At 56.7% G+C, this 55,791-nt stretch carries 57 protein-coding genes (1 of these 57 only partly in view); 36 read left to right on the top strand and 21 right to left on the bottom strand.

Features of this window, described 5'->3' with window-relative positions:
• The 10 genes from WC859_06370 to WC859_06415 form a co-directional block, all read left to right on the top strand.
• The coding region (locus WC859_06370) for an efflux RND transporter permease subunit (GenBank protein ID MFA5975778.1) at positions 1-1,814 on the top strand (1,814 nt) is incomplete at its 5' end.
• Between the two features lie 10 nt (positions 1,815-1,824).
• A complete protein-coding gene (locus WC859_06375) occupies positions 1,825-2,451 on the top strand; it encodes a DUF2231 domain-containing protein (GenBank protein MFA5975779.1) in 627 nt (208 codons plus the stop codon).
• The gene (locus WC859_06380; GenBank protein MFA5975780.1) at positions 2,448-3,221 is read left to right on the top strand and encodes a glycosyltransferase family 2 protein; all 774 of its coding nucleotides are present in this window, start codon (positions 2,448-2,450) and stop codon (positions 3,219-3,221) included. The genes WC859_06375 and WC859_06380 overlap by 4 nt, the downstream gene beginning before the upstream one ends.
• 129 nt (positions 3,222-3,350) lie before the next feature.
• Positions 3,351-3,911 (top strand): M23 family metallopeptidase, encoded by a 561-nt coding sequence (locus tag WC859_06385; protein MFA5975781.1) that lies wholly within the window; start codon positions 3,351-3,353, stop codon positions 3,909-3,911.
• A complete protein-coding gene (gene glmU / locus WC859_06390; protein MFA5975782.1) occupies positions 3,908-5,263 on the top strand; it encodes a bifunctional UDP-N-acetylglucosamine diphosphorylase/glucosamine-1-phosphate N-acetyltransferase GlmU in 1,356 nt (451 codons plus the stop codon). The genes WC859_06385 and glmU overlap by 4 nt, the downstream gene beginning before the upstream one ends.
• Positions 5,256-6,191: a ribose-phosphate pyrophosphokinase gene (locus tag WC859_06395; protein MFA5975783.1), complete on the top strand. Its 936-nt coding sequence runs from the start codon at positions 5,256-5,258 to the stop codon at positions 6,189-6,191. The genes glmU and WC859_06395 overlap by 8 nt, the downstream gene beginning before the upstream one ends.
• 67 nt (positions 6,192-6,258) lie before the next feature.
• Positions 6,259-7,020, top strand: coding sequence for a 50S ribosomal protein L25 (locus tag WC859_06400; protein ID MFA5975784.1), 762 nt, complete (start codon positions 6,259-6,261; stop codon positions 7,018-7,020).
• A 20-nt stretch (positions 7,021-7,040) separates the two neighbouring features.
• Positions 7,041-7,547: an aminoacyl-tRNA hydrolase gene (gene pth, locus WC859_06405; GenBank protein ID MFA5975785.1), complete on the top strand. Its 507-nt coding sequence runs from the start codon at positions 7,041-7,043 to the stop codon at positions 7,545-7,547.
• Entirely contained in the window at positions 7,544-8,041 is a 498-nt protein-coding gene (locus WC859_06410) for a CBS domain-containing protein (GenBank protein MFA5975786.1), read from the top strand. The genes pth and WC859_06410 overlap by 4 nt, the downstream gene beginning before the upstream one ends.
• Before the next feature lie 21 nt (positions 8,042-8,062).
• Positions 8,063-11,662 (top strand): DNA polymerase III subunit alpha, encoded by a 3,600-nt coding sequence (locus tag WC859_06415; protein ID MFA5975787.1) that lies wholly within the window; start codon positions 8,063-8,065, stop codon positions 11,660-11,662.
• A gap of 11 nt (positions 11,663-11,673) precedes the next feature.
• On the opposite strand, the gene WC859_06420 is transcribed toward WC859_06415, so the two are convergent.
• Genes WC859_06420 through WC859_06435 form a run of 4 tightly spaced genes read right to left on the bottom strand, consistent with a single transcriptional unit; the run spans position 11,674 to position 14,879 of the window.
• A complete protein-coding gene (locus WC859_06420) occupies positions 11,674-12,522 on the bottom strand; it encodes a hypothetical protein (protein MFA5975788.1) in 849 nt (282 codons plus the stop codon).
• Positions 12,519-13,127 (bottom strand): HAD family phosphatase, encoded by a 609-nt coding sequence (locus WC859_06425; GenBank protein MFA5975789.1) that lies wholly within the window; start codon positions 13,125-13,127, stop codon positions 12,519-12,521. Before WC859_06425 ends, WC859_06420 begins: the two co-directional genes overlap by 4 nt.
• The gene (locus WC859_06430; protein ID MFA5975790.1) at positions 13,120-13,662 is read right to left on the bottom strand and encodes a phospholipase D-like domain-containing protein; all 543 of its coding nucleotides are present in this window, start codon (positions 13,660-13,662) and stop codon (positions 13,120-13,122) included. Before WC859_06430 ends, WC859_06425 begins: the two co-directional genes overlap by 8 nt.
• Positions 13,659-14,879, bottom strand: coding sequence for a PD-(D/E)XK nuclease family protein (locus WC859_06435; protein ID MFA5975791.1), 1,221 nt, complete (start codon positions 14,877-14,879; stop codon positions 13,659-13,661). The genes WC859_06430 and WC859_06435 overlap by 4 nt, the downstream gene beginning before the upstream one ends.
• 163 nt (positions 14,880-15,042) lie before the next feature.
• Between WC859_06435 and WC859_06440 the strand changes: the two genes are divergently transcribed.
• The gene (locus WC859_06440) at positions 15,043-15,789 is read left to right on the top strand and encodes a M48 family metallopeptidase (GenBank protein ID MFA5975792.1); all 747 of its coding nucleotides are present in this window, start codon (positions 15,043-15,045) and stop codon (positions 15,787-15,789) included.
• 6 nt (positions 15,790-15,795) lie between these two features.
• Here the strand turns inward: WC859_06440 and WC859_06445 are convergent, their stop codons facing one another.
• The 7 genes from WC859_06445 to gatC all read right to left on the bottom strand — a co-directional run bounded on the left by WC859_06445 (position 15,796) and on the right by gatC (position 21,832).
• Positions 15,796-16,245 carry an NYN domain-containing protein gene (locus WC859_06445; protein MFA5975793.1) on the bottom strand — a complete coding sequence of 150 codons (450 nt, stop codon included), beginning with the start codon at positions 16,243-16,245 and terminating at the stop codon, positions 15,796-15,798.
• 186 nt (positions 16,246-16,431) lie between these two features.
• The gene (locus WC859_06450) at positions 16,432-16,911 is read right to left on the bottom strand and encodes a hypothetical protein (GenBank protein ID MFA5975794.1); all 480 of its coding nucleotides are present in this window, start codon (positions 16,909-16,911) and stop codon (positions 16,432-16,434) included.
• Positions 16,912-17,170: 259 nt separating this feature from the next.
• The gene (locus tag WC859_06455) at positions 17,171-18,178 is read right to left on the bottom strand and encodes a hydroxyacid dehydrogenase (GenBank protein ID MFA5975795.1); all 1,008 of its coding nucleotides are present in this window, start codon (positions 18,176-18,178) and stop codon (positions 17,171-17,173) included.
• Positions 18,179-18,182: 4 nt separating this feature from the next.
• Positions 18,183-19,631, bottom strand: a complete 1,449-nt coding sequence (gene gatB / locus WC859_06460) for an Asp-tRNA(Asn)/Glu-tRNA(Gln) amidotransferase subunit GatB (GenBank protein MFA5975796.1) — start codon at positions 19,629-19,631, stop codon at positions 18,183-18,185.
• On the bottom strand, positions 19,628-20,062 hold the full coding sequence (locus WC859_06465) for an NUDIX hydrolase (GenBank protein MFA5975797.1): 435 nt from the start codon (positions 20,060-20,062) through the stop codon (positions 19,628-19,630). Before WC859_06465 ends, gatB begins: the two co-directional genes overlap by 4 nt.
• A complete protein-coding gene (gatA, locus tag WC859_06470; protein MFA5975798.1) occupies positions 20,052-21,533 on the bottom strand; it encodes an Asp-tRNA(Asn)/Glu-tRNA(Gln) amidotransferase subunit GatA in 1,482 nt (493 codons plus the stop codon). The genes WC859_06465 and gatA overlap by 11 nt, the downstream gene beginning before the upstream one ends.
• Positions 21,530-21,832, bottom strand: a complete 303-nt coding sequence (gene gatC / locus WC859_06475; protein ID MFA5975799.1) for an Asp-tRNA(Asn)/Glu-tRNA(Gln) amidotransferase subunit GatC — start codon at positions 21,830-21,832, stop codon at positions 21,530-21,532. Before gatC ends, gatA begins: the two co-directional genes overlap by 4 nt.
• 151 nt (positions 21,833-21,983) lie before the next feature.
• On the opposite strand from gatC, the gene WC859_06480 reads away from it, so the two are divergent.
• The 3 genes from WC859_06480 to WC859_06490 are packed head-to-tail and all read left to right on the top strand — an operon-like array spanning position 21,984 to position 23,001.
• Positions 21,984-22,241 (top strand): hypothetical protein, encoded by a 258-nt coding sequence (locus tag WC859_06480; protein ID MFA5975800.1) that lies wholly within the window; start codon positions 21,984-21,986, stop codon positions 22,239-22,241.
• Positions 22,238-22,561, top strand: a complete 324-nt coding sequence (locus WC859_06485; protein ID MFA5975801.1) for a type II toxin-antitoxin system PemK/MazF family toxin — start codon at positions 22,238-22,240, stop codon at positions 22,559-22,561. Before WC859_06480 ends, WC859_06485 begins: the two co-directional genes overlap by 4 nt.
• A 26-nt stretch (positions 22,562-22,587) precedes the next feature.
• Positions 22,588-23,001, top strand: a complete 414-nt coding sequence (locus tag WC859_06490; protein MFA5975802.1) for a hypothetical protein — start codon at positions 22,588-22,590, stop codon at positions 22,999-23,001.
• 19 nt (positions 23,002-23,020) lie between these two features.
• Here the strand turns inward: WC859_06490 and WC859_06495 are convergent, their stop codons facing one another.
• From WC859_06495 to WC859_06515, 5 genes are all read right to left on the bottom strand, one after another.
• Positions 23,021-23,257, bottom strand: coding sequence for a BrnA antitoxin family protein (locus WC859_06495; protein ID MFA5975803.1), 237 nt, complete (start codon positions 23,255-23,257; stop codon positions 23,021-23,023).
• The gene (locus WC859_06500) at positions 23,229-23,531 is read right to left on the bottom strand and encodes a BrnT family toxin (protein MFA5975804.1); all 303 of its coding nucleotides are present in this window, start codon (positions 23,529-23,531) and stop codon (positions 23,229-23,231) included. The genes WC859_06495 and WC859_06500 overlap by 29 nt, the downstream gene beginning before the upstream one ends.
• A 458-nt stretch (positions 23,532-23,989) precedes the next feature.
• Positions 23,990-26,155: a UvrD-helicase domain-containing protein gene (locus tag WC859_06505; protein MFA5975805.1), complete on the bottom strand. Its 2,166-nt coding sequence runs from the start codon at positions 26,153-26,155 to the stop codon at positions 23,990-23,992.
• Positions 26,130-27,161, bottom strand: coding sequence for a hypothetical protein (locus tag WC859_06510; GenBank protein MFA5975806.1), 1,032 nt, complete (start codon positions 27,159-27,161; stop codon positions 26,130-26,132). The genes WC859_06505 and WC859_06510 overlap by 26 nt, the downstream gene beginning before the upstream one ends.
• A complete protein-coding gene (locus tag WC859_06515) occupies positions 27,158-28,576 on the bottom strand; it encodes a methyltransferase domain-containing protein (protein MFA5975807.1) in 1,419 nt (472 codons plus the stop codon). The genes WC859_06510 and WC859_06515 overlap by 4 nt, the downstream gene beginning before the upstream one ends.
• A gap of 98 nt (positions 28,577-28,674) precedes the next feature.
• Between WC859_06515 and WC859_06520 the strand changes: the two genes are divergently transcribed.
• Both WC859_06520 and WC859_06525 read left to right on the top strand, forming a co-directional pair.
• Positions 28,675-29,070, top strand: coding sequence for a hypothetical protein (locus WC859_06520; protein MFA5975808.1), 396 nt, complete (start codon positions 28,675-28,677; stop codon positions 29,068-29,070).
• 134 nt (positions 29,071-29,204) lie between these two features.
• Entirely contained in the window at positions 29,205-29,873 is a 669-nt protein-coding gene (locus WC859_06525) for a carboxypeptidase regulatory-like domain-containing protein (protein MFA5975809.1), read from the top strand.
• Here WC859_06525 and WC859_06530 read toward each other — a convergent pair whose 3' ends face one another.
• Positions 29,874-30,170, bottom strand: a complete 297-nt coding sequence (locus WC859_06530) for a FliG C-terminal domain-containing protein (GenBank protein ID MFA5975810.1) — start codon at positions 30,168-30,170, stop codon at positions 29,874-29,876.
• 146 nt (positions 30,171-30,316) lie between these two features.
• Here WC859_06530 and WC859_06535 point away from each other — a divergent pair, with 146 nt between their 5' ends.
• The 5 genes from WC859_06535 to WC859_06555 are packed head-to-tail and all read left to right on the top strand — an operon-like array spanning position 30,317 to position 35,242.
• Complete coding sequence (locus WC859_06535; GenBank protein MFA5975811.1) at positions 30,317-31,012, top strand: HAD family hydrolase; 696 nt, start codon at positions 30,317-30,319, stop codon at positions 31,010-31,012.
• A 33-nt stretch (positions 31,013-31,045) separates the two neighbouring features.
• Entirely contained in the window at positions 31,046-32,011 is a 966-nt protein-coding gene (locus WC859_06540) for an ATP-binding cassette domain-containing protein (protein ID MFA5975812.1), read from the top strand.
• Positions 32,008-32,739 carry an ABC transporter permease subunit gene (locus WC859_06545; GenBank protein MFA5975813.1) on the top strand — a complete coding sequence of 244 codons (732 nt, stop codon included), beginning with the start codon at positions 32,008-32,010 and terminating at the stop codon, positions 32,737-32,739. Before WC859_06540 ends, WC859_06545 begins: the two co-directional genes overlap by 4 nt.
• Positions 32,730-34,328, top strand: coding sequence for a GldG family protein (locus WC859_06550; GenBank protein ID MFA5975814.1), 1,599 nt, complete (start codon positions 32,730-32,732; stop codon positions 34,326-34,328). Before WC859_06545 ends, WC859_06550 begins: the two co-directional genes overlap by 10 nt.
• Positions 34,328-35,242 carry a DUF4340 domain-containing protein gene (locus WC859_06555; GenBank protein ID MFA5975815.1) on the top strand — a complete coding sequence of 305 codons (915 nt, stop codon included), beginning with the start codon at positions 34,328-34,330 and terminating at the stop codon, positions 35,240-35,242. Before WC859_06550 ends, WC859_06555 begins: the two co-directional genes overlap by 1 nt.
• On the opposite strand, the gene WC859_06560 is transcribed toward WC859_06555, so the two are convergent.
• Positions 35,243-35,812, bottom strand: coding sequence for an ORF6N domain-containing protein (locus tag WC859_06560; protein ID MFA5975816.1), 570 nt, complete (start codon positions 35,810-35,812; stop codon positions 35,243-35,245).
• Between the two features lie 132 nt (positions 35,813-35,944).
• Complete coding sequence (locus tag WC859_06565) at positions 35,945-37,000, bottom strand: class I fructose-bisphosphate aldolase (GenBank protein ID MFA5975817.1); 1,056 nt, start codon at positions 36,998-37,000, stop codon at positions 35,945-35,947.
• Between the two features lie 239 nt (positions 37,001-37,239).
• Here WC859_06565 and WC859_06570 point away from each other — a divergent pair, with 239 nt between their 5' ends.
• The 15 genes from WC859_06570 (at position 37,240) to WC859_06640 (ending at position 54,062) form a co-directional block, all read left to right on the top strand.
• Entirely contained in the window at positions 37,240-38,151 is a 912-nt protein-coding gene (locus WC859_06570) for a D-2-hydroxyacid dehydrogenase (GenBank protein MFA5975818.1), read from the top strand.
• Entirely contained in the window at positions 38,148-38,654 is a 507-nt protein-coding gene (gene def / locus WC859_06575; GenBank protein MFA5975819.1) for a peptide deformylase, read from the top strand. The genes WC859_06570 and def overlap by 4 nt, the downstream gene beginning before the upstream one ends.
• Positions 38,655-38,657: 3 nt before the next feature.
• Positions 38,658-39,737 carry a DUF4118 domain-containing protein gene (locus WC859_06580; protein MFA5975820.1) on the top strand — a complete coding sequence of 360 codons (1,080 nt, stop codon included), beginning with the start codon at positions 38,658-38,660 and terminating at the stop codon, positions 39,735-39,737.
• Positions 39,727-40,416, top strand: coding sequence for a response regulator (locus tag WC859_06585; protein MFA5975821.1), 690 nt, complete (start codon positions 39,727-39,729; stop codon positions 40,414-40,416). The genes WC859_06580 and WC859_06585 overlap by 11 nt, the downstream gene beginning before the upstream one ends.
• Before the next feature lie 160 nt (positions 40,417-40,576).
• Positions 40,577-40,666 carry a potassium-transporting ATPase subunit F gene (locus WC859_06590; GenBank protein ID MFA5975822.1) on the top strand — a complete coding sequence of 30 codons (90 nt, stop codon included), beginning with the start codon at positions 40,577-40,579 and terminating at the stop codon, positions 40,664-40,666.
• Complete coding sequence (kdpA, locus tag WC859_06595; protein ID MFA5975823.1) at positions 40,666-42,444, top strand: potassium-transporting ATPase subunit KdpA; 1,779 nt, start codon at positions 40,666-40,668, stop codon at positions 42,442-42,444. Before WC859_06590 ends, kdpA begins: the two co-directional genes overlap by 1 nt.
• 10 nt (positions 42,445-42,454) lie before the next feature.
• On the top strand, positions 42,455-44,626 hold the full coding sequence (kdpB, locus tag WC859_06600) for a potassium-transporting ATPase subunit KdpB (protein MFA5975824.1): 2,172 nt from the start codon (positions 42,455-42,457) through the stop codon (positions 44,624-44,626).
• Between the two features lie 85 nt (positions 44,627-44,711).
• A complete protein-coding gene (gene kdpC, locus WC859_06605; GenBank protein ID MFA5975825.1) occupies positions 44,712-45,287 on the top strand; it encodes a potassium-transporting ATPase subunit KdpC in 576 nt (191 codons plus the stop codon).
• A gap of 25 nt (positions 45,288-45,312) precedes the next feature.
• Complete coding sequence (locus WC859_06610; protein ID MFA5975826.1) at positions 45,313-47,739, top strand: DUF4118 domain-containing protein; 2,427 nt, start codon at positions 45,313-45,315, stop codon at positions 47,737-47,739.
• A 142-nt stretch (positions 47,740-47,881) separates the two neighbouring features.
• Entirely contained in the window at positions 47,882-48,649 is a 768-nt protein-coding gene (locus tag WC859_06615) for a hypothetical protein (GenBank protein ID MFA5975827.1), read from the top strand.
• 112 nt (positions 48,650-48,761) lie between these two features.
• Entirely contained in the window at positions 48,762-49,784 is a 1,023-nt protein-coding gene (locus WC859_06620) for an acetyl-CoA carboxylase carboxyltransferase subunit alpha (GenBank protein MFA5975828.1), read from the top strand.
• Positions 49,785-49,812: 28 nt separating this feature from the next.
• On the top strand, positions 49,813-50,856 hold the full coding sequence (locus WC859_06625; protein ID MFA5975829.1) for an ATP-dependent 6-phosphofructokinase: 1,044 nt from the start codon (positions 49,813-49,815) through the stop codon (positions 50,854-50,856).
• Between the two features lie 48 nt (positions 50,857-50,904).
• Positions 50,905-51,972: a type IV pilus twitching motility protein PilT gene (locus WC859_06630; GenBank protein ID MFA5975830.1), complete on the top strand. Its 1,068-nt coding sequence runs from the start codon at positions 50,905-50,907 to the stop codon at positions 51,970-51,972.
• Positions 51,973-51,976: 4 nt separating this feature from the next.
• Positions 51,977-52,924: a cyclic nucleotide-binding domain-containing protein gene (locus tag WC859_06635; GenBank protein MFA5975831.1), complete on the top strand. Its 948-nt coding sequence runs from the start codon at positions 51,977-51,979 to the stop codon at positions 52,922-52,924.
• A gap of 160 nt (positions 52,925-53,084) precedes the next feature.
• Positions 53,085-54,062 carry an aldo/keto reductase gene (locus tag WC859_06640; protein MFA5975832.1) on the top strand — a complete coding sequence of 326 codons (978 nt, stop codon included), beginning with the start codon at positions 53,085-53,087 and terminating at the stop codon, positions 54,060-54,062.
• A gap of 3 nt (positions 54,063-54,065) precedes the next feature.
• Here the strand turns inward: WC859_06640 and WC859_06645 are convergent, their stop codons facing one another.
• Both WC859_06645 and thpR read right to left on the bottom strand, forming a co-directional pair.
• On the bottom strand, positions 54,066-55,127 hold the full coding sequence (locus tag WC859_06645) for a ParB/RepB/Spo0J family partition protein (protein ID MFA5975833.1): 1,062 nt from the start codon (positions 55,125-55,127) through the stop codon (positions 54,066-54,068).
• Positions 55,128-55,273: 146 nt separating this feature from the next.
• A protein-coding gene (gene thpR, locus WC859_06650) for an RNA 2',3'-cyclic phosphodiesterase (GenBank protein MFA5975834.1) crosses the window boundary here: on the bottom strand, positions 55,274-55,791 show its 3' portion. The gene runs 58 nt beyond the window's last position; only the last 518 of its 576 coding nucleotides appear in the window; the start codon falls outside the window, past its right edge; it ends in the stop codon at positions 55,274-55,276.

Below are 55,791 nucleotides of genomic sequence, written 5' to 3' on the forward strand. Positions count from 1 at the left end.
GCATGATGTTTACCCGCATGGATTACTCTCATTTCAAGCCTCGTTGGCTGTCCACTATCTGGAACGCTGTTGCGGTCGGGAAGTATTACCCCGAAGAGAAGCACCCGATCAGCAAAGTACTTTTCCAAATTTATGAGCCGGCATGCCGCTGGGTTCTGGAGCATCGAATCAAGACCATTGTCATGGCAGGGCTTTTAGTCCTGAGCACCATTCCGATATACCTGAGACTGGGGTCCGAGTTTATGCCGCCCCTCTATGAGGGAACGCTGCTCTATATGCCGACGACGCTTCCGGGCCTTTCCGTGACCGAGGCGCAGAAGCTCATGCAGAGCATGGATCAGGTGATTAAGAGCTTTCCGGAAGTCGAACGCGTCTTCGGCAAAGCGGGGCGGGCTGAAACATCGACCGATCCAGCCCCCTTCTCGATGATGGAAACCACGATTGTCCTGAAGCCTGAATCCGAGTGGCGCACCAAACATCGCTGGTACTCCTGGATGCCGCATCTTGTGCAGGCCCCTTTCCAGCGTATCTGGCCCAGCCGGATCAGCAAGGAGGAACTGATTGACCAGATGAATGCTGCGGCACAATTTCCGGGCGTGACGAACGCCTGGACGATGCCGATCAAGGCCCGGATTGACATGCTCACCACCGGCGTGCGCACCCCCGTCGGGATTAAGGTTTTCGGAGCAGATCTTAAAGAGATCGAAAAGATCGGCACCCACCTGGAGATGATTCTCAAGGATGTTCCCGGCACCCGCAGCATCTTTGCGGAACGAACCGCCGGCGGCTACTTCGTGGACTTCAAGTTGAAGAGGGAACAGCTCGCGCGTTACGGGCTCAGCGTCAAAGAGGCCGAGGACGTCATCATGTCGGCCATCGGCGGTGAGCCGGTCACGACCACGGTTGAAGGCCGGGAGCGCTACACCGTCAACGTCCGCTATGCCCGCGAACTGCGGGATACCCTGCCGAAACTGCGTCGTGTGCTCGTTCCCACGATATCGGGAGCGCAGATCCCTCTGGCGGAATTGGCGGACATTGAATTGGTGTCTGGACCATCCATGATCCGGGATGAGAACGGGATGCTTTCCGGCTATGTCTATGTGGACTTGACGGGGCGGGACGTCGGCGGTTATGTCGAAGAAGCCAAGAAGGTCGTACGCGATAAGCTTCAACTACCGACCGGCTACTCGCTCGTCTGGAGCGGCCAGTACGAGAACATGCTCCGAGTCCGGGACCGGCTCAAGGTCGTCGTGCCGATCACCTTCTTTCTGATCTTCATCCTGCTCTATGCGAATACAAAATCGCCGATCAAGGCCACGATCGTCATGCTGGCGGTTCCCTTCTCGATCATCGGTGCCGTCTGGTACCTGTGGATCCTCGGCTACAACATCTCCATCGCGGTCTGGGTGGGAATGATCGCGCTCATGGGACTGGATGCGGAGACGGGCGTCTTTATGTTGCTCTTTCTGGACCTGTCTTACTACGATGCCATCCGCAAAGGAAAGATGAAGACTTACAAGGATCTCGAGGAAGCCATCATTCACGGTGCGGTCAAGCGCGTCCGCCCCAAGGCCATGACGGTCTTCGCGGCGATGCTGGGACTCATCCCCATCATGTGGTCAATGGGCACAGGGGCCGACATGATGAAGCGTGTGGCCGCCCCCATGATCGGTGGGCTTGTAACCAGTTTCATCCTTGAGCTCCTGGTCTACCCGCCGATCTACGCTATATGGAAGTGGCGCTATGAGCTCAAGCATGGAACGGTGGACGCAAGCACCTTGCCCATCCCGGAACTCCGCGGTCACAGCGCTTGATAGAGGCCCCATGAAACGACAATTCGCTCTAACGCTATTGTTCCTTTGTTCGGCCATATCGTTGTTCGCTTACCAAGGGCACCCTGTCCATCCCGAATCGGCGTTTGATCCGGCCTTGCTGGGCTTCTCCGGGCTGAGAGAAGTCTTTAACCTGCATCCGGCTTTCGTTCATTTCCCGATTGCGCTGATCCCGGCGGCTCTCTTGCTCTACTTCCTTGGCATCCTCCTCGCAAAACCCGCCCTCAACATCGCGGGCCGAGCCTGTCTGTATTTTTCCCTGATCAGTGGTATTGTGGCGGTCTGGACAGGGCTCATTGCCCAGGACAGCTTTCCGCACAACGAAGTCATCCATCACATGATGCAAACTCATCGCACCATTGGATTAATTTTGATGGTCTTACTCGGGTTGCTCACGCTCTGGAGTTTCTGGCATGACGATCAACGTCCCCGAGGAGCTTGGGCCTTTATCTTGGTCCTGGCAGGAGCAACGTATCTTGTTCTGCAGAATGGGGATTTGGGAAGCCGAATGGTCTATATCGAAGGAGCAGCGGTTAAGCCAGCCATTCAAGCCATCACGATGCCCGAAGGAGAACATCGCTCTCATCGTCATGACAAAGACGAGTCCGGGTCCGACTGACCACTTATGACCGCCAAGATTTTTGTTGTGCTGCCTACAATGAGGAGTTGGCGCTGAGCCGACTCCTCCCGGACATCACATCGGTCTTGAGCCCGTTGGGGATCCTCTTTGAAATTCTGGTTGTGAACGATGGATCAACGGATGGGACGGCTCTTCAGGTGGCCGGGTTTTCGCGGTCTCTGCCGGTCCGTTTACTGACGCACGAGAAAAATCAAGGGTACGGCGCGGCGCTGGCAACGGGTTTCTCTTGGGTCGTGGATCATGGCCGCAAAGAAGATATTGCCGTATCGCTTGATTGCGACCGCACGCATCCTCCGGAAACCATCCCGGCTCTGTTAAAAAAAATAGAAGACGAATACGACATCGTCACGGCTTCCTACGTCCTTCCAGGGGGGCAGGTGACAGGGGTCCCGTGGCTGCGGCGGCAGTCGAGCGCTGTCATCAATCGCTTATTTCAATGGGTTTGGCCTATGTCTGGGGTTGAAACCTATACCAATGGGTTTCGCGCGTATCGGATTGCTCTTTTGAAACGGGCCAGCAGGCGTTTTGGTGCCACTTTGATAGAGGAAAACGGTTTTCCGGGCGGTGTGGAGTTGTTTTTGAAGGTCTGTTCCGTCGGAGGACGTCCCGCGGAAATCCCCTTTCACCTTCACTATGAAAACCGGGGGGGTGCCAGTAAAATCCGGTTCTTCCAAACCGTCGTGCGATACCTTCGTTTATTGCGGCGCATCCGGCGCTTAAGACGTTTGCGTAGCCCTAGCTCGACGTAATACAATACACCCTTGGAAATGGCCCCTCCCGGGGCTCTTTTTACGTCACTCCCATCATTCCCATAGTATGGAGCTGGCCGTGAAAGGGAAATCATTTTGATTTGTGGGTTGAATGATCGTCTTCCCCTGGTGGGCGGACTCTTAATTTTTGTTGCGGGAGCGGCCCGGGCGGCTGACGTGCCGATAGCGGTGTCGACTTCGGCAGCTCCGTCTGTGGTGATTTCGACCGCGGCAGTCAGTGAGGAGCCGTTCGTATCGCCGCTCGGCGGGGAAAAATATAGAATTGTTTCCCGATTCGGAGACCGTCCCACGCCGGCCGATCCGGCAAAACCCGGGGTTCGGATCGAAAGGCATGAAGGGATCGATTTGGCGGTGACGCCCGGGGTTTCAGTGAAAGCGGCTCGTCCAGGGAAAGTCCTATTTGCCGGATTTACAAAAGCGTACGTGAGCCGAAGCAATAAGACGGAGCAGGCCCACTTAATCATCATTCGGCACACGGACGGGAAGAGCACGCGTTACGTCCACCTGAATTCGTTGCGGGTTCGTCCGATGCAGGAGGTAGCGTCCGGCCAGGAGATTGGAACCGCGTCGGGGTCGGATGAGTGGACGGAACCGGTGCTGCACTTTGAAATCCGCAATCCGGCAGGAGCGCCGATGGACCCGGAGAAGTGGCTACATACAAAAAAATGAAAACTCTTTACGTTTTAGTCTTGGCCGCCGGGCAGGGGACGCGGATGAAATCCGCGACCCCCAAAGTCATCCATGAGATGGCCGGCAAGCCCTTGCTGGAGCATGTCCTCCATGCGGTTCGAGCGCTGCATCCCAAGGCGATCGGGGTTGTTCTCGGGCTGGGCCGGGAGAAAGTTCAATCGGTTCTGGAAGAAAGAGGCTGGGATAAGCTCGGCTACATTGTTCAGTCGCGCCAGCTGGGCAGCGGCCACGCGGTTCGCATGGCCCAACCCTGGTTGAAATCGAAAAAAGGAACGCTCCTGGTTGTGTATGGCGATACGCCGCTCTTGACGACCGCGACGCTCCAGCGCTTGGTGGAACAGCACGCGGATTCAGGTCATGCGGCTACGTTTCTGGCCATGGACATTCCCAACCCGTCCGGCTACGGCCGGATGGTTCTGGATCCCCAGGGATTTCTGGAGCGCATCGTTGAAGACAAAGATGCTTCTTCTGAAGAGCGCGCGATCACGCTCGTCAACTCGGGGGTTGCTTGTTGGGATATCGAACGGTTGCTGAAGGTATTGCCCCGTATTCAGGCCAATAATGCCAAGCACGAGTATTATTTAACCGATGCGGCCAAGCTTTTGCGTGATTTGGGAGAGAGAGTCGGCGTCGTGACCACGTCTGACCCGGATGAAACTCATGGGATTAACAACCGGGTGGATCTCGCCCGGGCCGAAGCGATCTTGCGCCGCCGCATTCTCGAGCAGTGGATGCGGGAAGGCGTGACCATCGTGGATCCGGAAACCACCTACGTGGATGCGGACGCCGTTCTTGCGCCGGATTGCCGTTTGTGGCCGGGGACTATGATCCGGGGCGCCTCGCGCATCGGCGCCAACTGCGAAATCGGTCCTTACACCTTGATGGAAGACGCGATCGTCAAAAGTGGCGCGCGTGTGGGGCCTTTCGCCCGCTTGCGTCCCGGCACGATTATTGAAGAGGGCGCGCGCATCGGTAATTTTGTGGAAACGAAGAAAGCGATTATCGGGAAAAAGTCCAAGGTCAGCCATCTTTCATACATCGGCGATGCCGAAATCGGCGACAACGTGAATATCGGCGCCGGTACGATCACCTGCAACTATGATGGTTTCTTCAAATATAAAACCACGATCGAAGATGATGTTTTTGTCGGGTCCAATGCCAACCTGGTGGCTCCGGTGCGGCTGGGTCGCGGGGCGATTGTGGCGGCCGGCTCAACCATCACCGAGGATGTAAAAGCGAACGCGCTGGTTCTGGCGCGGGCGCGCCAGATGGCCAAAAACGGATGGGCCAAGGAATTCAGAGGAAAACAGAAGAGGAGTAAACATGGCTGAGCGATTGAAGATCTTTACGGGAAACGCCAATCGTGCATTGGCGGAAGAAATCTGCCAGTGTCTGAAAGTCTCTATCGGCAAGGCCGACGTCGGCCGGTTCTCCGATGGGGAGCTTCAGGTTAAGATTGTTGAGAATGTGCGGGGCGACGACGCTTTTGTCGTTCAGCCGACCAGTCCTCCCGTTAATGATCATATGATGGAACTGCTGATCATGGTGGATGCGCTGGCCCGGGCCTCCGCGCGCCGGATCACCGTGGTCATCCCGTATTACGGATACGGGCGGCAGGACCGCAAAGCCGAGCCCCGCGTGCCGATTTCAGCCAAGCTCATGGCTAATCTGATTACCGCCGCCGGCGCCGACCGCGTCCTGGCCATGGACCTGCATGCCGGACAGATTCAGGGATTTTTTGATATCCCGGTGGACCATCTCTATGCCATGCCGGTTTTTCTGGAATATATCCGCGCGAAGAAACTGAAAGATATCGTTGTCGTATCGCCCGATGCCGGCGGCGTGGAACGCGCCCGGGCTTTTGCCAAACGTCTCGATGCCGAGCTGGCCATTGTCGACAAACGGCGGCCCCGTCCCAATGAAATGGATGTCATGAACGTGATCGGAGACGTCAAAGAGAAAACCGCCATTCTTCTCGATGATATCGTCGACACCGCGGGGACGTTGTGCAAAGACGCTGAAGCCCTCAAGCAATTCGGCGCCCGGCGCATTTTTGCGGCCTGTTCCCACGGCGTCCTGTCCGGTCCGGCGATGGACCGCATCAGTAAATCGCCCATCGAGGAACTCATGATTTCGAATTCCATCCCGTTGGATGGAAAGGCGATCCCGAAAGTCAAAGTGCTTTCGGTGGCTCCGCTGCTGGCTGAGGCCATCAAGCGGATACACAAAGATCAGTCGATTAGCCAATTATTCGTTTAAGGACCCGCGGCGAATGAGTTGATCGCCGCAGGTCCCGTCGAAAAGGTATAGCGAACGGGAGATTGTTATGGAAGAAATTATCTTAAAAGCGGAAGTCCGACAGCCAGCCACCAAAGGCGCCATTCATGCGCTGCGTAACCAGGGACGTGTCCCGGGGATTGCGTATGGGGATAATGAGCCCCCCGTCGTTTTATCTGTTGAGGAACGCAGCCTGCAGGCGGCGCTTCATTCGGAGCGCGGGCGCAATGCGCTGATTACGCTGCAGGTTGAGAATACCTCGCATCCAGTGCTGGTGAAGGATATTCAGCGTCATCCAATTACCCGCGCCCTCCGGCATGTGGATTTTCACCGGATTTCTCTTAAGAAAAAGATTGAGACCCTGGTTCCGGTCCATCGAAAAGGCGAAGCGCCGGGGGTTAAACTCAACGGCGGCATTCTGGAGCACATCATCCGCGAAGTTCGCGTCCGGTGTCTCCCGACCGAAATTCCGGCGTCTCTCGATGTCGATGTGTCCACGCTGCAGATTGGCCAGGGCATTAAAGCCAAGGATCTTCCTGTCCCAGCGGGTGTCGAGCTGATTGTGGATCTGGAAGCGGTGGTCATTAACGTGGTGGCGCCGACGATTCTGGAAGAGACCCCGGCCCCTGGCGCTGCCGCAGCTTCACCGACGACCGCTGAGCCTGAAGTGATCAAGAAGGGTAAGATTGAAGAAGGCGAAGCAGCCGCCGCCCCGGCCGCAGGAGCGGTCAAGGGGGTTGCGGCTCCGGCGGCTGGAGCGAAACCAGCCGCGGCCAAGCCCGAAGCCGGGAAGAAGCCTGAAGGGAAATAGCGCTGACAGCCCGTATTAAAATGGTGGTCGGCCTGGGGAATCCAGGCCCCTCTTATGCGGACACACGGCATAATGTCGGCTATCGGGTCTTTGATTTGCTGGAAGAGAAAAAGCCGGAGCAAGTGTTTCTGTACCGCCCTTCTGTTTTCATGAATACGGTGGGCGGCCCTGTGGCGCAAGTCGCGAGGAAAAAGGGAGTTCATCCTCATGAGCTGCTCGTGATCTGCGATGATTTCTCTATCCCTCTTGGGACGCTCCGGTTGCGTTTACAGGGATCTTCCGGCGGGCACAACGGTCTGGATTCGATCCTGGCGTCGTTCGGTACGAAGGCTGTTCCCCGGGTGCGTCTGGGAATCGGGCCGGTGCCGGCGGAAGCAGACCCGGCGGATTTTGTGCTGCAGCGGTTTCCGAAAGGGGACCGGGCTGTTGTCGAGAAAATGACCGCTCGGGCGGCGGAGGCGGTCTTAGCAGCATTGACGGACGGCATGGATTATGCGATGAATCAATTTAATGTGAGTCCCGAATGAAAGCCCTCGATGTCATGCGCCGGTCCGTGGTGTCACTCCCCCAGAACGCCACCTTGCAGGATGTCCTCTCGAAGTTTCAGAAACATCGCCTGGATTCCCTTCCGATTGTTGACGCGGCCCAGAGCATCGTTGGTTTTATTACCATAGACAATTTAATCGACATTTTTCTTCCCCGGTATCACGAACTCCTGCGGGATTTCGCCGCTTTGGAAGACAAGGGCCAGCTGGTGTCGTTGTTTGACCGGTCGTTTACGGGCCTGGATTTAACGGAAGGCAAACTGATCCTGGCGGCGGATGTCATGAATACGCATATTCGCTGGGTCCATAGTGACGATTCGCTGATCGAGGCGGCCGCGCTTTTGCAGTCCCAGAATCTTCAGTATCTGCCGGTGGTGGACCGGGATCGCCACCTGGTTGGCCTGATTTCCGATTTTGAAGTCGTGCTGGCGCTCCTGCGTGGAAGCACCGCAGAGACAGCGATAACGCCGGCGTAATCCATCAGTCAACCTCATTCCATGGAACGCACCGAATTCGTCCATCTTCATTCCCATACCGAATACTCGCTGCTCGATGGCGCCGCCCGCTTGACCGATGAAAAAGGGAAGCCGGGAGAACTCCTGAAAATGATCGCGGCGATGAACATGCCGGCGTTGGCGCTCACCGATCATGGCAACCTTTACGGGGCGATCGAGTTCTACCGGGCCGCCAAAGCGGTCGGCGTCAAACCCATTATCGGCTGCGAGATGTACATGGCCCCCAAGTCCCGTTTGGATCGGGAGTCGACGCGCGGCCAGGAAGACGCTTTTTATCACCTCACCGTCCTGGCCCGGGATAACGAGGGCTACCAGAACCTGATCAAGCTGTGCTCGATCGGTTTTCTGGAGGGCTACTACTACAAACCGCGCGTCGACAAGGAAGTCCTGGCGAAATATGGCAAGGGACTGATTGTCCTGTCCGGATGTTTGAAAGGGGAACTGGCGCAGGCGCTCCTGGCGGATCGTCACGACGAAGCGCTCCGGATTGTCGAAACCTACCAGAGTCTCTTCGGCAAGGAAAATTATTATCTCGAGGTGATGGATCACGGCCTTCCGGAACAGCGCCGGCTGAATGAAAAACTGCTTGAACTATCTAAGAAAACAGATGTTCCGCTGGTCGCCACCAACGATTGCCATTACTTGAGAAAAGAAGACGCGCCGGCCCACGACGCGCTGTTGTGCATCGGGACGGGATCCACCTTGTCCGAGCCCAGCCGTCTACGCTTCAGCGCGGAGGAGTTTTACTACAAATCGGCCGAAGACATGTACGGCCTGTTTAAGCCCTGTCCGCAGGCGGTTCGCCAAACGCTGGAGATTGCGGATCGGTGCAATGTCGATATCCGCTTTGACCAGATGCTTCTGCCGCATTACGAGGTTCCTGCCGGAGAAACGCCGGACACCTATCTCGAGAAATTGTGTCTCGAAGGGCTGACGCGCCGTTACGGAACAGTCGAGAAGAAATACTCCGACCGTCTTCTCTACGAACTCTCCGTGATCCGCAAGATGGGGTTCTCGACCTACTTTCTCATCGTGTGGGACTTTGTTTACTGGGCGAAGACGAACGGGGTCCCTGTCGGGCCGGGCCGCGGTTCCGGCGCCGGATCGCTGGTCGCTTACGTGCTGGGGATCACCGATATCTGTCCCGTGAAATACGGACTTTTGTTTGAGCGGTTCCTCAACCCAGACCGCCGGACCATGCCGGATCTGGATATCGATTTCTCGGATGGCGGGCGCGAGCGGGTCATCCAGTATGTTCGCCAGAAGTACGGCGAGACCAGCGTGGCCCAGATCATCACCTTCGGATCGATGCTGGCGCGGCTGGTGGTTCGCGACGTCGGGCGCGTGCTTGGAATTCCGATTTCTGAAGTGGACCGGATCGCCAAGCTGATCCCTCGCGAGCTGGGGACGACCATCGCGATGGCGCGCAAAAGCGTGCCGGAACTCGAACAGGAATGTAAGAAAAACCCGGACTTCACACAGCTGCTGAATACCGCCGAACGGCTCGAGGGATTAAAACGCCATACCGGCGTCCACGCGGCTGGCATTGTGATCGCGAAAGGCGATCTGACCCAGTACGTCCCTCTGGCCAAGGGTTCCAAAGACGTCGTGACGACACAGTACGACGGAGACGGGCTTCTGAGACTGGGACTTCTTAAAATGGATTTTTTGGGATTGCGGACGCTCACCGTTATTGAGCACACCTGCCGTCTGATCCGTGAACGCCGCCGTCCCGATTTTGATCTCGCGACCATCCCGCTGAATGATGCCGTGACCTTTGCGCTTCTGCAGGAGGCCCGGGCGATCGGCGTGTTCCAGCTGGAATCCTCGGGCATGCGCGATCTTCTGCGTAAGATCCATCCCACGGTTTTTGAAGACATCATTGCGTTGATTGCCCTTTACCGTCCAGGCCCCATGGGCGCCGGAATGCTCGATGATTTCGTCAAACGCAAACATAATCCCGCCATAGTTAAATACGATCATCCGGTGCTTGAGCCGATTTTGAAGGAAACCTATGGGGTCATCCTTTATCAGGAGCAGGTCATGCGCATTTCCATGGATATAGGAGGCTTTACCCCCGGCCAAGCCGACGGCCTGCGAAAAGCCATGGGCAAAAAGATCCCGGAGGAGATCGAAAAGCAGCGCGATGCTTTCATGAAAGGCGCGTTGGCCAAAAAGATACCCGAAAAAATAGCCAAGCACGTTTTTGAGCAGATCGTTTTCTTCGGCGGTTACGGTTTTAATAAGTCGCACAGCACCGCTTACGGCATGGTGTCCTACCAGACGGCTTTCTTGAAGGCCAATTTTCCGATGGAATACATGGCCGCTCTTTTAACGAGCGAGATCGGCCACAGCGCCATCGGCAAAGAAGAGGATTCTAAACTGGTTGTGTTTTTGGCCGAGACCGAGGCCATGGGGATCCGGGTGCTGACGCCGGATGTTCAGAAATCCTTCAGTGAATTTTCAATTGAAGAGGTTGTTAAAAATCCAGAAAACGGCCCCGTTAAAGGGCCCGGAAAACGGCCGCGTTCCCGCGCCAAGCCGGTAGCTGGCGTGAGCGGCGGCATCCGTTTCGGGCTGTTGGCGGTGAAGAATGTTGGTTCCGGCGCGGTGGAATCGATCGTCAGTAACCGCCAGAGCGGCGGTCCCTATGCCTCCTTTGAAGATTTTTGTCAACGCATTGATTTGAGGCAGGCCAATCGCAAGGTGTTGGAGTCCATGGTCAAGTCCGGGGCGCTGGATTCCCTTTCGCCTCAACCCCCGGCGCAATCCCGGGCGCAAATGATGGCCGATCTGGATGAGGTCATGGCCCGTTCGGCCAAAATTCGTGAAGAAATCCTCAGCGGGCAAACATCCCTCTTTGAGATGAACGAAGTCTCGACGTCCCGCCCGGCCCCCTCGTCAAACGGGCGCGCCAAAGCCGTAACCGCCTGGTCTGATCATGAACTTCTGGCCGCAGAAAAAGAAGTGCTCGGGTTTTATCTGTCGGGCCATCCGCTGGCGCGATACCAGAGTGAACTGGGACTTCTGTCCACTCACCGGTTGGATGCCTTGCCCACCGCGCCAAACGCCGCGGTCCGGCTGGCCGGGATGATCAGCAGCGTGCGCCGACTTCTCACCAAGGCCAGAAAAGAGCCCTATGCCCGCTGCCGCTTCGAAGACCTGCAGGGAGAAGTCGATCTGATTATTTTCCCGCGGTCTTATGCGGAAGGCCTGTCCCAGCATTTAAAACCGGGGGCCATGATGGTCGTGACCGGCCGAGTGAACCGGCGGGAAGAAACGTCGGCCGAGATTGTGGTCGAAGAAATGGTCCCTCTTTCAGCGGCGCGGGAACGCTATGTGAGCGAAATGCTCGTGCGCTTGTCGTCGCCCGGTCTGGAAGAAAGTGTTTTGACGGATTTGAAGGCAACGCTCTCCCGCCATCCGGGACGCTGCCGCGTCTGTTTTGAAGTGGCGACGCCTCCCGGCGGCACCGTTGTTGTGGAAACAGATTTTCAAGTGAAACCCTCCGAAGCGCTGTTTAAGGAACTTGAGCAGCACCTGGGCCAGGAATCCTGGACCATCACCCGCGTCGGGCGATAACTAAAATAAACTTATTCGTGGCACGACGAAATCCCCAGGACAGGAGTCTGTTCCCAGCGTTTCCCCTGGGCTTCGCAACTGGCTTGATCGGTAGCCGGTGGTTCTGATTTGAGAGAAGAGAGGTCAACCCCCAGTGATCGAAGTTCTTCCCGGGCATCATTCTGATTGGCCAGCGTTTCCGGAACCGCGTCCGCCGGGGGTGTTAGCAACAGAATCTTCTTGTATTCCCCAATCGCTTCCTGCTGTTGCCCCATTTGCCGCAAGTTTCGTGCCAGTGACAGATGCGTGATGGCATATTGGGGGCCGTATTGAACAGCCAGCTGCGCTTCGTCCAGGCCTTTCCTTGTGTTGCCAACGGAAAAAAATCGCGGCGCACGGCTATAAAATTGAGAGAGCAGCATGTGCGCGTAGTATTGCTTGGGATCCAGCGCCACCGCCTTCTGCAAAACCTGAATCGCTTGCTTAACAGCTTTGAGGCTCTGGATTCCTTTGTGCGCTTCAGCCCATTGGCCCAGCGCTTCCCCGTCAACCGTCCAGGCCCAGGCATTTTCCGGGTTTTTGGCCACGGCCTCTTCCCCGAACCGGCGGGTTTTATCGGCCCAGTGAATACGCTCGCTCCGGCTCTTGGCATGACGGTAGGCGCGGCCGCAGGCAGAGGTCAGAGGGATTAGCAGTGAGCGCTGGGCAGGATTTTCCCGGAGCGCCTGTTCCCAAAGCGTAATCGCGCGCAGGGTTTGTCCCGCTTGATCTCGTTTGGCCCAGGCGGCTTCGGCCTGCTGAATCAGTGACGCCTCGGCGCAAACAAATGACGGCAGGAGGGGAAAGACAACGAAAAAAAGAAGGGAAAACAATTTTCTCATAGTATCCCCGCCAGGTCCTTCCGGAGCTGGTGTGCTGAGGTAAACTGGTGCGCCCGGATACCGAGGGCCCGCGCGGCCTGGACATGACTGTCCATGTCGTCAATAAAAACCGCCCGATCCGGTGCAACACCGGCTTTCTTCAAAACAATTCGGTAAATTGCTTCATCCGGCTTCCGGTAACCGACCGCGTACGAAGCCACCGGGAAATCAAACCACTTCATGAAATCATATTCCCCCGCGACGTAATCCCAGTGCATTTTGTTGACGTTGGAAAGCATCGCCAGCCGGTAGCGTGAGCGCAGCTCGCGCAGGAGCGCCACCGAATCGTGTTTCTCCTTAAAAATGCTATTCCATAGCGCTGTAAACGTTTCAAATGTCAGGTCTTTCAAATGCAGTTCTTTTTGCAGTTGCTGGAAAAAATCACCGGGCAACACCTTGCCCCGTTCAAAGGCATCCCAAAGCGGCGTGTGACGGAAATAGTGATGAATGTCCGCTTTGCTCAGCGTCGAGTGGCGTTTTAGGCCTCGAACAACGTGGTTGAAATCAAAATCGACTAACACGCGGCCGAGATCAAAAATAATCAGATCAACAGAACGATCACTCATGTCGAACAGGCTCCCTTCGATGATGAAAAGACGCGGGCCGATGACGGGCTTGGCGCCAGAGATCTTCAAATTGACGGCTATAAGCCAAAACAATGCCGCCGTCGTCTTCAAAAATAATATTTTCGTGGTTCATGTATTGCGCGGCGCGCGTCCAATTGAAAGATCCGGTCATCAGTTCCTGGTTGTCGAGAACGGCAAATTTATGGTGCATCGCTCCGGCCCGCCGTCCCTGCAGATAACGAACTTCCAAGTTCGGGAATCGATTATTCTTGACGGACGTTCGGGACGGGGTCGCATCCAGGAGAACTCGTACGAAGACGCCCCGTTCGGCTGCCCGTTCGACGGCTTGCGTGAGCCTCGGGGAAGAAAACTCGTACAACGCAATCTCCAGCGAGGTCTGGCAGCGGTCAAGGGTCTTAACGATGCGAGATTGTAAATCATCCTCAGAAGAGAAGTAAGCGGTCGGGGAAGCCCAGGAGGCGGTTGCCAGGAGCAGGAGGAGGGTCACCCGGAAGGACGATGCGAGTGAGATCATGACTTTTTGGTCAGGGAGATGGTTTTGCGAACGGCTGTTGAAATCAGCCCGGTAATGGATTTCACCAGATCGGCCGGCCACTTCCCTTTTCTCATGGCAAAACGCAGCATGTTGGCATTGACGGTTGATACGTCCTCCAGCTTCCCGGCGTTTTTAAGCGTGGTGCGAAGCAGTTCCCAGGCGAAGGGGTCTTCGGTCTTGCGCGGGGCCTTCCACTCGTCCTCGGATTTGATGAGAAGCCGGTACCCGGGCCCGTCCAGGGCCGTCACCCCTTCTTTTTCAGAATAAGCAAAGACGGCTTCTTCGACCTTCTTCTGCTCTTCCTGAAGGGCCGCGATCTCAGTTTTCTTAGATTCCTTTTGTTCTTCGAGCTCCGCATACTTCTGAACCAGCTGAACACCGGTGTTTTGCAGATAAGCGTTAGGCGGCAGCGATTCAATCGAGGCCAGGTGTTTGAAAGCCGGGCAAATAGGCTTGTATTCGCACCACTCGCACAACCGGCTGATGTGGGTCTCCCAGCGTCCGACGGTGGTTTCCTGCTCGATCTGCCGGATGACTCCGATGACTTCGGATTCCAATTCTTTTAGATCCGCGGCTTGTCGCGAGGAGGCGATTTCCTTATCCGTGGCCAGGTAGTGCCAGATCAGCTTGATCCGCTTCGCGTCAGGCCAGCGCTGCATGATGCCCAACTGGTAAAGAGCGAGTTGGCGGTCTTCATCGGCTTCTTTCTGAGTCGGGACATTGGCGCCGGTCTTGTAATCGTGGATCTCGTAGGTTTCCGTTTCCGGCACCCAGGTGAGCCGGTCGATATAGCCCTGCACCGAGTAGGTCTTCGCGCCTTCCGTGAGCTTGAGCTCGATGCGTTCTTCCAGTCCGATTGTTTTCCCCTGGTTAAACGGATGGTAATGCTTGTAGTAATCCGTCAAGCATTGCCGGCCGAGTTTAAAGTAGTCGCCGGGGCTGATCTCCGAACGCACCACCTGGATTTTCCCGTGCCAGTTCTTTTCCCAGTTCTGCTCATAGAACTGAAGCACCTCGTCCAGCGTGTTCAGGCGGGCGTATTTCAGGTCGCGGTAAAGCTTTTCCAGCGCTTCGTGAACGCGCTTGCCGACAAACGCCTCCACCCCTTCCGTGTCCGTGCGGAGATTATCCACATATCGGAATTTGTATTTCCGGGGGCACTTTTCAAACGTCTCGATGCGCGAATTAGAATACATTGAGAATTGTAGGGGCGCACCGCTGTGCGCCCGCCCTAATCATTAGATAAGCCAACCCACCAAAAATTCATTTCTCTGCCCGACGATAATCGATTATAGCACGCGGAGTTTGGATACCAGGAAACCACGCACGGAACAGGCAAATTTTATTAAAATCACATCTATGAACGTTCGCTGGATAACCGCAGGGTTGCTGATGGTTTTTGGGGTCGGGTGCGCCACGGTGCCGTATACCAACCGCAAACAACTGTCTCTGGTTTCCGAAGAACAGGAGAACCAGCTGGGGCTCCAGGCGTATGCGGATGTCAAAGCCAAAAATAAGATTTCAAACGATGCCCGCCTCAACGAGATGGTTACCCGGGTCGGAAAGCGCGTCGCCGCGGCCGCAGACAAACCGAACTGGGATTGGCAGTTTACGGTGATCGATGACCCCAAAACGATGAATGCCTTCTGTCTCCCCGGCGGCCGCATCGCTGTCTATACGGGTATTTTGCCGGTGACAAAGGATGAGGACGGTTTGGCGGTTGTGGTGGCGCACGAAGTCGCTCATGCCCTGGCGCACCATGGGGCTGAACGCATGAGCGATCAGATGGCGGCCGGCTTGGCGATGAATATCCTTTTGGCCGGGAAAAGCCCGGAGGCGGTCCGATTAACCGAGATGGCCTACGGCGTGACGGTGGAATTGCCTCATGGCCGCAAGCAGGAGTCCGAGTCCGATCATATCGGCCTCATCCTGATGGCCAAAGCCGGCTATGATCCTCGAAAAGCAGTCGATTTCTGGCAGCGCATGGCGGCTTCCTCCGGAGGAAACAAACCGCCCGAATTCCTCTCCACCCACCCTTCGGATGCGCGGCGAATCGATGAGATTAAAGCTGAACTGCCCGAAGCATTGACGTATTACCACCCTTAAATATCATCACAACCATTTCTTCCGAAATTCATCGGTGATATCGTCTCGTGAACCTTGCGATTCTGGCTGTTCCGGGGTTCTGTTTATCGGGGTGCGCTGCAGAAATTCCTCCGCGCTCAGCCATTTGGCTCCGGTGCCCCGGATCATCGTTCGAATGCCTTTGTCGTTGGAAACCACCACGTAGATTCGTGGATTACGGACAGCCCGTACTTTATTGGCCAGCCAATCATCCGCGCTTTCGCCGGCGGTAAAGACAACCTCCATCCCGGTCGCTTGCTGGCGGTCCCCAAGTCCCTCATGGCTGTCAAAAACGACTGTCATGGCATTGCTTCCCTGGGGTTTGGTTTTAGCTAAATAGCGAAGAAGGGCCTCCCGCTTGGCCTGCCCATCCCCCGGCGGAAGCTCAGGCATGGCATAGAGCACGTTATAGCCGTCAACGAGGTAGTGAAGGGACATGATTTCCTTTTCGTCATCCTCCGCGGTCTCTGGCGGAGGATCCAGTATCTGTATTATTGCACAACAGGATGGATTCCCCGTCCCGTCCGCCTGTCGAAGTTCTCGATGGTCGGGACGGCCCCGTCAAAGAAAACATCAACGGGAGGGCGGGGCCGCCAGTGGCTGCGGGGAATGACGAGAAAGGGATTAAAACTTGGCGCTCAGGACGAAGCGAAGGGAAGTGGCTTCAACCGCGTCTTTGGAGAAGTACGCCACATAGTCTCCTAATGTGGAGGTGGTCCATTCCGACCAGCGGAACTCTGCGGCGGTGAAAAGCGGCAGGTCAATCCGCGAGGTAAAGAATCCCGCCACCGGTGTGGTGTAGCTGAATCCGATTAAACACGTCCGTTTGGACGCCGGGCTGCGCGAGCGCGATCCCATGTGGTCGATGCGCAGATGATCCAGGCTGAGGTTCATCTTGAAGCCGTCTCCAATGATGAAGGTTCGGGGAATATCGCTGACAAAAGGGATTTTATCGAGTAAATCTTCGGGTCGTTGGTATTTGGTCTCGCTGTTTGGAGCGGTTGCCTTATAGTTGTAGCGGTCAGCGGAAGCCTGCGTAGCGAGGAGAAGCCAGCAGGACAGGATGAAGAAAACCTTCCAGGCGATGTAGGCGGTTTTGATCATACTCAAGGGTATCAGGAGGAAATTACGGTGAAGTTGCCGGATTGTGAACTCTGGATTACAACCATCGTGTCAGGCACCCGAATAGGTGTTCAAATTCCGTATATTGGGCGTGCCATTTTAATCGAGTCGCACATTCTTGACCCATTTTGCGGGAGCCAACTCGTCCGATTAAATCTGGTCTATTTTGAACGACTCAACTGAAACTCTTTTGCAGACATACTGAAATCACTACCCTTGTTTGGTGTCTGTCACCAAGGTGTTAGGGGATGATGTTTTCGGGGCGGCCTTCCAGAAAGCCGGTGATGTTCGAGATGGTGGTATGAAGAATGCGCTGGAAAGCTTCCCGGGAATTAAAGGCGATATGGGGGGTGATGACGACATTCTCCCGATTCAGCAGGATGTGGTTTTGCAGAAGCATTTTGAGCCGGTCGATTGGGAAGTTCTGCGACAAAATCTGGCGTTCTTCTTTTATGAGTTCTTCGCCTTCCAGAACATCAAGCCCTGCTCCGGATAAAATTCCCTGATCGAGCGCGAGCGCCAGCGCCTCGGTCTCCACCAGCCCGCCGCGCGCGGTATTGATCAGCAGCGCGCCCCGCTTGATCTTCTTGATGTTTTCCTTGTTGATCATGTGGTGCGTGTGTTTGTTGTAGGGCGCGTGCAGGCTGATGATGTCGGATTGGGCCAGAAGGGTATCAAAAGGAACGTAATCGAATCCCAGTGTTTCCGCCATAAACACATCTTGGCGGACATCGAAGGCCAGGACCTTCATGCCAAACCCTTTGGCGATCCGAATGGCGTGGGCTCCGATATGGCCGGTTCCGACGACCCCCAGTGTTTTGTTCTTCAGGTCAAATCCTTCCAGGCCTTTAAATGAAAAATCGCCTCGAATGGTTCGGACATAAGCTTGGTGGACTTTACGGGAGAGCGCCAGGATAAGAGCGAAGGTATGTTCCGCCACGGTGTTCTCGCCGTAGAACGGGACATTCGCCATGGTGATGCCGCGCTTGCGGCTGGCGGCCAAGTCAATGTGATCAAAGCCGGTGGAGCGGGTCACGATCAGCTTAAGACGCGGGCATCGCTTGATGATTTCAGCGGTGATATGAGAGTAGATAAATGGGGAGAGCACGGTGGCGTCCCGCCACGCCGAAGGATTGATCTCGTCAATTCTTTCAGGAAAGAGTTTCAGCCGATAACGTTTCAGCGCGCTTTTCTTAATTAACCGGCGCTCTTCGGGGGTTATTTCAAAGAGGACGATGGTCGGATTCATCAGGCTACCCGCCGAGTTTCTTCTGAAGGATCTGATTCACCAGCTGGGGGCTGGCTTTGCCCTTGGATTTCTTCATGACCAGCCCGACAATGGAGCCGATGGCGCGCTCTTTGCCGCCTTTGTATTCGTCGACGGCTTTGGGAAGTTCGGCGATGGCTTCGTCGCACCACGCGGCGATGGCGCCTTCATCTCCCACCGCGGCCAAGCCTTTGGTCTTCACGATCTGGTCGGGGGAAGCGCCGGTGTCGAACATCTCCGCAAACACTTCTTTGGCGGTTTTGCCGGTGATCGTCCCCTTTTGAATCAGCGCGATCAGCCCGGCCAGCGCTTCCGGAGTCACCGGGGATTCTGAAATGGATTTTTTGGCGGCGTTGAGACGGCCCAGCAGCTCCGTGGTGATCCAGTTGCAGATCGGCTTCGCGGCCTCAGCCCCGGCTCGGGTGACCGCCGCTTCAAAGAAAAGCGCCAGCGCTTGATCGCCCACCAGCACCTGAGCGTCATACTCGGTCAGTTTGTAATCGGTCATCAAGCGGGTTTTCTTCTTGTCCGGCAGTTCCGGCAGGGCGGCCCGGATCTCGGCCAGCCAGGACTCTGGTAGCTCCATCGGGACCAGATCCGGCTCCGGGAAATAACGGTAGTCGTGCGCTTCTTCCTTGGAACGCATGCTCTCGGTCACGCCGCGCTTCTCGTCCCAGAGGCGTGTTTCCTGGATAATACGGCCGTTATCATTCAGGATCTCTGTTTGTCGCTTGATCTCGTAATAAAGCGCTTCTTTAACCGCTTTGAAGGAGTTTAAATTTTTGACCTCGGCTTTGGTCCCGAGCGTTTTCTGGCCAACGGGCCGAAGCGAGATATTGGCGTCACAGCGCAGAGAGCCCTTCTCCATATCGCAGTCAGAGATATTGAGGTACTGAAAGACCGCTTTGAGCTGGGTGAGATACGCGTAAGCGTCTTCCGGGCTGGCGATGTCCGGCTCGGAGACGCATTCGGCCAGGGGGATCCCGGCCCGGTTCAGATCCACCAACGAATACTCCAGCTCGCGGGACCCGATGGAATGAACCAGTTTCCCGGCATCCTCTTCCATGTGAATGCGGTGAATACGGATGGTCCTGGTCTGGCCATCGTTTCCGGTGAGCTGGACCTGCCCTCCAATGGCCAGAGGGAGATCGAACTGGGAAATCTGGTAAGCCTTCGGCAGGTCAGGGTAAAAATACTGCTTGCGCGAAAAAACGGATTTGGGGGCGATGCGGCAACCTAGCCCCAGAGCGGCCCGCACCAAAAGCTCCACAGCGGTTTTGTTCAGATAGGGGAGCACGCCCGGGTGGCCGCAGCAGATCGGGCAGATCTGGCTGTTGGGTTCTGAGCCGAACTGGGTGGAGCAGCGGCAAAAGAGTTTGGACTGCGTCTTCAGCTGCACGTGGACTTCCAGGCCGATGACTGGTTCTAGCGTCATAGTTTTGCCAGGTTCTCCAAAATCTTTTTATCCGACCGGTAGCACGCGATCCGGCACGCTTCGCTGATCGGAAACCAGCGGGTTTCCAGAATCTCCTCTGGATCGTGCAAGCCGGTTTTCTTCAGCGGTTTCATTAAAAACCAGGTGACGGTCTTCTTGGTCAATTTATTCTCGCGTTTGAACCAGTACTGCGCCCGGTCCAGCGGCTTGATGATTTCACAGTGATACCCCGTCTCTTCCTCCACTTCCCGCAAGGCAGCCTGTTCCGCTTTCTCGCCGGCTTCAATGTGTCCTTTCGGGAACGTCCACAGCTGCCGGCCTTCCAGATTCTCCACCTTCACCATTAATAAATTGGACCCTTCCCGGACCACGCCGCCGGCGGAAAACTCAAAACGGGTTTTCTTCAGGCCGGAAGCTTTATCAGCGCTCACGGGATTTCTCAAGTTCCGGAGCGCAGCGGTTCCAGTCCTTCATCTGTTCGTACTGGTGAGCCACGGTTAAAAGCGTTCCCTCCTCAAATGGGCGCCCGAGCAGCTGCAGCCCAATCGGGAGATGGGTTTTCGTAAATCCACATGGAAGGCTCAATCCTGGTAGCCCGGCCAGGTTGCAGGAAATCGTGAAAATATCCGAGAGGTACATTTGAAGCGGATCCTGGATCTTTTCGCCCGGCTTGAACGCCGGCGAAGGTGTGGTCGGGGTAGCGATTACGTCTACCTCTTTGAAAGCCTTGTCAAAATCGCGCTTGATCAGCGTGCGGACCTTCTGGGCTTTCGCGTAGTACGCGTCATAATACCCGGCGGAAAGCGCGTAGGTGCCGAGCATGATGCGGCGCTTCACCTCCGGGCCAAAGCCCTGGCCGCGCGTTTTTTCGTAAAGCTCCATCAGGTTGGTGGTGTTGGGGGCGCGGGAACCGTAACGCACGCCGTCGAATCGGGAAAGGTTGGAACTCGCCTCCGAGGGCGCTAGGATGTAATAAACCGCCAAGCAATAATCGGTGTGAGGCAGCGAGATTTCCTTAACCATCGCGCCGGCGCTCTCCAGGGTTTTAACCGCTTCCCGGATCGCTCTCTCGATTTCAGGGTCCATGCCGCCGCCGATCAGGTATTCTTTCGGCAGTCCGATGCGCAGGCCTTTGATGCCTTTGGACAGGAGCGCTTCGTAATCGGGGACCGGTTCGGGAACGCTGGTGGAGTCCCTGTCATCCTGGCCGGAGATGAGCCGCAGGAACAGGGCGCAATCCCGTGCGGTGGTGGCAAAGGGACCGATCTGATCCAGCGAAGAAGCAAAAGCCACTAGGCCAAAACGGGAGACGCGGCCGTACGTCGGCTTGAGCCCCAGAACGCCACAGAAGGCCGCGGGTTGGCGGATCGATCCGCCGGTGTCGCTGCCCAGTGAAAGCGGGGCCATGCGCGCGGCGACCGCGGCCGCGCTGCCTCCGGAAGAGCCTCCCGGGACGCGGGTCGTGTCCCAGGGATTGCGCGTGGTATGAAAAGCCGAGTTCTCCGTGGAAGAGCCCATGGCGAACTCATCTAAATTGGTATGCCCTAGAAAAACCGCTCCGGCCTGGCGAATCTTGCGAATGACGGTCGCATCGTAGGTTGCTGTAAATCCCTGGAGGATTTTGGACGAACAGGTGCAATGCTCGCCGCGAATGACCAGATTGTCTTTAATCGCGACAGGGACCCCTGCCAGGGGTCCCACGGGTTCACCTTTGGCGATGCGCCCGTCGATCTCTTTGGCTTGCTGGATCGCTTGCTCGCCGAACACTTCATTAAAAGCGTGAATCTCCGGCTCGTGCTCACGAATCCGGTCCAGATACGCGGCGGTCACCGCCTCGGCTTTTAGCTCGCGGGATTGAATCTTCGCCGCAATCTCTGCGGCGGTTAAAGAGGGGATGTTCATTCGATGACTTTCTTCACTTTAAAGAAAGGGCCTTCGTGGTCAGGGCAGTTGTCAATAATTTCCGGTGGAGCGCCCAACGTCTCGCGAGTGCTGGGTTCAGCGCGGTCCTCGCGCCAGATATTGGTCACGGGGAAGACATGCGAAGTCGGCGGGACATCCGTCGTGTCCAACTCGTTCAGTTTCTCGATGTACCCCAGAATAGAACTGAGCTGGGCGGTGTAGCGCTCTTTCTCTTCTTCCGTCAGCGCCAGCCGTGCGAGCCGCGCGACGTGCTCGACATCCTTTTTCGTGATACTCATATTCTTCATTCTAGCTTTAACGCGAAACCAACTCCAACCCATGAATAAATCCGGCGCGAAGCCCTCTAAAGAGAGTGCGACTTCAAAAGGCTTGAAACTGGGGAAAAGTGAGTTATACTAGGGTATAACCACGGTATAACTGGAGGCCGCCATGGAGAAGGTTGTGAAAACAGCGATTGCGATCCCGCAGGTCGAGTATAAACAGATCGAGATCCTGCGTGTTCAGATGGGAAAAACGCGCAGCCAGCTCCTGATGGAAGCGTTCCGGGCCTGGCTCCTGCAGCGTGAAGAAGCTGAAATGGAAGCCAAATACAGGGCAGGCTATCTGAAGCATCCCGAAAAGCCGCAGGAGATTAAACCGTTGACGCGGGCGGGTTTGGCGGCCTGGGAAAAGGAATCCTGGACATGAGACGAGGCGAAATCTGGTGGGCCAATTTGCCGAAGCCGATGGGTCACCGGCCGGTTGTGCTAGTGTCCCGGGATACGGCGATCCAGTTACGCGAGGCGGTAACTATTGCGCAAGTGACGACCCGCGTGCGCGATATCCCGACTGAGGTCCCGCTCGGTCCGGAAGAGGGGTTGTCTAAAAAGTGCGTTGTGAACTGCGACGTATTGGCGACCATCCCAAAGGCATACCTTCAGAAGCGGATCGCTCCGCTTTCTCGCGAGAAGTTGGCCGAGCTGAACGCAGCCCTGGGTTTTGCCCTGGACATTTCTTATCATTATTGAGTTGAATTTAACCAAGGAGCTTCCCGATGAGTGATGACGAAAATAAATTTGAGATTCCGTCCGAAGAGCCTTCCGAACAAAAGCCCTTTCCGATCATTCCGGTGATTATCGGGATTGTTCTTTTCGGGCTGGTAGTGGCCTGGATCGCGCATGAAAAGGCCGCCACGCGTGCCAAAGAAGCCGCTATCGCGGTGCTGGATAAGGAATTAACCGTCGATGAAGCGTCGGTGCAGGCGCAGAGAGAAAAGGTGGTTCAGATTACGCAGCAGCTCGAGGCCATCAAGATGCAGCTTCAGACCAACCAGGCCAAGGACAGGAAGAAAGCCATCGACGACTACAACGCGTTGGCCAAACAGCAGAACACCGAACGGGAAAAAGCAGTCTCCATGGCCACCGACTACAACGCCAAAGTCGCCAAATCCCGCGAACTGGCGGAATAACTACAGAATAAATCGTTTTTCAGGCAGCATGGCGGGCGGCGTAGAGGCGTAGAATTTCCCTCATCATGCGTTGATACTTGCCACCGTGCCGCCTGGCCTGTTCTTTAAAGAAATCCACGCATTCCTCGTCCAGCTCAATCGTGATCTTGATTTTTGACCCAGGGGGCAGCAGTTCATGAGGCGGGGGCAGAAAATTCGGGATAATCTTAAGCTTCCCTACCGGTGCATCAGGATCTAGAATTCTTCGTTTTCTCATAGAGTTTCTTTCCTTTACGCCAGAATCCTGCGCCAATCAATCGAATCTGCCGGCCTCGATATGTAAAACGTGCCGTCACGACGGTTCCTCCAATATCGCCGATGCAGAACCATCGAGGTTCTTCCTGGCTGTGTTTGGAGTCTTCTACCATTAAACAGTGCGAATCCAAAAACGCTTTGGCAGCCGTTCGGAAATCGATGCCGTGCCGCGCAAGATTATCCGACTCCTTTTCTTGATCCCAAATAAACCGTCCCCATCGGATCGAAGCTCTCATAGTTTATCCAATGTCCGCCAGCAATTCAATATAAAAGTATGTATAAATAGCCATATAAATACCTGCCTCGAAGGGGTTCTCTATAACTTAGATGCCGGGGGGCAACTTTTATTCATGCGAAAAGGAAGAAGGAGGGGGTGCTTCTCGGGGCAACGGGGACGCACTGGACTTGCCCCGGTTTGATGGGAAATGCCTTCCGGGCGTGTCGCCCCTACAAATCCAACGTAATCCAACCGACAGGTAATGTGCCCTTTAGTTCTCAGTCCGTCTAGAGGGGTGACGCGTTGCGCTGGAGCACGACGTAAGGCCTGCGGCTTGGGAGCGAGAGCGGGTAGCCGAGGACTGTTCGAACCCGCGTCTTCTGATTCATTGGGAGGCGGTGAGTTCCGCAGGCTGCTCGAGCGGACAAGACGAGGTAGTCAGGCCGATCGGAGTGCGAAGCGCAGAGCGGCGCTCCCTTAGATTTTTTCCAGGCCGGCGTATTTGACGAGCAGTTTCTTCCACTGGCCGGAGTCGAAGAGGACCATCACCTTCAGGCTGTCGCCGGTCCCGCTCTTCTCGATGATTTTCCCGTTTCCAAACTCCGGATGGCGCACGCGCGCCCCTACGCTGTAGGCGAGCAGCGATGTTTCTTCCCCGGGCTGGTCGCTGTGGTGAGGAGATGATTGGAAGCCCGGTGTCGCGGGAGCCGCCTGTTTTGGCCGGCCGGTTTGAATACCAGCTTCTTCCATGAATCGAGAGGGTGCATTCCACCGCGTGTGCCCGAAGAGCCGGCGGCTGGCGCACCAGGTCATGTGCAGCCGTTTTTTGGCGCGTGTCATCCCGACGTAGCAGAGCCGCCGTTCTTCTTCCAGATCGTCCTGTGAAAAATCCGATTCCCCTATGGGGAATAACCCTTCCTCCAGGCCGGTTAAAAACACGTTCGGGAACTCCAGCCCTTTGGCCAGATGGACCGTCATCAGCGTCACGTAGTTAGGCCCGGATTCAATTTCGTCGGAATCCGCGACCAGCGATACCTGTTCCAGGAAGCCGGTGGTTGATTTGTCTTCCGAACGCTCCTGATATTCCAGGACGGCGGTGAGGAATTCTTTGATGTTCTGCGCGCGCATCTGAGACTCCGCTTCCTCCTCCGCCTCCAGCCCGCGCAGGTAGCCTGTGGCTTCCAGGATTTGTTTCGTCATCTCCGCGGCTGTGCATTGATCCCGCAGGCCAATGAATGTGGAAAGAAGGGTATGGAGTTCTCTGGCCGCTGTCCGGGCTCGTGCGGTCAACTCGGTGATCTCTGCCGCTCGGCCCAGCGCTGCAAAGAGCAAAAGGTGATGCGTCTGAGCAAAGCGCTGAAGGGCTTCCAGCGAGGTTTTGCCCAGTCCGCGCGTCGGCACGTTGAAGATCCGTTTCAGGCTCAGGTCATCCGCCGGATTAATGACCAGGCGAAGATAGGCAATCACGTTTCTGACTTCCGCCCGTTCATAGAACCGGACAGAGCCGATGATTTTGTAGGGAATTTCCATGCGACGGAGCGCGTCTTCAAAAACACGGGACTGAGCGTTAATGCGGTAGAAAATCGCAAAATCCGCGTAGAGGGAGTCGCTGTGACGGACCTGGTTGTAAATGGTGCTCGCCACCGAAAGCGCTTCTTCCCGCTCATCGGCGAATTCATCGGCGGTGACGGGGTCACCCCCGCTTTTCTCTGTCCAGAGTCTTTTATCTTTCCGGAACTGGTTCTGGCGGACTACGTTCCAGGCGGCTTCTAGAATCACCTGGGTGGAGCGATAATTCTGCTCCAACTTGATGACCTTGGCTTCAGGGTACTCCTTCTCGAACTCTAAAATGTTCCGGATGTCGGCTCCTCTCCATACATAGACGCATTGGTCATCGTCCCCAACGACGCAAAGGTTTCGCGTTTTGGCTGCCAGGGTTTTGGTGAGCACGTACTGAGCGCGGTTCGTGTCCTGGTACTCATCCACCATCACATAATGGAAGCGTTTCTGATATTTCTCGCGGATCTCCGGCTTGTCTCGCAGAAGCTCGACGCTTTTCATGATGAGATCGCCGAAATCCAGGGCGCTCGCCGCCGCCAGTTTCTTTTGATACAGGAGATACACGCTGGCCACCATCTGCCGGAAAGGGTCGGGGGAGGCGAGCGCATGGATCTGATACGACTGGGCATCGATCAGCTCGTCTTTGGATCGCGAGATCAGCGATACCAGAACGCCGGGTTTGAATTTCTTTTCGTCGAGGTTCAGCTCGGTCAGGCATTCTTTGAGGACATCCTTTTGATCGCCCTCGTCATAAATGACGAAGTGCTCCGAGAGCCCGATCGCGGAGCCTTCCCGGCGAAGCAGCTGAGAGCAGAAACGGTGAAAGGTCGATAAAACAACGCCGCGCCCCCGTCCGCCCGTCAATTGGTCAACCCGGTGCTGCATTTCTTCGGCGGCTTTGTTGGTGAAGGTGACCGCCAGAATATGCCAGGGAGCCACCCCTTTTTCGATGAGGTGGGCGATCCGGTGCGTGATGACCCGTGTCTTGCCGCTGCCGGCGCCGGCCAGAATCAGGACCGGTCCCTCCGTTTGCTGGACCGCCTCCTGTTGGGGCGAATTAAGATTTTGGAGCAGGGTTGTCATTGATGAATTCGATAGTATTCAAAATTGTCCGGTAATCATCCGAGAGCTCGACGAAAAAGGCTCCGTCCGCTTCCAAGTTCAACAACCAGCGTCCCTTGGAACTGCACACCCATACATCACGGCCGCGGACAAAACGTCCGTCCAGAGTTCCGTCGTATTCGAGGTGAAAAGCCGGAAGGCCGTGAAACGGCTCATCCGATTCCGCTCGGATCCGGAATCCTTTCTTCTCGACCCATTGACACACTTCCTGTTTTTCCGTTTCCGTCATCGGATCGGCGGATAAATGGCTCACGTCCACCGTGGCGGTGAACTCACTGTGTTTCTTCTCGCGGGCCATCGCCGCGCCGACCGTATGGTCATCCGCCACACCGATCAGCCAGGCTTCTGGAAAGGAGATCTTGGCGCCGCCGGTTTGATGAATCCAGGTTCCGCCGTTCGCCGGGTTGTCGAGCGCTCCGGCGTCGCGGCGCGACAGGATGCGCACCGTGGTGAGCCATTCTTGGAAGTCCGGAACCAGCCAGAGAAAACTATCCGCATGGGCCCGCAGGGTTAACGCATAAATCCGGTCCTGGTTAAAAAAATATATCGATTGGTATTCCAGACTCTCCCCGGTGCTCGACTCCGCGGGGGCGGTCTCCCAGGTCATTTCAAACGCATGATGTCCGGCGAGCCAGCGGTTGCCGCTCACCAGAAGACGGGCGTTGGGATAGCGCGCGGAAAGATCCTGCCGCGCAAAGGATTGAAGAATGTCATACGGAACGTCAGACAAGAGGCGATCCTTATTTAAAGGCGCTGACACTTCACACGAGAGAAAAGCCTGGGATCCCTGCTTGGTGGTTTTGCTGAAAAGCGGGCCAAAGGGGAAAGAGGCCCCCGTCTCCCAGTGATTCGGAAACGTGAAGCTCAGATTGGCATCGCTGAAGAACAGGCGGGCCGGCTGCAAGCTGTCAGCGGCAAAGACCGTTGCGCTTAAAAACAAAATCAACGGAATTTTCTGAATTTTCATCGATGTTCCAAAAAGACGACTGTTTCCACGTGCGGGGTGTGCGGGAATAAATCCACCGGCTGAGCGCTTAGAATTTTATAAAAAGGAACCAGGCCTTGTAAGTCGCGCGCCAGCGACTCCGGATTGCACGAGACGTATGCCAGCCGGGGGGGATTAAGCTCCAGCAAGGCTTGAAGCGCTTTGGGATGCAGCCCCGGTCGCGGCGGGTCCACGATCACCGCGGAGAGCTGTACCGCCAGTTTGGAGGCCGGCAGTTTTTTCAGGAATTCTACCGCATCCTCTGCTACAAATTCCGCGTTGCCGATCCCGTTGTGTTCCGCGTTAAATCGGGCGTCTTCAATCGCCTCCCGGTTCGTATCAATGCCCACCACCCGGTCGAAGGATTGGGCCAGCGCGAGCGTGATCCCTCCGGAACCGCAGTAGACATCCACCAGCGCGCCCCCGATCGACTTTCCCCACTCGGCCAGAAGTCCGTAGAGACGCTCCGTCCCATGGGTATTCGTTTGAAAAAATGAATAGGGGGAGATCCGGTAAGTCCGGTCGCCCAGCCGTTCGTCGATCGTGCCGGGTCCCCAGAGAAGGGTCATCTCCTCGGCCCGGGCAACGTCTGATTTTGTGTCCGTCAGGCCCAACCAAGCCGTTGTAGTCAGTGGGGCCAACGCATCTTGGAGCGCTTTATTAGACGTCATCCCCGAGTGACCCTGTCCCGTCCACCAATTGACCTTCTCTATGGTCGGGACTGCCCCGTCGATTGAACACTCCACCGGAGGGCGGGGCTGTCGGGGATCCATCAAGTTCTTTTTTTGTTCGCTGGATCCCCCGCCAGCAGCCGCGGGGGATGACGTCGATTTACTCGCGATCAACACCACCATCCGCTGCCCGGTGTTCTGAGCCTCCCGGATAACCAGATAGCGGAGATCTCCCACATGGGCTTTCCGGTGATAACCGGTCAAACTGGAGGCTTTGGCCCATTGGCGAACCCGCTTTAGAATTTCAAAGCATTCCGGGGAAACGAGGTTACAAGTCTGGAGATCAACAACCCGGTCATAACGACCTTGTTGACGAAGGCCTAATACGAATCCCTCTCCCCCTGCGGGAGAGGGGGAGGGGAGGTTTTTCAAGGGGGGTGTCCCCTCATCCGGTCCTTCTCCCGCGAGGGGAGAAGGCGTCGTTGACGGCCTATCTTTATAAGGCGCGGCAAAGGCGTACTCCATTTTATTCCGGTAGTGCCAGATGTCGGGAGATCCGATCATGGGCCGCCATTGCAGCACTTCATAGGAAGCCAAAAGACCGCGCACGCGGCTTTCTTTGGCGGCCAGTTCGTCCGTATAGGGAGGAGGCGCGACGGTTTCTCCTGAGGTTACGCAGGAACAGCCGCCGCAGATACCGAAATGCTGACAGGTCATTGGTTGCATGAGATGAGAGGAATCCTATCAAAAACCTAGACAACGCTGTTCTGTAGTAGTAAAACAAAGGTCAATAAATCTGATTGAAAGACCAATAAGGAGATTTCATGAACTGGAAGCGGATTGGAGTTGGAACATTGTGCGCCTTTGCCGTATTCGCGTTGTTCGATATTGTCGGGTTGCTTGTTTTGCAAAAAATGGGAATGGTTCAACTCGCGGGAATATGGGGGAAGTTGATCGGCTACAACGCATTGCCTACATTGTTAAATGGGTTCCTCTTATGCTGGCTTTATGTGCTGGCGCGCCCGCGCCTGGGGCCGGGACTGCCGACGGCTTTGTTAACGGGAACTGTTGCGTTTGCCTTGGCCAATGACCAGATATTCAATCTGGCTTTTTGGGCGAGGAGTGCGGGGGTTGCCTCGGCTCAACTGGGTTTCAGCTGGGTCAAGTATGTCAGCGCGACCAGCCTGGCGGGTTGGCAGTATATCGAAAAAGCCCAATGAGATTTGTAGGGGCGCGCCAATGTCCGCCCGGTCAATTCAGTGGCGGGCGCACAGGCGGTGCGCCCCTACGATCATTATTGGTTGTCGTTTTTTGTTCTGCTCTTTGCTGTGCCTCCGGATCTATTGAAGGCCTGGTGACCTTCCCGGGGGAAACCCCGCCGCCGGCGATGTTCGCCAACCGCGATGAGCGCAATTGCCCGCATGGCATTGCGCAGAACCATCTGGAAGTCCGGCAGCAAAACCTGGGACTTCGCAACGCGCTGATTATTTTAGAGGCGAAAGAGGTGCGCGAGGTCCGCAGCCGGCGGGCCACGCTTCGCGTGCGGGGGTGTGTGTTCTTGCCCCGGGTGCAGTGGGTCCCGCTCGGGACAAGTCTTCAGCTGGTCAATGAAGACAAAGCCGAACATCAAATTCATGCCTTTTTAAAAGAGGCCAGTGTGTTTGATGTTTTGCTTTCTCCTGGTCAAATTGGACAGTCCAGGACGCCCCATCGCCCTATCGTTCAGCCTGGTTTCTATAAGATCAATTGCGACCGGCATCCGTGGGAGCGCGCTTGGATCTACGCGTCTGCCCACCCGTATGTGGCGGTGACCGACGCGAGCGGTCACTTCCAAATAAAGGATGTTCCCCGCGGTTCCTATTCGCTGCGCGTGTGGCATGAAGGATGGCAGGAACGGACGAAAGATAGCCAGGAACGTTTGGAGTACTTCCCCGTGGGGCAGACGCAATCCATTACCGTCAAGGAAAACGAAATCTCAACCATTCGATTCGATGACTTAAAACCTGCCTGGGATGTCCGCTGATTATAATTGGGAAGTCGAGGGGAACAAGTTTTCCGCTTTAATGATCTTGACCAATTCGCTTTCAGCCTGGCGAATTTGTGTGAAGGATGGGATTTGGCTTGAATTGACTTCTTCCAGCAGGAAGTTTATAGTCGGGCGGCTGAGGCTCTCTGAAAGCACGGACATGAAAGTGCGAGAAACCGCGCGGGGGTAGGCGGAGAGCAGCCGGGCTAACGTTCGTGCCGGAGCCTGGCAAAGCACCCGTTGCAGAGAATCCTTGGGCAATTCCAGGATTTCGAACATACTGATCTCTTGCATGCATCCCCCTTCGGTATAAGTTTGCGTCGGAAACCGGTGAGCGTCAACGGCAAACTGGAAAGCTTAAGATAAATTTACGTCAAGGTTGAGATATAATTGAGCGTATTTTGACTTGATTTAATGTGTCAAATGGAGTGATTTCTCAAATGATTAAGAAGCTTTTACTTTTCGATCTTGATTGGACCCTTGTTTATACCGGAGGGGCCGGTGTGCGGGCACTGAATCATGCCTTTGAAAAACTCTTCCAGATTCCGAATGCCATGAAGATCGTTAGTCCGGATGGAAAAACAGACCCGGCCATTTGCCGGGAGATGATGAGAGTTCATCTCAACCGGTCTCCTCAGAATGGTGAAATCGAAGCCCTTTGCCGGGGTTATCTGGATCAGCTGAAAGTTGAGGTGCCACAATCTCCCGGGTATCTGATTCTCCCCGGGATTCCCGCTCTGTTGCGGGCGTTGTCTGATCGTTCCGATGTGCTCCTGGGACTCGGGACCGGCAATCTGGAGGAAGGCGCTCATATCAAACTGGACCGGGCGGACCTGATGCGTTATTTTCGTTTCGGCGGATACGGCTCCGACGCGGAAAATCGGCCCGAATTGCTGCGAATGGCTTCCAAGCGCGGACAAAAACTGGCCGGCCATTCTCTGCCCCCGACGGATATTATCGTCATCGGCGACAACATCCGGGATGTCCAGGCCGGGAAGGCGATCGGGGCCCGAACGGTGGCGGTGGCCACCGGGCCCATGAGCAGCGAGGACCTGGCCGCCGCTCAACCCGATCATCTCTTCCCTGATTTGTCCGAAACTGATAAGGTTATTAAGATTTTGATGGATCTGGCTTGACAAGCAAAATGAATTTTCGCTATTTATTAAACCATGATTGACGTTTCGAAGTTGACCAAACAATACGGTTCGATTCTGGCGGTGGATCAGGTGACTTTTTCCATCCAGCCGGGAGAAGTAGTCGGGCTTCTGGGTCCGAACGGGGCCGGCAAGACCACGATGCTGAAAATGCTCACCGGCTACCTCCCCCCGACGGAAGGCACCGCCCAGGTGGCCCAGATCGATATTCTCGGGGATACGATGGAGTTGCGGCGCCGCGTCGGTTACCTGCCGGAGACAAACCCCCTCTATGACGAACTCGCGGTGGTTGAGTCGCTGCAGTGGACCGCGCGCCTGCGGAGTCTTGAACCGGCGGCGGCGCAGAAGGCTATCCGTCACGTGATTGACGTCTGCGGATTGGACGGAGTCGTGGGGCAGGACATCGGCCAGCTGTCCAAGGGATACCGGCAGCGCGTGGGGTTGGCGCAAGCCATCCTTCATGATCCGGAAATTTTAATTCTGGATGAACCCACCTCGGGGCTGGATCCCAACCAGCAGTCGGAAGTCCGCCAGCTGATCCAGACGCTTCGCCAAAGCAAAACTGTGCTTCTGTCCACGCATATCCTTTCTGAAGCGCAGTCCACCTGCGACCGGGTTTTGATCATCCATAAGGGCAAGATTGTGGCGGACGGATCCCCCGAGCTTTTGGGACAGCGGATGCGTGGCGGCCAGCGTCTTTTAGTTGAATTGAAAGCGCCTGCGGAAGCCGCTCGTTCGGTATTGGCCGGGTTGCCGGGAGTCGAACGGGTTACTGTCCAGAAAGAAAATGGTCCCAACGTGATGCTGTCGTTGGAGTCCGGTGAATCCGATTTACGAGAGGCGATATTCAACGTGGCGGTTCAAAATCACTGGATCATTCTGCAGCTGGTTCAGGAAGGTTTTTCTCTGGAGGATGTCTTCCGGCAGCTCACGTCGGAAGAGCCGGCGTCCGCTTCCGTTCCGGCAGGAGGAGCCGTATGATCTCAATGAAAACCCGCCGGCATCCGGCCCTGACCTTAGCCCGGAAAGAATGGGCGACGCTGTTTAATTCGCCCGCGACCTATGTGATCTTCGTGTTTTTCCTGCTGGTGAGCGGCTGGCTTTTTGCCTCCCCGTTGTTTCAATTCAATCAGAGCGCGCTGGATACGTTTTTGCGCCCCATACCGATTTTGTTCACGTTCATGATTCCGGCCTTGACGATGCGATCCTTCGCAGAGGAGTACCGTTCCGGCACCATGGAATATCTCGCCACCTTGCCGATGGAAGACCACCAGATCGTCCTCGGAAAATATCTCGGGGCCATGGGACTCATCGGCGCTTTATTGATTCTGACGTTGATTTACCCGATTCTGCTGCTGATCATCGGCCAGCCGGATCCGGGTCAGATCGTCGGCGGATATGTGGCGGTGATCGGCCTGGCTTCCTTTTTCTCCGCGATCGGCTTGTGGGCGTCCGCTTTAACGCGCAACCAGGTGGTGGCTTTTATCATTGGATTTGCGGTTTGCTTCTCTTTCTTCTCGATTGATTGGATCGCCAATATGTTTCCCAGTGTCGTGGGGGTCTGGATCCAGACCTTGGGGATTCAGGCTCACTACGAAGCGCTGACCCGCGGGGTTCTGGATTCGCGGGATCTGTTGTACTGGGCGAGCGGAACGATATTCTTTCTCGCGGCCAGCTTGGCCGTGATTCATTCAAGACGATGGCGATAACCCTTCAGCAACGCCGAAAACGATTGGCGGTGGCCAGCGCCGCCGGGCTGGGCTTATTGGCGCTGACCTTGCTCCTTCTGAATGTTTTGTCGCATTGGTTGTATGTCCGGCTGGACCTCACCCGGAGCCGTGCGTATTCCTTATCGTCCTCCAGTAAACGTCTGGTGCGTCAATTGGAGGATACGGTTGTCGTCAAAGCTTACTTCTCGCCGGAGTTGCCCTCCCCCTATAACACATATGGGCGCTATGTCCGGGACATCCTGAGTGAATACCGTTCGGCGTCGAAGGGGAAAGTCCAATTTAGTTTTGTGCCGCCTGTCCCGGCGCAGATCTTTGAGCAGCAGGCCCAGTCTGCAAGCCTTCTCCCACTTCAGTTCCAGGAAATGGGCGCTAATCAGGTTCAGATCCGCCGGGGCTATATGGGGCTGGTCCTGTTCTATCGCGATAAATCGGAAGTTTTGCCGGTGGTTAAAGATGTCGAAAGCCTGGAGTACGAACTGACGAGCCGCCTGGCCAAAATGACCTCGCGCAACAAACGGATCATCGCGGTCACGTCCGGCCATGGCGAGAGCGACTGGAAGGATAAGTCGGCCATCGCCAGAAATCTGGGGGACCTGTACGAATTCCGCGATTTTCCCTTGCCCGCGGCCAGCACCGTGCCTTATCAGGCGGATGCCATCCTGGTAGTCGGACCCCGACAGAAATTTGATGAGAAATCGCTGTGGATTCTGGATCAGGCGATCATGAAAGGAATCCCGGCCGCTTTTATGGTCGATACGAAAAGCGTGACCTTGGGACAATTCAGAGCCTTTGATCAGGACAGCGGGCTCACCGATTTTCTGCAGCATTATGGAGCGAAATTGGGAGATCGTCTGGTGTACGATGCGCAATGCCAGACCATCGGCGTGACGCAAAACCTCGGCGGTTTAAGCTTCACGTCCAGCCTCCCGTATCCGTTCTTCCCGTTGGTATCCCGTTTTGACGAGAAGAAACCGCTTCTCCGGGGTCTCGAGGCTTTCGCCCTCCCTTTTTGCGTCTCTGTTCTCCCTTCAGGACAACCCGGGGCCGGTCGTTTTATGGCTCAGTTCACGTCGTCCCCGCGCAGCTGGCAGGCTTCTCCCGGCACCTTTAATGTAGCGCCCAACAATGTGCCCCGTCCAAAGGCAGACGACGCACAGGGGCCGTTTATCCTGGGAGCGCTCCTGGAGGGGCCTTTCACGAGTTATTTCCAAAGCAAACCGCTTCCTTACCCGGGTGTTCCGTTGCTGGGGACCAGCCCGAAAATGCAGTTGTTGGTGATCGGGAGTTCCCATCTTCTGGATCCGGATTTGCCGGGACTGCCGGGCGGCGAGGCGTTTATCAGCAACGTGCTCGCTTATCTGACGAACGACGAATCCCTGCTGGGCATTCGTGCGAAAGGCGCGATCTTACGGCCGCTCAAACCAGTCCGCCCGGCGATGCGCGAGGTCGTGAAAATCGTCGCGGTTCTGGGCGGCGCGTTTCTGCCGGTGGTCCTGGGAGTGGTGCGCTGGCGGAGACGGCAATCCTGGCGGAAAAAAGTTGAACAGTCTCTGAAGGCGGCCGCGTAATGGATCTTCCTGCGCTCGTCAAGCGGTTGGCCTGGGTGTGTGCCGGTGTGACCGTGCTGGCGGGGCTCTATCTCGCTTTTCAGCTCCCGCGCCAACGCAGCCTTTTCGCCGGCAAGATGGATCGTGTTGTTCGCATTCATCTTCAGCTGGATTCTTCGCAACTGGACCTCACGAAGCAGGAAAAGGAATGGAGCGTCGGCCTTTCAACGGGACCTCGTTTTCCGGCGGATCCGGACAAGGTGACCCGGCTCAAGAACGGACTTGGAGGAATTCAAATCGAAGAAAGAATTTCCAGCCGGGCCGATCGCGCGGGCGACTTTGATGTTACCGTGACCAGCGGGCTGTGCGTTCGTCTTTATGGCAAGAACAACAAGCTGTTGGCCGAGGGGCTTTTCGGCAAACAAGCGCCTGATTTCACCCACATTTATTTCCGTTATCCGGGCCGGCCGGCTGTTTATCTGGCGCGAGGGATCATCCGTGGCGAGCTGGGAGAGCCGGAGCTGGGCAGCTGGCGACGCCGGCAACTGATCAGTTTCCCGGAAGCCAAGATTCAGGCGATTCAGATCAAAGGCCCCGGGTACCAGACCTCGCTGGCGCAGTCCAGCGGCGTCTGGACAGTAGACGGAAAGCCAGCCAACCCTGCGCCGGTGTATGGACTGGTCGGCGTGTTGTCTCATCTGCAGGCGGACGGTTTCGCGGATTTCGTTTCTGTAACGTTCGACCAACTCACCGATGCCTCGATCCATATCGAAGGAAACGGGCAGTCCGCTGATCTCCGGATCGGTTCCCTTGACCCGAAAACAAAACGATACCTGGTCTCCGCCGGACCGACCGCGGGCTTGGCCTGGCTCACGGAAGACAAAATCAAATCGCTTCTCCTCAAATCCTCCGCTTTCCAGCCGAAGAAACCGTAATTACACGCTTGATTTCTTTCTCTTAAACCCGACGGGAGCCAATACATTCTGGTCAACGGGTTCGCCTTTCTTCAGGAGAGCTTGGATGGCCTGGAAAATCGTTTGAATATCCTTGGTTTGTTCCTCGAAAATATTCCCATGTTTTGCCATCTGCTCTTCAATGTTTTCAATTCGGCGAAGAAGGTCTTTATGAGTAGCCAGGATTTCCCGCATTCGAACGAAGGCCCGCATAATTGCGATATTCACGGCAATGGCCCGTTCACTGTTCAACACCGAAGACAACATGGCCACTCCTTGCTCTGTAAACGCATAGGGGAGATACTTCCGGTGTTCTCCTCGGCTTCCTGTCTTTAAGATCGCAAATTGCGATCTTAAAAGTTCAATCTCTTCATTGTTTAGTTGGAACATGAAATCATCAGGGAACCGTCTCCGATTTCGTTTGACCTGTTCGTTTAAGCGAAAGGTTGGGACTTCATATAATTCCGCCAGATGCGAATCTAACATGACGCGACGTCCCCTGATCCAGAAGATCCGTTGAGGGATGTCATCCATGAAAACAAGCTCATTCATAAGGCCTCCTTTTAGTTAGAGGCAGCACTCAGGAAAATATTCATTTGAAGGTATGGGATATCCTTCATCCCCACATAATAAAAGAGCGGTCGCCAAGTGCCTGGCGACCGCTCTTTTGGTGAATGTCGCGGATTAGGCGACGGTGACGCGCTTGTCCAGATAGATGTCCTGGATGGCGTTCAGGATCTTGACGCCATCAGCCATCGGCCGCTGGAAGGCCTTGCGGCCGGAGATGAGCCCCATGCCGCCGGCGCGCTTGTTGATGATGGCTGTTTTAACGGCTTCAGCCATATCGCTGGCGCCTGAGGAGGCTCCGCCCGAATTGATCAGCCCGGCGCGGCCCATGTAGCAGTTGGCCACCTGGTAGCGGGTCAAGTCGATCGGATTGTCACTCGTCAGCTTCTCGTAAACGAACTTGTGGGTCTTTCCGAAGTTCAGCGCGGTGTAGCCGCCATTGTTCTCCGGAAGCTTCTGCTTGATGATGTCCGCTTCAATGGTCACGCCCAGGTGATTGGCCTGGCCGGTGAGATCCGCTGAAACGTGGAAGTCCTTTTCCTTCGTCTTGAAGGCGTTGGAACGCAGGTAGCACCAGAGGATGGTGGCCATGCCCAGCTCGTGCGCCTGCTGGAACGCCTGGCTCACTTCCCAGATCTGGCGGCGGGACTCCGGCGAGCCGAAGTAAATGGTGGCTCCCACGGCGACGCAGCCCTGGTCATACGCCTGTTTGATGCTCGCGAAGAGCGTTTCATCAAACGTGTTCGGATAAGAGAGGATTTCGTTGTGGTTGAACTTGAGAATAAAGGGAATCTTGTGCGCGTATTTGCGCGCGACCGCTCCCAGAACGCCCAGAGTGGAAGCGACTCCATTGGCGCCACCTTCAATCGCGAGCTTCACGATGTTCTCGGCGTCGAAATAGATGGGGTTCGGGGCAAACGATGCTCCGGCGGAGTGCTCAATCCCCTGGTCTACCGGAAGGATGGAAACGTAGCCGGTGCCGGCCAGACGGCCGTGCTCAAGCAACGCCTGCAGGCTTCTTAAAACCGGGGTTGGCCGGTCGGACAGCGCGTAAATCCGGTCCACGTAGTCCGGGCCCGGCAGATGAATAGATTCTTTGGGAATGGTGGTGCATTTATGCTCCAGAAGCGCTTTCCCTTCAGCGCCGAGGAGGCCTTCAATATCAACAGTCATGGCGGATGTGTCTCCTTTTTGATAGTAAGCGAATGAATCTATTATACCCAAAAGGTGCGGTAACTTTTTGCCCCGTCATTCCCCGCGGTCTCTGGCGGGGAATCTATCGTCGGAAAGATAGCGGCTGATGGACCCCCGACACAAGCACTCGGGGGTGACGGCTTCCCCGCGGCTCGCGTTACAAGTCGTTTGTATAATAAGTCCCGGTGGAGCATATCGTCTTCTTAGATCGGGATACCGTGAGGGTCCCGCTTCCGCGTCCGTTCTTCCCGCACCAATGGAAGGAGTATGGACGAACGGTTCCTGAGCAGGTCTTGGAGCGGCTGCAGGGCGCCACAATGGTCCTGACGAATAAAGTCCTGCTCCGGGAACCGGTTCTCTCTCAGGTTCCTTTACTTCGGCTCATCGCGTTAACCTCCACCGGTGTGGATTGCGTGGATCTCCCGTATTGCCGGAAACGGGGGATCGCTGTGGCGAACGTCCCCGGTTACGCGCAACGATCGGTGGCTGAGCATGTTTTTATGCTGATCCTGGCGCTGCGCCGGAGGCTGACGGATCTGCATCAGGCGGTGCAAACGGGCCGGTGGCAACGCTCCAAGTCGTTTGCTTTGCTCGATTTTTCGATTCGTGATCTTTCGGGGTCCACGTTGGGGCTCATCGGGTATGGGGATATCGCCCGCCACGTGGAAGAACTGGCCAAAGCTTTTGGTATGGCCATCCTGATCGCCGAACGCAAAGGAGCGGTCCAGGTGCGTCCCGGCCGGACGCTTTTCGAAGATGTTTTGCGGCGGGCGGATATCGTCAGCCTCCACTGTCCGCGAACGCCGGAGACCGTCGGTCTGGTGGGTGCGCCGGAGCTGGCGCTGATGAAAAAGGACGCCCTTTTGATCAATACCGCGCGGGGCGGCTTGGTGGATGAGATCGCTCTGGCGGAAGCGCTGCGTTCCGGCAGACTGGGCGGGGCTGGAGTGGATGTCCTCAGCGAGGAACCGCCGCGAAACGGAAGCCCTCTGTTGACGGCCATCCCGAATTTAATCGTGACGCCCCATGTGGCGTGGGCCAGCGAGCAGGCGGTAACGAAATTGGCTGAAGTTGTCATCGGGAACCTGGAGGCGTTTGTCGCCGGGAATCCAAGGAATTTAGTGACATGAAACCCCGTATTCTTCCCATCATGCAGCTGGGCCAGCCGGTGCTGCGGGCCAAGGCTCTCCCTATTCGACAATGGGATCATCCGGCGTTACAGCAATTGCTGGACGATATGCTGGCCACCGTACAGAAGCTGCAGGGGGTTGGAATCGCCGCGCCGCAGGTGGGTGTGCCCTGCCGGGTTTTATGGGTGGTTTTCAAGAAGCGACCGGTGGCGATGATCAACCCTCGGCTGGTCGCGCATTCCGAAGAAATGACTGAGGATTTGGAAGGCTGTCTTTCCGTCCCCGGGATCCGCGGGCTTGTGCCTCGTTACAAACGGGTCAGCGCGGAGTATACGACTCGAGAGGGGAAGCGGATTCGACGCAAGTTAGAGGGCTTTATAGCCCGTATTTTTCAGCATGAGCTGGACCATTTGGACGGCATTGTTTTTATCGATCGGGTTCAAGATACGCGAACCCTCATGACCGATGCGGAATACGCCCGCCAGGCAACTTCCCGGGTTTAGTCTATGGTTTCACGTCGAGAATATGGTTTAGCCGTCCTTCTGGTAGCCGCGGCAACCGCCGTGTGCTTCAGCCTATCTCATTTCTTGGAATTGACGAATTTGGCCATGATCTATCTGCTGGCCACGTTGATCGTGGCGGCGCGGGGGAATCGAGGGCCCGCCGCCCTTTCGTCCATTCTGGGAGTGTTGTGCTTTGATTTCTTCTTTGTGCCGCCCCGGTTCACGCTCCGCGTCTCCGACGTGCAGTACTTCTGGACGTTCGTGGGGATGTTTACAACAGCCATGGTGATCAGCCACCTGGCAATCCGGCTCCGAGCCGAAGCCGCGTCGGCCCGGGAGAATGAACAGCGATCCGTCTGGCTTCTGGAAAAGGCTAAGAAAGCCGAGATCGAAGCGGAGAGCGAACGGCTGCGGAGTTCGTTGTTGAGTTCTGTTTCGCACGATCTGCGCACGCCTCTGGCGGCGATTCTGGGGTCTGTGGGAACGCTGCTCGGGCGCGGTGAGCCGGTGAAGCATCCGGAGTCCCGCGAGCTTCTGGAGAATATCCAGAACGAGGGAGAGCGGCTTTCCCGTCTGATCCAGAACCTTCTGGAAGCCACCCGCCTCGAATCCGGGGCGGTTCAGCTTCATAAGGAGCTTTATCCGCTGGAGGAGGTCGTCGGGAGTTCTTTGGAACGTCTGGAGAAGTCTCTCGATGGCCGTGACGTGATCGTCCGGATCCCGGACGAGTTGCCCTCGATTCCCATGGATGCCATTCTGATGGAGCAGGTCTTTATGAATTTACTGGAGAACGGGATTCGTTATACGCCGCCCAAAGGCCGTCTGGAGATATTTGCAGAGGTGAGAGACGATTCCGTGAGGGTCTCGGTTCTGGACCAGGGCCCCGGGCTCAAGGTCGGAGAATCCGAGCGGGTGTTCGACAAATTTTATCGGGGAGAGTCTTCGAAAGGTGCGGGGCTGGGGCTTGCCATCTGCCGTGCCGTTATCAATGCCCACGGGGGACACATTTCAGCGGAGAACCGCCCGGGTGGCGGTGCCGCGTTCCAATTCACGCTCCCGCTGGAGAAATCCCATGAGCGCTGACAAGAAAGTCCTGGTCATCGAGGATGAAGAAGCGGTTCTGAAGTTCCTCCGTTCCTCTTTGCAGGAAGCGGGGTGGGAGCTGTTGGAGGCCTCAACCGCCCGCCTCGGTCTGGATTTGGCCGCCAAGCGCAAACCGGATGTGATTCTGCTGGACCTCGGCCTGCCGGACCAGGACGGCATCGAAACGCTCAAAGCTCTGCGCCATTGGACCTCGGCTCCAGTGATCATCATTTCCGCCCGCGGCCAGGAGAGCGACAAAATCAAAGGATTGGACGCCGGCGCGGACGACTACCTCACCAAACCCTTCGGGATCAAGGAACTCCTGGCGCGACTGCGGGTGGCGCTGCGCCACGCGGAGCGTAAGCCCGGGGAATCCCCGAGCGTTTACGAGCATGAAGGATTGAAGGTGGATCTCGTCACCCGGCGCGTCTGGCTCCGCAAGAAGGAAATCCGACTCTCCCCGCTTCAATATGACCTCCTGGCCGTTCTGGTCCGCAATGCGGGCCGTGTCGTGAGTCACGGTCAACTCATGAAAAACGTCTGGGGCGAAGACCGCGACGTAACGCCCGAGGCGGTCCGCATCACGGTTCATGAACTCCGCCACAAGATCGAGACAGACCCGGTCAGGCCTCGCTCCCTCAAAACCGAGCCCGGCATTGGATATCGATTAGAAGAGTAGTCCCGCCCTAACAGAACCCTAACACATCGGCAATGGACCCCTTACGCGGGGTCCGCGTATCCTAGAAACATGGACATCATTTACGTTAGTCTGGCGCTTGGCTTGTTTGTTCTAACCGTCGGGCTTATTTGGCTGTGCGAAAAGTTGTAAGGAGACTCTCATGAACCCTGTTTACGTAATCGGAGGTGTGGTTTCGCTGGTGATTCTAATCTATCTCTTGATCGCGCTTCTGAAGCCGGAGATTTTCTAATGACTACGAACAACCTGGTTCAGTGCCTTATTTATCTCGCGGTTCTTTTGGTCTGCGTCAAACCGCTGGGCGCCTACATGGCCGCCATCTATGAGGGACGCTTCCCGCGTCTGGCCCGTGCGTTGGTCCCCGTGGAGCGGTGGATTTACCGCTTCTGTGGTGTGCGTACAGAGGATGAAATGGATTGTAAAACCTACTCCATCGCCATGCTGCTTTTCAACGGGCTGGGCTTCCTGGCTGTCTACGCGCTGCAGCGTTTCCAGACAATGCTTCCGTTGAATCCCATGAAGATGGGGGCTGTCACGCCGGACTCTTCCTTTAATACGGCCATCAGCTTTGTCACGAACACGAACTGGCAGGGCTACGGCGGCGAGACCACGATGAGTTACTGGACGCAGATGCTCGGGCTCACCGTTCAGAACTTTGTGTCGGCCGCGACCGGCATGGCGATCCTGGCGGCGTTCATCCGTGGTTTTTCCCGGCGCCAGGCGCAAACCATCGGCAATTTCTGGGTGGATCTGGTGCGAGCAACCTTGTATATCCTGTTGCCGTTTTCCGTGATTTTTACCTTATTTCTTGTCTGGCAGGGTGTGCCTCAGACGTTCCGGCCCAGCGTGACCGTTCCATTGCTCCAGCAAACGCCATCCCCCGCGGCTACTGGCGGGGGATCCATGGTCCGCCAGACGTCTGGCGGAGACATCCATTCGCAGGTGATCGCCGTGGGACCGGCCGCCTCTCAGATCGCGATCAAGCAGTTGGGCACCAACGGTGGAGGGTTTTTTAACGTCAACTCTGCGCATCCTTATGAGAATCCGACACCGGCGTCTAACTTCTTGGAAGTGCTGTCGATCCTCCTGATCGCGGCGGCTCTCTGCTACGCCTTCGGCGCCATGGTCCGGGATACACGCCAGGGCTGGGCGATTTTGGCGGCCATGCTCATTATTTTCATCCCGATGCTCTGGTTCTGCGTGGCTCAGGAGCAGGGCGGCAACCCCCTGCTGGCCAAACTGGGAGTGGATCAAACCGCGTCGGTGCTTCAGCCGGGGGGCAATATGGAAGGAAAGGAGTCACGGTTCGGTATCGTGAACTCCGCGATCTGGGCGACAGCGACCACCGCTGCCTCCAATGGTTCCGTGAACGCCATGCACGACTCCTTCACGCCGTTGGGGGCGATTGTCCCGATGGTGATGATGAAACTGGGCGAAGTGGTCTTCGGCGGAGTCGGCTCAGGACTCTACGGCATGCTCCTCTTTGCCGTCATCGCTGTTTTTATCGCCGGCCTGATGGTCGGCCGGACGCCGGAGTACCTTGGGAAGAAGATCGAATCCTATGAGATGAAAATGGCTTCCATCGGAATCCTCGTGCCGGGGGCCCTCGTCTTACTCGGAACAGCTCTCGCGGTCGTCTGCAAGGCGGGGTTGGCCGGGATTTTTAATCCGGGGCCGCACGGTTTCAGTGAAGTGCTGTATGCTTTTGCTTCAGCCGGCAACAACAACGGCAGCGCCTTTGCGGGGCTCGGTGCCAATACGCCGTTCTATAACGTCTGGTTGGGAGTGGCGATGTTCTTCTCCCGCTACTGGATCGCCATCCCGGTTCTGGCCATGGCCGGATCTCTGGCCAGGAAGAAAATCGTTCCACCCAGTTCAGGGACGTTGCCCACGCACACTCCGCTTTTTATCGTGTTTCTCGTAGCGACCGTGATTCTGGTCGGCGCTTTGACGTTTGTGCCCGCGCTCGCCCTCGGTCCGATCGTGGAACACCTGATGATGTGGTCATAAGGAGATTTTCATGAAAAGGCAAAGCCAATCCCGCTCGTTGTTTGATCCCGCTATCGTTCTTCCCGCGGCGAAGGACTCGCTCAAGAAACTAGACCCGCGCCACCAGCTCAAAAGTCCCGTCATGTTTGTGGTGGAAGTGGGCAGCGTGCTGACCACCGGCCTTTTCATCCAGGCGTTGGTAGGCCACGGAGAGGCTCCGGCGAGATTCATCCTGGCGGTCTCGATCTGGCTCTGGTTCACCGTGGTATTCGCCAATTTTTCCGAGGCCATGGCTGAAGGCCGCGGCAAAGCGCAGGCCGCGACGCTCCGGAAAGCCCGGCAGGACACGCCGGCGAAGAAACTAACCCTCACCCGCGGCTCCCCGCCAGACGTCCGGCGAGGCCTCGCCAGCAGTGTGGCGGGTCCCGTTGGTCGGCCCTGCCCCCTCCCCCCGGAGGGAGAGGGTTGGGGTGAGGGTCAGCACTATGATCTTGTATTCGCTTCCACCTTAAAGAAGGGGGACGTAGTACTGGTCGAGGCGGGAGATGTCATCCCGATGGACGGCGAAGTGATTGAAGGCGTAGCTTCGGTTAATGAAGCGGCGATCACCGGCGAATCCGCTCCGGTCATTCGGGAAAGCGGAGGGGACCGCAGCGCGGTCACGGGCGGGACCACCGTTCTGTCCGATTGGCTGGTGGTCCGGATCACGGTCAATCCCGGCGAAACCTTTCTCGACCGCATGATTGATATGGTTGAGGGCGCCAAAAGACAGAAAACCCCGAATGAGATCGCCCTCAGCATCCTGCTGGCCGGCATGACCATCATCTTCCTCCTGGCAACGGTGACCCTGCTGCCGTTTTCGATTTACAGCGTACACGCTGCGGGTCACGGAACACCGGTGACTGTCACGGTCCTGGTGGCGCTGCTTGTCTGCCTGATCCCGACCACGATTGGTGGGCTCCTGCCCGCGATCGGTATCGCCGGGATGGACCGCATGATCCAGGCCAATGTCATCGCCATGTCAGGCCGCGCGGTGGAAGCGGCCGGTGACGTGGATGTCCTTCTCTTGGATAAGACCGGAACGATTACCCTGGGGAACCGCCAGGCGGTGGCGTTTCTTCCTTCTGACAGTGTTGCCCCCGAAGCGCTTGCCGATGCCGCCCAGATCAGTTCGTTGTCCGATGAAACCCCGGAAGGTCGCAGCATCGTCGTGCTCGCAAAGGAAAAATACGGCATCCGGGGGCGCCAAGTGCATGAACTGGGAGCGAGCTTCATTCCTTTTACGGCCCAGACGCGCATGAGCGGGGTGGATCTGCAGGACGGCCGCCGGATTCGTAAAGGCGCGGCCGAGGCGATCGAGACGTACGTCGAGACGAACAACGGACGTTTCCCGCCGGAAGTCCGAACAACGGTGGAAACGATCGCCAAATCAGGAGGGACGCCTCTGGTCGTGGCTGACCGGAACAACGTGCTCGGGGTGATTCATCTCAAGGATATCGTGAAGGGCGGGATCAAGGAACGTTTCTCCGAACTGCGCCAGATGGGCATCAAAACGGTGATGATTACCGGGGACAACCCTCTCACCGCCGCCGCGATCGCGGCCGAAGCCGGCGTCGATGATTTCCTCGCGCAGGCGACCCCGGAGACCAAACTCAAGCTCATCCGGGAAACGCAGGCAGGCGGACGCCTGGTGGCCATGACCGGCGACGGCACCAACGATGCTCCGGCGCTGGCGCAGGCGGATGTGGCGGTCGCCATGAACACCGGAACGCAGGCGGCCAAGGAAGCCGGCAATATGGTGGATTTGGATTCCAATCCCACGAAACTGATTGAAATCGTGGAAATCGGCAAGCAGCTGCTCATTACGCGCGGCGCGCTGACCACGTTCAGCGTGGCCAACGATGTCTCCAAGTACTTTGCCATTATCCCGGCCGCGTTTGTGACCACGTATCCGGTGTTGGGAGCCTTGAACATCATGCACCTGGCCACCCCGGCGAGCGCGATTCTATCCGCCGTCATTTTCAACGCGATCATTATCGTCCTCCTGATTCCGCTCGCGTTGCGCGGTGTCCAGTACCGGGCCGTCGCCGCCAGCCGCCTGCTTCGAGATCATGCGCTGATTTACGGCGTCGGCGGAATCATCGCGCCATTTATCGGGATCAAATTGATCGACATGTTATTGGTTGCGATGCATTTGGCGTAATCGTAGGGGCGGGGCACTGTCCCCGCCCGCCATTGAAATGACATCTCGGCAGGCACGGTGGCCTGCCCCTACAAGGAAAAACAAAATGTACCTTGAACAATTAAAAATATCCGTTCGTACACTTGTTGTGCTTTCTGTGTTGACCGGAATTCTCTATCCGGTGGCCATTACCGGGGTATCCCAGATCCTGTTTCCACGCCAGGCCAACGGCAGCCTGATTCTGAAGGACGGCAAAGCCGTCGGATCGGAGCTGATCGGCCAGCCGTTCGACGACCCAAAGTTTTTCTGGGGCCGTCTTTCCGCGACGTCCCCGCTCTACAATGGAAGGGCTTCGTCAGGTTCCAATCTGGGGCCTTTAAATCCGGCGCTCACGAAAGCGGTTCAAGACCGTCTCTCTGCTCTGCACCAGGCCGATCCGGAAAACCGCGCGCGAGTCCCCGTAGATCTGGTGACGGCTTCCGGCAGCGGACTCGATCCGCATATCAGCCCGGCCGGCGCGCTGTATCAAGCGGGGCGCGTCGCCCGGAAACGAGGCCTTTCGGAGGATCAGGTGCGGGCGCTGATCAAGGCTCATACGCAGGACCGCTTCCTGGGGTTGATCGGCGAACCGGTGGTGAACGTGCTGGAACTCAATCTCGCGCTGGATGAGCTCAAGAAATAGTCGCATGATAGTGAGGAGTAAATAAATGTCGAATCGTCCTGATCCGGATCAATTGCTCAAGCGCGTCCAGGAAGAAGAAAAAGCTTCTTTCGCGGGCCAGCTTAAGCTGTTTTTCGGCGCCACCGCCGGGGTGGGCAAGACCTATGCCATGCTCGAGGCGGCGCGGCAGCGCAAAAAAGAAGGATGGGACGTGGTGGTCGGGATCGTTGAAACGCACGGCCGGACGGAAACCGAAGCGCTCCTCGATGGGCTTGAAATCCTTCCGCGAAAAGATATCGATTACAAAGGCGTCCGGCTCAAGGAGTTGGATATCGATGCCGCGTTGAAACGCCGGCCCACGCTGATTCTCGTCGATGAGCTTGCCCATGCCAACGCACCCGGCTCGCGTCACGCCAAACGGTGGCAGGATGTCGAGGAACTGCTGGACGCCGGCATCCATGTCTACACCACCCTGAATGTCCAGCATTGGGAAAGCCTGAACGACGTGGTCGCTCAGATCACGGGGGTGGCTGTCCGGGAAACCGTGCCGGATTCGTTCCTGCAGCGGACGCATGAGCTGGAGCTGGTAGATCTGGCTCCCGAGGACCTGCTCAAGCGGCTGAAGGAAGGAAAGGTCTACCGGGGCGAACAGGCTGACCGCGCGGCCGACAATTTTTTCCAGCCGGGCAACCTCATCGCGCTGCGCGAACTGGCATTGCGACACACCGCTGAGCGCGTCGATGAACAGATGCAGGCCTATCGGGAGCAGAATGCCGTCGAGGGTGTCTGGCCCGCTGGCGAGCGTCTGCTGGTCGGTGTCAGTCCAAGCCCCATGTCCGCCCGTCTCATCCGCGCCACGCGCCGGATGGCCACGCGCCTGCACGGGCAATGGACCGCGGTGCACGTTGAAACACCGGCCTTTTTCAGGCTTCCTCCTGAAGACCGGGCTCGCGTGATCAACAATCTCCGGCTGGCTGAGAGACTCGGCGCCGAGACCGTCACGCTCACCGGGGAGGATGTGACGGAAGAGCTTCTGGCCTATGCCCGCAAGCAGAATATCTCCCGAATTGTCATCGGTAAACCCGCCCGCTCCCGGTGGAAGGAATGGCTCTACGGCTCTATCGTGAACGAGCTGGCTCACCGGTGCGGCGATATTGATCTGCATGTCATCAGCGGCTTCGGATCGGATCTGGGCGCGCGCCGCGGAGCGCCCCAGGCAGAACAAATCTCCTGGCAGGGAATCAGCTGGGGAGCGGTCCTTGTGGCGCTGATCACGGCCCTCTTAGGGCCTTTGTCGCAGACGATCAATCTCGTCAATCTAGCCATGATTTATCTGCTGGGGGTCGCGGCGGTCGCCTACCGCTTCGGTCGTTTGCCGTCGTTTGTGGCGGCGCTCCTGAGCGTGCTGGCCTTTGACTTCTTTTTTGTCCCGCCGCGCCTGACATTCGCCGTATCGGACGCGCAGTATGTCGTGACGTTTGTCGTGATGTTTGCTGTGGGCATCCTGATCGGGACGTTGACCAGCCGTCTGCGCTTTCTGGCCGAGCAGATGCGCCGCCGCGAAGAGCGGACCAGGGTTCTGTATCAGCTCAGTCGGGAGTTGTCTGAAACCCCTGACCCGGGGCAGCTGCTCCAGGCCGCGTGCAGCCGTCTCAAGGAGTTTTATCGTCTCCCGGTTCTGATCGTGGTTCCGAGGGCGTCTGGATTGTTGGAGGTCGCGGCTGGAGACCCTGCGGAGTTCGGCTGGGATAGTCATGAGCAAAGTGTCGCCCAATGGGTCCATGAACACGCGCAGATCGCCGGAAGCGGGACCGAGACGCTGGCCGGCTCGAAAGGGCTTTATCTGCCCTTAAGAGGGATCCGCAAAATTGTCGGGGTTCTGGGGCTTCGGCCGGCTGATCCGGCGTCCCAGCAGGATCCCGAACAACTGCAGCTTCTGGAGACGTTTGCCTCTGAAATCGGCGGCGCGCTGGAAAGCACCCGGCTCACCGAACTCGCGGGCCGGGCCGAGATGCAGATGGATCTTCTGGCTCTGACCTCCGCGCAGGCAAAGTCCACAACTTCATTGGGGGATTACGTCAGTGAGGACCGCATCGTTCTCCTCTCTCCAGGGCAGTCGCGCGATCAGATTATCAAGCGGCTCATCGAGTGCCTTCATCTGCCGAACCCGGTCGAAGCGTTCGAAGCGATCGAGGAACGCGAGCGTATCGCGCCGACTCTCCTGCAATCCGGTGTGGCCATCCCTCACGCCAGGCTCGCCGGCCTGAAAGAGGTTAAAGCTGCTGTTGGAATCTCATCCGAAGGTCCTGTCCGCGCGTGGATTCTCTTTTTCGGGCCTGCGGAGAATCCCAAGGCCCACTTGGCCTTTCTTGCCCAGGTGGCCGCCTTCTTCCAGAAGACGGACCGAATCAATGACCTGCAGAAGCTCCGATCTGCCAAGAAAATTCATCATTATCTCCTCGCGCGCGATTGAAGGTTACTCGCTAAAATAGGTACAATTCGTCACGTCCCGGTACGCCGGGATCAAGGGGGGACCAGACTTCAATAGTCATCGTTCCTCTTTTTTTGTTTTTTCGATATGTTTTAACCCTAAAATTTTCAAAAGAGGGGCATTTATGCGCCAAATGAATCGCGGATGGAAAATCGCAGGGTCTTTAATGGTCGTAGGGATGCTGGCCACTGTTGCTCTGGCGGAAACAAAGGAAACAACGGAGTCAACGGCTGCTAAAACACGCGACGGGGAAGCCGTGCAGATTGAGGCGGTCGACATCCCGACAGCTGATATTCTGGATCCCATGACCTTTGCGACGGCCTTCCGCTTCTACAGCGAGGGCGGGATTATGTCGCGCCTGGTGTTGGGGCCGTTTAAGCGTCTCAATCTCGGAGTTTTCTTTGACGCTCAGCGGGTGATTGGCGGGGATGACCCCCACATGGTCACGCCGGACATCTTCGTGAAGATCCGTTTTTTTGACGGCACGGACATTATCCCCGCGCTGGCTCTGGGATATGAAAACCAGGGGTACCTTTATCAGGAATCGACGACAGATTTTCTTCAGGATGAAAGAGGGTTGTACCTGGTGGGCAGCCATGAGATCTTTCTGCCGGACTTTGAGCTGCATGCCGGCATGAACATCCCGAAAGTGGACGACGCGGAGCTTTTCGGTTTTTTCGGCGCCACCTGGAAGATCGTTCCGTCGTTCGCGCTCCTGGCCGAGTACGACAATATTCGTAAAGCGCCAAGCAGCCGCGTCAATCTGGGGGGCCGGTTCTGGATCAACGCGGCCTTCAATGTCGATGTTGCTGCGCGGAATGTCGGCCGGGGAGACGACCGCGGAGCTGAACGGATTGTCCGGCTCAATTACACACATAAATTCCCCTTTTGACGTCACCATGGCGAAAGAGGGTCATAACTCGTCATCCCCGGCAATCACTGGCCGGGGATCTATGGATGAGATTCCCCGCCAGTAACCGCGGGGAATGACGATAGGGAGAATAATGGCGCCTGAGATCGTTGATTTAGAGTTTGAGAAACCTATTTCAGAGCTCGAAAAGAAAATCGAGGAGCTGAAATCCTGCGCCGCGTCCGAGCATCTCGACTTCACAGAGGAAATCAAGGTTCTCGAACAAAAAAGCGAAGAGCTCAAACGCCAGATTTACGGCAAACTCACCCCCTGGCAGCGCGTTTCCATCGCCCGCCATCCCCAGCGTCCCTACACACTCGACTATATACGCCTTCTCTGTACGGATTTCATTGAACTGCATGGCGACAGGACCTTTGCCGAGGATGAAGCGCTTGTGGGAGGGTTGGCACGCTTCGAAGGCCAGCCGGTGGTTGTCATGGGACATCAGAAAGGCCGTACCGTTCAGGAATCCATGCGCCGCAACTTCGGAATGCCGCATCCGGAGGGGTACCGCAAAGCGCTGCGCCTGATGAAATTGGCCGAGAAATTCAAACGGCCGGTTTTAGCTTTTATCGACACGTCAGGCGCTTACCCCGGTATCGGAGCGGAAGAACGGGGACAGGCGCGGGCCATTGCGATTAATCTCAAGGAGATGGCGGCGCTTCGAACCCCCCTGATCTGTACCGTGATCGGTGAAGGCGGGTCCGGCGGAGCCCTGGCGATCGGGATGGGCAACCGGCTTTTGATGTGCGAGAACGCCTGGTATTCGGTCATTTCGCCGGAAGGGTGCGCGGCCATTTTGTTCCGGGACGCAACCCGCGCGCAGGAAGCCGCGGCCGCGCTGAAACTCACGGCTCCCGAGCTTAAAGAACTTGGGATCGTCGATGAAATCGTGCCGGAGCCGCAGGGTGGCGCGCATCGCGATCCGGCCGCGACCGCCGAAACGCTGCGCGGGATTCTCAGCCGCCATTTAAAGGAGTTGCAGGCGCTTTCACCCGATCAGCTGTTGGAAAACCGTTATCAGAAATTTCGCTCTCTGGGAACCTGGCGTGAAGGGGAAATGGAAGCTGTGGCGCATCGACGAGCCCCTCGCAAGCAGCGCCTCACCGCCGGCTAAAATTTAAAAAATCATAGGAGGACGTTTCATGGCTACAGATGTGTCAAAACGTGTTGCGATTCTAACCGGGGGTGGAGACTGCCCCGGCCTTAACCCGGCGATCCGCGGGTGTGTGATGAGGGGCCTGGATTATGGTTTCGAGTTTATCGGTCTTACGGAAGGCTGGCGGGGTCTTGTCGAAGGCAAAACCCAGCCGCTGGGCCTGGCCGATGTGAAAGAGATCGTTGGAAAAGGTGGGACGATCCTCGGGACGTCCCGCACCAATCCTTTTAAAAAAGAAGGGGCTGTCGAGAAGTGCCTGGAGACATTCAAGAAGCTTCGCCTGGATGCGTTGATCGCTTTAGGCGGAGAAGATACGCTGGGGGTGGCCGCGAAGTTTTATAAGCTGCACAAGCTCCCGATGATCGGCGTTCCCAAGACCATGGATAACGATCTTTCGGCAACGGACTACACCTTCGGGTTCGATACAGCCACCACCATCGCGATGGATGCGGTGGAGCGGCTCCGCGATACCGGCCGCAGCCATCCCCGCAACACGGTGCTGGAAGTGATGGGCCGCCACGCCGGATGGGTGGCGCTTTTTACGGCCATCGCCTCGGCAGCGGACTGGGTTCTCCTGCCGGAGCGTCCGGCGGACGTAAAAGCCATGTGCGCGCACCTGAAGCAAGTGCATGCGCGCGACAAAGTCGCCATTGTGGTCACTTCCGAGGCGGTTGATCTGCCCGGCATGAGCACGGAGGGCGAACAACTGGACCAGTTCGGCCATATGCTGTTGAAGAATCGCGCCTTGGGCGAAAAAGTAGCCGAGATCATTGAAAAAGAAACCGGCATTGAAACCCGTTCCGCTGTGATCGGTCATGTCCAGCGCGGCGGCGGCCCGACGCTCTTTGACCGTATCCTCGGGACCCGTGTGGGGGTCAAGGCGGCGGAGCTCGTGAACGAGGGTCACTTCGGCCAGATGGTGGCGTTGCGCGGCAATGAGGTGGTGGGGGTTTCTCTGGAAGAAGCCACGGCTCAGTTGAAAATCGTTCCGCAGGAGTGGCTCAAACTCGTAGACGTATTCTTTAAGTAGGCCAGAGGCCCGGGTCGGTCAGCCGACGATTCGAAGAGGATTAATCCGATGGAAATTGTCGATGTCCTGAAAGCCACTGTGCAAAAAGGCGGATCCGACCTGCATTGGGTCATCGGCCAGCCCCCGATGATCCGGCTCGACGGCGAGCTGCGGCCCATGACGGAATTCCCGGTGCTCACAGCTGAAGAATCCAAACGCCTGATCTACGGCTTTCTTTCGGACGAGCACCGGACGCGTTTCGAGCAGGATTGGGAGCTGGACTTTTCGGTGGCGGTGGAAGGAATCTCCCGTTTCCGCACCAATGTGCTCCTTCAGAAAAACGGCATTGAAGCGGTGATGCGAGTCATTCCCGTCCACATTCCGACGCCGGAGGAGCTTCAGCTGCCGCCGGTCGTCACGGATCTGGCGAATCTGCCGCGCGGCCTGGTGCTCGTCACAGGGCCTACTGGTTCCGGTAAATCCACGACGCTCGCCTGCCTGATCAATCTCATTAATCAGAAGCAGCGAAAACACATCTTAACGATTGAGGACCCGATCGAGTTCGTTTATGTCAACACAAACTCGGTGGTGCGCCAGCGGGAGATCGGCCAGCAATGCCACAGCTTCGGCGAAGCGCTTCGCCATGCGCTCCGCCAGGATCCGGATGTCGTGATGATCGGCGAAATGCGGGATCTCGAAACGATCAGCGCGGCGCTGACCATGGCGGAAACGGGTCATCTCGTTTTCGCGACGCTGCATACCACAGACGCGGCGCAGACGGTGGACCGCATCATCGATGTGTTCCCGGCGCACCAGCAGCAGCAGGTGCGCGCCCAGCTTTCCAGCGTTTTGAAGGGGGTTGTCTGCCAGACGCTGCTGCCTCGCGTGGAAGGCAAAGGCCGGGTGGCGGCCCGCGAAGTGATGATCGTGACCCCGGCGATTGCCAATAATATCCGGGAGGGGAAGACACATCAGATTTATGGCGCCATCGACACCGGGTCCCGGGTCGGCATGGTCAGCCTGGACCGGGCGTTGGCGGACCTGGTCAAAAAAGGATTGATCTCGATCGAGGATGCGCTGAGCAAAGCGAACCGTCCTGAACTCATCCGTCCAACCGGTTCATCCGCTGGCGCTTAACGATATGGCCGCGTCCGTACGAGAGTCTCTTAAATCAATTGAGCTTCTGTCCCAATTGCCGGATTCCGTCCTGGGTCCGTTAGCGGATCTATCGGCGATCCGTCCGGTGCGCGCCGGTGAAACGATTTTCTGCCAGAACGAACCCTCTCCTTATTGTTTTGGAATCCTTTCAGGCGAAGTCCTGATTCAACGGGTATCCAAGGACCCGCGTTTCCCTTCCAAAGTGCTTGGAGTCCTGGGGCCGGGGGATCTTTTCGGCGAATCGGCGCTTCTTGAAAATTGCCCTCGCGCGGCCATGGCCACCGCCAATAAGGATGGAGAACTTCTGGCCATTCAGGGGAATAAATTTCGCGAATGGCTGGTCCAGGAACCGGCTTTGGGTGTTCCCGTATTAATCAATCTGCTGGACCGTTCGCTCAGCCGGCTGCAACTTACAAGCCATGAACTGTCTATTGTTTACGGCGTGGGCCGGTTGCTCTCCGGGCCGCAGCCTTTTCAGGATCGCTTGGCGGCCGGTCTGGAATTCGTCAAAAGTTCGATCGATGGGCTCGATGATCTCTATTGTTTTGAACGAAGCGCGTATTGGGAGGAATTCGGCTGCCTCTATCCAACCACTGAACCGGATCGTCTCCCGGCGATCCCGCTGGCCTCCGCGCTGGCGGCGAAGGCCCAGGGACAATCCAGCGCGTTTGTACTGGACGAGCCGGATCAATGGCAGGCCGCTTCGGCGGCCCTTGTTCCGCTGATGAATGCGGATCGCCCCGATCAACCCCTTCAGGGATTTCTCGTGATGACCAGCCGTCAGCAGCCCCGGTTCTTTTCGCGTAATATGCTCCTGATGCTTTCGGCCATGGCCAATCCGTTAGCCGAAGCGCTGGCGCGCCAGAGCCGCCAGGAGGAAGCCTCGGCGCAGTCTCGCCTGGATCAATCCCGCCGGTCCTTTAACCTGTAATACGTATGGGTAGTCAGCCGGTTCGAATTCTCCGGTTACCCTCACCCCCGCCCTCCCCCTCAGCAGGGGGAGGGAGCGCCAGATTTTCTGGAAACATCATTTCCCTCTCCCTGTTGAGGGAGAGGGCCTGCCGACAGGCAGGGGTGAGGGCCACGCTAAGATGATGACTCGTACTTTAGGCCGTACTGGTATTTCCGTTTCCGAAATCGGTTTCGGCGCATGGGGCATCGGTAAAACGTGGTGGGGACCAGCTTCCGCAACGGATGACCAGGAATCTCTCACCGCGCTCCGCCGGGCTCTGGAGCTCGGCATTACTTTTTTCGATACGGCTTATGTTTATGGGGATGGCCACAGCGAAACGCTGATCAGCCGCGCGCTCCCGAAAAAAGGTCCCTGTCCTTTTGTCGCTACAAAGTGTCCACCGAAAAACCACGAGTGGCCTGCCGGATCCACGACTCCTTTAAAAGATGCTTTTCCCGCGGATTGGATCATTCAGTGTACAGAGCGGAGCCTCCGGAAGCTTAAGGTTGAGACGCTTGATCTTCAGCAATTTCATGTGTGGACCGATGCCTGGTGCGATGAGCCGGAGTGGCGTGAGGCGGTCGAGCGGTTGAAGCGGGAAGGCAAAATCCGTTTCTTCGGAGTTTCGATTAACGACTGCCAGCCGGAAAGCGCGCTGCGTCTGGTGGCTTCGGGCGCGGTCGATACCGTCCAGGTGATTTACAACATTTTCGAACAAGAGCCTTCCAGGGATTTATTCCCGTTGTGTCAGAAAATGAACGTGGGGGTTATCGTGCGCGTTCCATTTGACGAAGGAAGCCTCACGGGGATGCTTGCGCTTGAAACGCGTTTTGATCCGGAAGATTTTCGTTCGAGGTACTTTGGAGGGGAGAAACTCCAGGAAACCATTCGGCGCGTGGAGGCATTGAAGCCTTTTCTCGGCTCCAGCGCGCCGGCCCTCCCGCCGCTCGCTCTGAAATTTACCCTATCCCATCCGGCGGTTTCCGTGGTTATCCCGGGCATGCGGCGCCTTCGGCATGTGGAAGAAAACGTCCGCGTATCCGATGGCATACCGCTTCCTGCTGTTGTTATGAAGGAATTGACCGCACACGCCTGGCACCGCGATTTCTACCGGTAAGCTTCAGGGTTTCTGCGAAGGTCTCGTTTCCTGGGGTGTTTCGTCGAGTTGTTTGAGTTCCTGTGCGACGCGGTCAAACCATTCCACTAACGTTCTGCGGAGTTCGGAGATCCGTTTCTTTTCAAGCTCAGGAGTGGAAACGGAGACCGGAGCAGCTGTCATAGCCCACAACTTTGAGAGATTCAGGTTAAACTGCCAGGTCCAATTCCCGGCGTAAAACGTTTTCCAGTCGATCGGGACAAAAGAAGATGCTGCTTTGGATAAATGGACCCAGTTTTCATGCAAAGGATCCGTTTGCCCCAATCCTTCCTGCCGGGCGATTTCCTTGGCCATTTGAGCTGATTTCTGGATCAGTTTCTGATCTTTTGATGCCTCGTCTTTTGCCCCCAGAAACCGGTCGATGACCTGCCGGGTTTGTTGGACGGTGCGATTCTCGATTTTTTTTGCAACCTGGAGCTGGATCTCTGGATTGGGCAAGCGGAGCAGTTCGATGGCGTGTCCCCGGCTCAATGTGCTACGTCGCACATTCTCTTTGATGGGTTCTGGAAGATTCAGCAGGCCGATGGAGCGGGTCACGTAAGTACGGTCTTTCCCGGAAATCTGAGCAATGCGTTCCTGTGTCCAATAGACAGGATCAACCTGATTCAGCTGAGAAAAGCCTTCCGCTTCTTCAATGGGATCCAGATTCTCTCTTTGCAGGTTTTCCACCAGACTTTTAGCGGCGGCTTCTCCTTCCGAGATAACGCTGATCACCCGAGCTGGAATGGTTTCCCACCCCAGAAACTTGGCGGCACGCAACCGTCGTTCCCCTGATATAAGTTCAAAGCTGCAGGTGGCCAGTTCCACGTTGTCAAAAAACTCTTTCGGGTTTTTTGACATCTGGAGTTGAAACTTCGGGCTGGGAGCCACCCGAACGATAATGGGGTGAATTAAACCTTCGTGATCCATGCTTTCGGCTAAGGCCTGGATCGCCGGCTGGTTGAACGTTTTACGCGCCTGATGCGCGGACGGCAAAATTTGGTTGATCGGGATTTTGAGGATCATCTCGGTGATCTGGGGGGGCATGGGGGACTCCTTCGTCTATCGTCATCCCCGGCGGCTGCTGGCCGGGGATCCATCATGTTGTGCTACGGTTTGCCTGGGTTCCCCGCCAGAGACCGCGGGGAATGACGAAGTGACACTAATATTATGCAACGTGTTTTGAGCCGCGTCTATCCGGTTTTTAAGGCTGCGCGACCCAACAGGCGATAAACCGGGCCGCCGGTGCCCAGCCGGCTTTGCATTAAATCGAGGCTTGTGACTGGAATAGGGCCGATGGGAGCCCCCGCGGTGTTCCGCAAGGATGCTCTGAATTGCTGGATGTTCCCGGTCCGCTGAATGCGTCCCAGCGTCAGATGGCCATGAAAGGGCCGTTTCTCTTTCGGATAGCCGGATTTGGCCAGGGTCTCTTCGAGAGACAGCACCGCCTGTTTCAGCTTATCCGATCCCTGGTCTACGCCCATCCACAGCGTTTGCGGCGGCCCGTGAACGGGGAAACAGCCGAAACCGGCGAGCGTCAGGGAAAATGAGCGGGTTTCACGCAGCGCTTCTCCCAGGGCCTGTTGAATAAGGGGCGCCCGGTTATCGGGTTGTTCTCCCAGAAATTTCAGGGTGAGGTGGTACTGGCCCGGGCGCACCCAGCGGACTCGAACGGAACCCTGTTGGAAAAAGGATCGGAAAGGCGCCAGGC

The sequence above is a fragment of the Elusimicrobiota bacterium genome (assembly GCA_041660185.1).
Classification (GTDB): Bacteria; Elusimicrobiota; Elusimicrobia; order 2-01-FULL-59-12; family 2-01-FULL-59-12; genus JBAZWU01.

What these genes read in the sequence shown, in the direction of transcription:
- WC859_06375 (MFA5975779.1), top strand. Translation starts at nt 1,825, where the DNA reads ATGAAACGACAATTCGCTCTAACGCTATTGTTCCTTTGTTCGGCCATA.
- glmU (MFA5975782.1), top strand. Translation starts at nt 3,908, where the DNA reads ATGAAAACTCTTTACGTTTTAGTCTTGGCCGCCGGGCAGGGGACGCGG.
- WC859_06395 (MFA5975783.1), top strand. Translation starts at nt 5,256, where the DNA reads ATGGCTGAGCGATTGAAGATCTTTACGGGAAACGCCAATCGTGCATTG.
- WC859_06400 (MFA5975784.1), top strand. Translation starts at nt 6,259, where the DNA reads ATGGAAGAAATTATCTTAAAAGCGGAAGTCCGACAGCCAGCCACCAAA.
- pth (MFA5975785.1), top strand. Translation starts at nt 7,041, where the DNA reads ATGGTGGTCGGCCTGGGGAATCCAGGCCCCTCTTATGCGGACACACGG.
- WC859_06410 (MFA5975786.1), top strand. Translation starts at nt 7,544, where the DNA reads ATGAAAGCCCTCGATGTCATGCGCCGGTCCGTGGTGTCACTCCCCCAG.
- WC859_06415 (MFA5975787.1), top strand. Translation starts at nt 8,063, where the DNA reads ATGGAACGCACCGAATTCGTCCATCTTCATTCCCATACCGAATACTCG.
- WC859_06420 (MFA5975788.1), bottom strand. Translation starts at nt 12,522, where the DNA reads ATGAGAAAATTGTTTTCCCTTCTTTTTTTCGTTGTCTTTCCCCTCCTG.
- WC859_06425 (MFA5975789.1), bottom strand. Translation starts at nt 13,127, where the DNA reads ATGAGTGATCGTTCTGTTGATCTGATTATTTTTGATCTCGGCCGCGTG.
- WC859_06430 (MFA5975790.1), bottom strand. Translation starts at nt 13,662, where the DNA reads ATGATCTCACTCGCATCGTCCTTCCGGGTGACCCTCCTCCTGCTCCTG.
- WC859_06435 (MFA5975791.1), bottom strand. Translation starts at nt 14,879, where the DNA reads ATGTATTCTAATTCGCGCATCGAGACGTTTGAAAAGTGCCCCCGGAAA.
- WC859_06440 (MFA5975792.1), top strand. Translation starts at nt 15,043, where the DNA reads ATGAACGTTCGCTGGATAACCGCAGGGTTGCTGATGGTTTTTGGGGTC.
- WC859_06445 (MFA5975793.1), bottom strand. Translation starts at nt 16,245, where the DNA reads ATGTCCCTTCACTACCTCGTTGACGGCTATAACGTGCTCTATGCCATG.
- WC859_06450 (MFA5975794.1), bottom strand. Translation starts at nt 16,911, where the DNA reads ATGATCAAAACCGCCTACATCGCCTGGAAGGTTTTCTTCATCCTGTCC.
- WC859_06455 (MFA5975795.1), bottom strand. Translation starts at nt 18,178, where the DNA reads ATGAATCCGACCATCGTCCTCTTTGAAATAACCCCCGAAGAGCGCCGG.
- gatB (MFA5975796.1), bottom strand. Translation starts at nt 19,631, where the DNA reads ATGACGCTAGAACCAGTCATCGGCCTGGAAGTCCACGTGCAGCTGAAG.
- gatA (MFA5975798.1), bottom strand. Translation starts at nt 21,533, where the DNA reads ATGAACATCCCCTCTTTAACCGCCGCAGAGATTGCGGCGAAGATTCAA.
- gatC (MFA5975799.1), bottom strand. Translation starts at nt 21,832, where the DNA reads ATGAGTATCACGAAAAAGGATGTCGAGCACGTCGCGCGGCTCGCACGG.
- WC859_06480 (MFA5975800.1), top strand. Translation starts at nt 21,984, where the DNA reads ATGGAGAAGGTTGTGAAAACAGCGATTGCGATCCCGCAGGTCGAGTAT.
- WC859_06485 (MFA5975801.1), top strand. Translation starts at nt 22,238, where the DNA reads ATGAGACGAGGCGAAATCTGGTGGGCCAATTTGCCGAAGCCGATGGGT.
- WC859_06490 (MFA5975802.1), top strand. Translation starts at nt 22,588, where the DNA reads ATGAGTGATGACGAAAATAAATTTGAGATTCCGTCCGAAGAGCCTTCC.
- WC859_06495 (MFA5975803.1), bottom strand. Translation starts at nt 23,257, where the DNA reads ATGAGAAAACGAAGAATTCTAGATCCTGATGCACCGGTAGGGAAGCTT.
- WC859_06500 (MFA5975804.1), bottom strand. Translation starts at nt 23,531, where the DNA reads ATGAGAGCTTCGATCCGATGGGGACGGTTTATTTGGGATCAAGAAAAG.
- WC859_06505 (MFA5975805.1), bottom strand. Translation starts at nt 26,155, where the DNA reads ATGACAACCCTGCTCCAAAATCTTAATTCGCCCCAACAGGAGGCGGTC.
- WC859_06510 (MFA5975806.1), bottom strand. Translation starts at nt 27,161, where the DNA reads ATGAAAATTCAGAAAATTCCGTTGATTTTGTTTTTAAGCGCAACGGTC.
- WC859_06515 (MFA5975807.1), bottom strand. Translation starts at nt 28,576, where the DNA reads ATGCAACCAATGACCTGTCAGCATTTCGGTATCTGCGGCGGCTGTTCC.
- WC859_06520 (MFA5975808.1), top strand. Translation starts at nt 28,675, where the DNA reads ATGAACTGGAAGCGGATTGGAGTTGGAACATTGTGCGCCTTTGCCGTA.
- WC859_06530 (MFA5975810.1), bottom strand. Translation starts at nt 30,170, where the DNA reads ATGCAAGAGATCAGTATGTTCGAAATCCTGGAATTGCCCAAGGATTCT.
- WC859_06535 (MFA5975811.1), top strand. Translation starts at nt 30,317, where the DNA reads ATGATTAAGAAGCTTTTACTTTTCGATCTTGATTGGACCCTTGTTTAT.
- WC859_06540 (MFA5975812.1), top strand. Translation starts at nt 31,046, where the DNA reads ATGATTGACGTTTCGAAGTTGACCAAACAATACGGTTCGATTCTGGCG.
- WC859_06545 (MFA5975813.1), top strand. Translation starts at nt 32,008, where the DNA reads ATGATCTCAATGAAAACCCGCCGGCATCCGGCCCTGACCTTAGCCCGG.
- WC859_06550 (MFA5975814.1), top strand. Translation starts at nt 32,730, where the DNA reads ATGGCGATAACCCTTCAGCAACGCCGAAAACGATTGGCGGTGGCCAGC.
- WC859_06555 (MFA5975815.1), top strand. Translation starts at nt 34,328, where the DNA reads ATGGATCTTCCTGCGCTCGTCAAGCGGTTGGCCTGGGTGTGTGCCGGT.
- WC859_06560 (MFA5975816.1), bottom strand. Translation starts at nt 35,812, where the DNA reads ATGAATGAGCTTGTTTTCATGGATGACATCCCTCAACGGATCTTCTGG.
- WC859_06565 (MFA5975817.1), bottom strand. Translation starts at nt 37,000, where the DNA reads ATGACTGTTGATATTGAAGGCCTCCTCGGCGCTGAAGGGAAAGCGCTT.
- def (MFA5975819.1), top strand. Translation starts at nt 38,148, where the DNA reads ATGAAACCCCGTATTCTTCCCATCATGCAGCTGGGCCAGCCGGTGCTG.
- WC859_06580 (MFA5975820.1), top strand. Translation starts at nt 38,658, where the DNA reads ATGGTTTCACGTCGAGAATATGGTTTAGCCGTCCTTCTGGTAGCCGCG.
- WC859_06585 (MFA5975821.1), top strand. Translation starts at nt 39,727, where the DNA reads ATGAGCGCTGACAAGAAAGTCCTGGTCATCGAGGATGAAGAAGCGGTT.
- WC859_06590 (MFA5975822.1), top strand. Translation starts at nt 40,577, where the DNA reads ATGAACCCTGTTTACGTAATCGGAGGTGTGGTTTCGCTGGTGATTCTA.
- kdpA (MFA5975823.1), top strand. Translation starts at nt 40,666, where the DNA reads ATGACTACGAACAACCTGGTTCAGTGCCTTATTTATCTCGCGGTTCTT.
- kdpB (MFA5975824.1), top strand. Translation starts at nt 42,455, where the DNA reads ATGAAAAGGCAAAGCCAATCCCGCTCGTTGTTTGATCCCGCTATCGTT.
- kdpC (MFA5975825.1), top strand. Translation starts at nt 44,712, where the DNA reads ATGTACCTTGAACAATTAAAAATATCCGTTCGTACACTTGTTGTGCTT.
- WC859_06610 (MFA5975826.1), top strand. Translation starts at nt 45,313, where the DNA reads ATGTCGAATCGTCCTGATCCGGATCAATTGCTCAAGCGCGTCCAGGAA.
- WC859_06615 (MFA5975827.1), top strand. Translation starts at nt 47,882, where the DNA reads ATGCGCCAAATGAATCGCGGATGGAAAATCGCAGGGTCTTTAATGGTC.
- WC859_06620 (MFA5975828.1), top strand. Translation starts at nt 48,762, where the DNA reads ATGGCGCCTGAGATCGTTGATTTAGAGTTTGAGAAACCTATTTCAGAG.
- WC859_06625 (MFA5975829.1), top strand. Translation starts at nt 49,813, where the DNA reads ATGGCTACAGATGTGTCAAAACGTGTTGCGATTCTAACCGGGGGTGGA.
- WC859_06630 (MFA5975830.1), top strand. Translation starts at nt 50,905, where the DNA reads ATGGAAATTGTCGATGTCCTGAAAGCCACTGTGCAAAAAGGCGGATCC.
- WC859_06635 (MFA5975831.1), top strand. Translation starts at nt 51,977, where the DNA reads ATGGCCGCGTCCGTACGAGAGTCTCTTAAATCAATTGAGCTTCTGTCC.
- WC859_06640 (MFA5975832.1), top strand. Translation starts at nt 53,085, where the DNA reads ATGATGACTCGTACTTTAGGCCGTACTGGTATTTCCGTTTCCGAAATC.
- WC859_06645 (MFA5975833.1), bottom strand. Translation starts at nt 55,127, where the DNA reads ATGCCCCCCCAGATCACCGAGATGATCCTCAAAATCCCGATCAACCAA.